Source organism: Pseudomonas sp. DL, from assembly GCF_047199225.1.
Lineage (GTDB): Bacteria > Pseudomonadota > Gammaproteobacteria > Pseudomonadales > Pseudomonadaceae > Pseudomonas > Pseudomonas aeruginosa.
In genome coordinates this window covers 5,070,289-5,125,213 of record NZ_CP178323.1, presented here as the reverse complement: position 1 = coordinate 5,125,213, position 54,925 = coordinate 5,070,289, and the positions used below count along the sequence as shown (strand labels likewise).

Genomic DNA, 54,925 nt, shown 5'->3' with positions numbered 1-54,925 from the left:
GTCCTGGCGCCCCTGCAGGGACGCCAGGTGATCGGCTGCAAGCAGGTACAGGTGGTCGAGGATGGCAAGAAGCAGTTCGATCCGTTGACCGGTACCCCGCTGACTCACGAAGCTTGTGACCAGTTGACCGTGGTGCCGAAGACCGGCGAGCTGAACGAAGCCCAGTTCGACGAGAAGGTCAAGAACCTGGTGACCTTCCTGGCCTATTCGGCCAACCCGAACAAGCTGGCCTCCGAGCGTATCGGTACCTATGTCCTGCTCTACCTGGCCTTCTTCTTCGTATTCGCCTATCTCCTCAAGCGCGAGTACTGGAAGGACGTGCACTAACCCGCACGTTGGTCTTCGAAGCGCGCGCCCTACGGGGCGCGCGCGTCTTTTCACCTCCCACAAGTCGACCTGCGAGGAGGGCTCCATGGCTTCAATCAACAAGCTGACCTGCTATTCCGACCCTGCCGATCATTACTGCCATCGCATCCGCCTGGTCCTGGCCGAGAAGAACGTGGCGGTAGAGGTGATCGATATCGAGGCGGGCCGCTGTCCGCCGATGCTGGCGGAGGTCAACCCCTACGGCAGCGTACCGACCCTGGTCGATCGCGACCTGGCGCTGTACGAGCCGACGGTGGTCATGGAATACCTCGACGAACGCTATCCGCATCCGCCGCTGCTGCCCGATTATCCGGTGAAGCGTGCCAACAGCCGCCTGTTGATCCATCGTATCCAGCGGGACTGGTGTTCCCTGGTGGACCGGATCCTGGATGCGCGCAGCAAGGAGGCCGAGCGGGTCCAGGCGCGCAAGGAGTTGCGCGAGAGCCTGACCGGGGTTTCCCCGCTGTTCGCCGACAAGGCATATTTCCTCAGCGAGGATTTCAGCCTGGTGGATTGCTGCCTGTTGCCGATCCTCTGGCGTCTGCCGTTGCTGGGCATCGAGTTGCCGCGGCAGGCCAAGCCGTTGCTCGACTACATGGAGCGCGGATTCGCCCGGGAAAGCTTCCGGGCCAGCCTGTCTTCCGTTGAACGAGATATGCGTTAAGGAACATGAAGATGAATTCCAGCCGTCCCTATCTGGTCCGCGCGCTCTATGAATGGATCGTCGACAACGATTGCACGCCACATATCCTGGTGAACGCAGAGTTCGCCGGGGTAAAGGTGCCTCCGGGTTATGCCAGCGATGGGCAGATCGTGCTCAATGTCTCGCCCTCTGCCGTGCGGCATCTGCACATGGACAACGAGGCGGTCAGCTTCGAGGGGCGTTTCGGCGGCGTGGCGCAGAGCCTGTACATTCCAGCGCTGGCGGTAATGGCCATCTACGCCCGGGAAAACGGCCAGGGCATGGTCTTCGATCTGGAGCAGCCGGGTCCGGTGGACGACGAGCCGGGCGATGACGATGGCGGACCGTCCGATGAGCCGCCGCGTCCCAGTGGCAGGCCATCCCTGAAGGTGGTCAAGTAAACGGCGAGCAATGAAAAAGGCGATCGAAGGATCGCCTTTTTTTCGTTCGCTGTTCTTCAGTTTATGTATTCGAACAGCTTGACGATCTTCTGCACCCCGTCGACGCCCTGGGCGACGCGGACAGCCTGGGCGGCTTCCTGCTGGTTGACCAGGCCCATCATGTAGACGATGCCGTTCTCGGTGACCACCTTGATCCGCGACGAGGGCACGTTGGGATCGCTGAGCATCTGGGTCTTCAGCTTGGTGGTGATCCAGGCGTCGTTGTTGCGGGCGAGCAGGGAGGAGGGCGAGGTCACCTGCAGTTCGTTATGCACGTTCTTGACCTTCTGCACCGTGCGCGCGGCCTGTTCGGCCTTGCTCTTGAGGTCGGCGCGCGGGGTCTGGCCGGCGATCAGAACGATGCCGTTGTAGCTGACCACGACGATGTGAGAGTCCTTGTCCAGGGCCGGATCGGCCTTGGCGATGTTCACCGCGGCCTTGGTCTCGATCAGCGAGTCGTCGATCTTGCTGCCGATGGTTCGGGTCCCGCGATCGTCGTCGATCGGTTTGTCCCGGGTGGCGCTGAGGAAACTGCTGCAGCCTCCCAGGGCCAGGCTCAGGGCCAGGGTGGCGGCGACGAAGGCGGTACGGCTCATTCTTCACTCCCGAACAGTTGGCGGTCGATCAGGTCGCAGAGGCAGTGGATGGCCAGCAGGTGGACTTCCTGGATGCGTGCGGTGATCTTGGAAGGAACGCGGATCTCCACGTCTTCCGGCAGCAGCAGCGAAGCCATGCCGCCACCGTCGCGGCCGGTCAGGGCGACCACCAGCATCTCGCGGTCGTGGGCCGCCTGGATGGCCTGGATCACGTTGGCCGAATTGCCGCTGGTGGAAATCGCCAGCAGGACGTCGCCCGGCTGGCCCAGGGCGCGGATCTGCTTGGAGAAGACTTCGTTGTAGCTGTAGTCGTTGGCGATCGAGGTGATGGTCGAGCTGTCGGTGGTCAGGGCCACGGCCGGCAGGCTCGGACGTTCGCGCTCGAAGCGGTTGAGCAGTTCGGAGGAGAAGTGCTGGGCATCGCCGGCCGAGCCGCCATTGCCGCAGGAGAGGATCTTGCCCTCGTTGAGCAGCGCATTGACCATCACCAGGCTGGCTTGCTCGATATAGGGAGGCAGTACTTCCAGCGCCTGCTGCTTGGTCTCGATGCTGGCCTGGAAGAGCTGGCGGATACGGTGTTGCATGTCCATCGGTAATGACCTTCGGTGGGGCGGCTGATCAGGCGTCGAATGCGTTCTGAATCCAGTCCAGTCGCGGTGGTGATTGTCCGTCGCTGGTATCGACGGTGACCACATCGAAGCGACAGGGGCGTTTGGCCCAGCGCGCCTCCTGTTGCAGAAAAAGTTCGGCGGAGAGAATCAGGCGCTGCCGCTTGCGCGCGTCGATGCTCTCCAGGGCTCCGCCCCAGGCGCGATGCCGGCGGGAGCGGACTTCGACGAATACTACTGTATCGCCGTCGAGCATGACCAGATCGAGCTCTCCGCGGCGACAGGTCCAATTCTTGCCAAGTGTGGCAAGGCCCTGTCGCCGTAGATGGGCGCAGGCCAGTTCCTCGGCCTGGCGCCCCTTGTCCCGGGAGCTTTCCCTATCGGTCAAAAGCTGCTGGTCCCCAGCGGCTGGACCTGGCCATTGCGGAACTCGGCCCATTGCAACTGGCGTTCGATACGTTGGGTCGGATTCAGGCTCAGGGTACCGGTCAGGCCGTCGATCTGCAGGCTCGGCACGGCCTTCAGTTCAGGCAGACGCGGAGCGAGGCGGTAGGCGTCGACGCCCATGGCGTAGAGGCGGCCCATGCTGCCGTTGGCCTGGGGCCATTGGGCGGCGACCTGCTGGCGGGTCGGGTCGCTGGGGTTGAGCAGCCACGGGGTCTCGCAGAAGCGGATGCCGTTGAGGTCCTGGTCCTGGGTCGGGTTGTTGGTCCCGGTGTAGAGGTGCGAAGTGGCGTAGACCGGAAGGTCGCCGGCGTACTGGAAGGCCAGGGTCGGCTTGATCTGGCGGGCCTGCTGCGGGGTGGCGGCGAGGAACACGAAGTCGATGTCCTGGCGGCGCGACGGCTGGGTGGCGATCTGGCTGCCGAGGGCGCCCTGCAGGCGCTGGGCGCGGCCTTCGCTCTGGCGCAGTTGCAGCAGGTCGGCGATCTGTTGCGCCAGTTGTACCGGCTGGTCGACATGCTCGGCGGCGATCAGGCTGCCGCCCGCGGACTGCCAGCTCTGGCTGAAGGCGGCCAACACGCGGTCGCCCCATTCGCCGCGCGGCACCAGCGCCACGGCCCGGCGCATGCCGTCGCCCCAGGCCCGGCTGGCCACCGCGCGCGCTTCGTCCTCGGCGGCGAGGCCGAACTGGAACAGCTGCGCCGGGCCTTCCTGGCTGTTGTCGCTGTAGTTGAGTGCGAGGGTGGTGATCGGCAGTTGCTCGCGGCTAGCGAGTTGCTTGACCAGCGGCTTCTCCAGTGGACCGACGACCAGTTCGACGCCATCGGCCTGGGCCTGGCGGTAGAAGTCATCTAGCGAGCGCACCTGGGTACTGTCGTAGAGCTTGATCGAAGGAGGATTCTGGCCGGCCTGCTGGGCCTGGAAGTGGGCGGCGAGGAAGCCGTCCTGCAGGGCCCGGGCGACGTTGGCCAACTGCCCCTGCTGGGGTAGCAGGAGGGCGATGCGGGTCAGCGGCTGCTGGGACAGCGTCTTGAGTTTCTCCAGCGCCGCCGGCAAGTGCTTGGCCGCCGGGTGCTCGGGGTTCTGCTGTTGCCAGCTCTCGATGCTGGCCTGCTGTTGCTGCAGGGTCGGCGAGGTCTTGGTGATGCGTGCCAGGGTCAGCCAGCCGCTGAGGTCGCCTTCGTTGGCGCTCGGTTGCAACTGGTCGACCGGCAGGCTGCTGACCAGGGTCCAGATCTTTTCCTGGTTCTCGATCACCGCCGGGCCCTCGAGCAGCGGTGCGAAGTAGATGCGCTCCTTGGCTGCGGCAAGGACCTGGCCGTCGGCGGCGAGGGCCTGGGCCTTGGCGCGCTGGGTACGAACCTGCTGGGTCACCGGCAGTTCGCTGAGATGCTGCATGCTCGGATGCTGCAATGCCTGCAGGGCGGCCTTGGGCTTGCTGCGGGCGAGGGCCAGTTCGGCGTTCAGGGTGCTGGCGAAGACCTGCTGGGCCGGCTTCAGGCTTTCCAGCGGAATCTGTCCCAGGATGGCGGTGGACCTGGCGAGGTCCTTCTGCTGGTAGGCAAGGTCCGCTGCCGAGAGGCGCAGCAGCGCCGCTTCCTCGGGCTTGCTCTGGCTGGCCTGTTGCAACAACTGCTCGATGCTGGCATTCGGCGTACGGGGAAGTTCGCCCAGTCCGGAATTGGACGAGGTCGCGCAGGCGGTCAGCAGACCGGCCAGGATCAGAGCAGAAAGCGGACGCAGGCAAGCGATCATATAGGGCTTCTCATGGCGCATTCACGAAGAGTCGCCGATTGTACCGGAGGCCCGCCTCGGGTGCGATGGCGGCACCCTGAATCGCGATACAATGCCGCCTTTTCAGATAGCTCCCGAGGTATTTTCGTGTCAGCAGGCACTCTGTTCGTAGTGGCGACCCCGATCGGCAATCTCGACGACATCAGCCCGCGCGCCCTGCGGGTGCTGCGGGAGGTGGCCCTGGTGGCTGCGGAGGATACCCGCCATTCGATCCGGCTGTTCCAGCACTTCGGCATCGAGACGCCATTGGCGGCCTGCCACGAGCACAACGAGCGCGAGGAGGGCGGGCGCTTCATCTCCCGGCTGCAGGGTGGGGAGGACGTCGCGCTGATCTCGGACGCCGGTACCCCGCTGATTTCCGATCCCGGCTTCCACCTGGTGCGCCAGGCACAGGCGCTGGGTATCCGGGTGGTCCCGGTGCCGGGCTCCTGCGCGCTGATCGCGGCGCTGTCGGCGGCGGGATTGCCGTCGGACCGGTTCATCTTCGAAGGTTTCCTGCCCGCCAAGGCTGCGGGACGACGCAGCCGCCTCCAGGCGGTACAGGAAGAGCCGCGCACGCTGATTTTCTACGAGGCGCCCCATCGTCTGCTGGAAAGCCTGGCGGACATGCGCGACGTGTTCGGCGGGGAGCGCCGTGCGGTGCTGGCGCGGGAGCTGAGCAAGACCTTCGAGACCATTCGCAGCCTGCCGTTGGCCGAACTGCACGATTGGGTCGCGTCGGACAGCAACCAGCAGCGCGGCGAGTGCGTTGTGCTGGTGGCGGGGTGGCAGGCGCCGGAAGGCGAGGAGTCGATCGGTGCGGAGGCGCTCAGGGTGCTCGACCTGCTGCTTGCCGAGCTGCCGTTGAAGAAAGCCGCGGCGCTGGCGGCGGAAATTACCGGGGTGCGAAAAAACCTTTTGTATCAACAGGCTTTGCAACGCCAAGGGAAGAGTTGAGCTTGTTCTTCGCGCCTGCTCCCGCTAACCTTGTCGGCGGAGAGTCGATTGGACAGTCGCTGTCGCGCAATAGCGCGGTGGAGGAAAGTCCGGGCTCCATAGGGCAGAGTGCCAGGTAACGCCTGGGAGGCGCGAGCCTACGGAAAGTGCCACAGAAAATAACCGCCTAAGCGCAACAGCGCCGGTAAGGGTGAAAAGGTGCGGTAAGAGCGCACCGCACGGCTGGCAACAGTGCGTGGCTAGGTAAACCCCACTCGGAGCAAGACCAAATAGGAATCCATTGGCGCGGCCCGCGTTGGATTCGGGTAGGTCGCTTGAGGCGTACAGTGATGTGCGTCCCAGAGGAATGGCTGTCCTCGACAGAACCCGGCTTATAGATCGACTCTCCCACTTCTTCCCACTCTCTTCGCTTTTTCCCGGTTTTATCCGTCCGTCGCAAAAGCGAAAAGCCGCAACTCTTGATAAATCACTTTAAGTTCGAAGGCTAAGACTTTGGACTTATTGTGTTTTGTCATCTCTTTTACTTCTAAAAGCGCTCCGCAACCTTCCAAAAGCACGCTAAATCTCCGTCCTGTAAGGATTTTTCACTTCTGACGCGCCTTGACGGTGGGGAGTGTGGATTTCTATAGTGTGCAGAAGTGGTATGAAGTGGGTAAAAGTGGGATCAATTGGCATGGAAAGCCAACCACAGGGGAAGCGCTGACGTGTTTCGCGGAGCTAATGCCATAAGTCTCGACGCCAAAGGGCGCCTCGCGATGCCGAGTCGGTATCGTGACGAGCTCGTTTCGCGTTGTGCCGGCCAGCTCATCGTCACTATCGACGCAGTCGACCCCTGCCTCACCGTTTACCCCTTGCCCGAATGGGAACTGATCGAAGCCAAGCTGCGCGAGCTGCCTTCTTTGCGAGAAGAAACGCGGCGCCTGCAGCGGCTGCTGATCGGTAATGCCGTCGATCTGGAACTGGACGGAAACGGGCGTTTCCTGATTCCGCCGCGCCTGCGCGAGTACGCCAAGCTGGACAAGCGGGCGATGCTGGTGGGGCAACTGAACAAGTTTCAGTTGTGGGATGAGGATGCCTGGAACGCCATGGCTGAAGCCGACCTGGCGGCAATCAAACAACCCGGTGGGCTGCCGGACGAACTACGCGACCTGATCCTTTGACTATGAATGCCACCTACCGCCATATCACCGTTCTGCTCGAGGAGGCCGTTTCCGCACTGGCCCCGCGGGAGGACGGCTGCTATCTGGACGGTACCTTCGGAAGAGGGGGCCATAGTCGAGCCTTGCTCGAGAAACTGGGCGCCGGGGGACGCCTGCTCGGATTCGACAAAGATCCCCAGGCCATCCAGACAGGAAAAGCATTGGCGGCCGAAGACGGCCGCTTCGTCATTGTGCAGCGCTCGTTCGCCGAACTGGGCGATGAGGTGCGCGCACGCGGTCTCGAAGGGCGGGTCGATGGCGTCCTGCTCGACCTTGGCGTGTCGTCGCCGCAACTCGACGATCCCGAGCGCGGCTTCAGCTTCCTCAACGATGGTCCGCTGGACATGCGCATGAATCCCGGCCAGGGCATCAGCGCAGCGGAGTTCATCGCCAACGCCACCGAAGAGGAAATCGCCCGGGTCTTCAAGGAATATGGCGAAGAACGCTTCGCCAAGCGGATGGCCCGCGCCATCGTGCAGCGCCGTCAGGAGCGGCCGTTCGAACGAACTGCCGATCTCGCCGAAGTGATCACGGTTGCCAACCCCGCCTGGGAGAAGGGCAAGAATCCGGCGACCCGCGCATTCCAGGGCCTGCGCATCCATGTGAACAATGAGCTGGGCGATCTCGAGCGTGGCCTTGACGCCGCGCTCGAATCGCTGGCCGTCGGCGGCCGGCTGGTGGTGATCAGTTTCCATTCCCTGGAAGACCGCATCGTCAAGCTGTTCATGCGCAAGCACGCCAAGGGCGAGGCGGACAACCTGCCGCGCGACCTGCCGATCCGTTCCAAGGTCTTCGAGCCGCGCCTGAAGCTGCTGGGCAAGCCGCAGTACGCTTCGGAAGAAGAACTCAAGGCCAACCCGCGCTCGCGCAGCGCGGTCATGCGCGTGGCGGAGAAGCTGAGATGAGCCGTCTCTTCGTCAAGCGCCTGCCTACCGGCAGCTTCCTCATGTTGCTGCTTTATATAGGTCTGCTGCTCTCGGCGATTGCCGTGGCCTACAGCACCTACTGGAACCGGCAACTGCTCAACTCGCTGTATTCCGAGCTGAGCGTGCGCGACAAGGCGCAGGCCGAGTGGGGCCGGTTGATTCTCGAGCAGAGCACCTGGACCGCCCATAGCCGCATCGAAAGCCTGGCGGTGGAACAGTTGCGCATGCGCGTTCCCGACCCGGCCGAGGTCAGGATGGTGGCGCCATGAAACTGAATTATTTCCAGGGCGCCCTCTACCCATGGCGGTTCTGCGTGATCGTCGGCCTGCTGCTGGCGATGGTCGGCGCCATCGTCTGGCGAATCGTCGACCTGCACGTGATCGACCATGACTTCCTCAAGGGCCAGGGCGACGCGCGTAGCGTGCGGCATATCGCCATCCCTGCGCACCGGGGCCTGATCACTGACCGCAACGGCGAACCGCTGGCGGTGAGCACCCCGGTCACCACCCTGTGGGCCAACCCCAAGGAGCTGATGGCCGCCAAGGAACGCTGGCCGCAACTGGCGGCGGCGCTCGGGCAGGATACCAAGCTGTTCGCCGACCGCATCGAGCAGAACGCCGAGCGCGAGTTCATCTATCTGGTCCGTGGGCTGACCCCGGAGCAGGGCGAAGGCGTGATCGCCCTGAAGGTGCCCGGCGTGTACTCCATCGAGGAGTTTCGGCGTTTCTACCCGGCTGGCGAAGTGGTGGCCCATGCGGTCGGCTTTACCGATGTCGACGACCGCGGTCGCGAAGGTATCGAGCTGGCTTTCGACGAATGGCTGGCCGGCGTGCCGGGCAAGCGCCAGGTGCTCAAGGATCGCCGTGGCCGCGTGATCAAGGACGTGCAGGTCACCAAGAATGCCAAACCGGGCAAGACCCTTGCGCTGTCCATCGACCTGCGCCTGCAGTACCTGGCTCATCGCGAACTGCGCAACGCTCTGCTGGAGAACAGCGCCAAGGCCGGCAGCTTGGTGATCATGGACGTGAAGACCGGGGAGATCCTGGCCATGACCAACCAGCCCACCTACAACCCGAACAATCGTCGTAACCTGCAGCCGGCGGCCATGCGCAACCGGGCGATGATCGACGTGTTCGAGCCGGGCTCGACGGTCAAGCCGTTCTCGATGAGCGCGGCGCTGGCCAGCGGGCGCTGGAAACCCAGCGATATCGTCGACGTCTACCCGGGCACCCTGCAGATCGGCCGCTACACCATTCGCGACGTATCGCGCAATTCGCGGCAACTCGATCTCACCGGCATCCTGATCAAGTCGAGCAACGTCGGCATCAGCAAGATCGCCTTCGACATCGGCGCCGAATCCATCTACTCGGTCATGCAACAGGTCGGTCTCGGGCAGGACACGGGGTTGGGCTTCCCCGGCGAGCGCGTCGGCAACCTGCCCAACCACCGCAAGTGGCCGAAGGCGGAAACCGCGACCCTGGCCTACGGCTACGGTCTCTCGGTAACCGCGATCCAGTTGGCGCATGCCTATGCGGCCCTGGCCAATGACGGCAAGAGCGTGCCGCTGAGCATGACCCGAGTCGACCGCGTGCCGGATGGCGTGCAGGTGATCTCGCCTGAAGTGGCTTCCACCGTGCAGGGCATGCTGCAACAAGTGGTCGAGGCCCAGGGCGGGGTGTTCCGCGCCCAGGTGCCGGGTTACCACGCCGCCGGCAAGAGCGGGACCGCGCGCAAGGTCTCGGTCGGCACCAAGGGCTACCGGGAAAACGCCTATCGCTCGCTGTTCGCCGGTTTCGCCCCGGCCACCGATCCGCGCATCGCGATGGTCGTGGTGATCGACGAGCCGAGCAAGGCGGGCTACTTCGGCGGCCTGGTGTCGGCGCCGGTGTTCAGCAAGGTCATGGCTGGCGCGCTGCGCCTGATGAACGTGCCGCCGGATAACCTGCCGACGGCCACCGAACAGCAGCAGGTCAATGCTGCGCCCGCAAAAGGAGGGCGTGGCTGATGCCTATGAGCCTGAACCAACTGTTTCCCCAGGCCGAGCGCGATCTGCTGATCCGCGAGCTGACCCTGGATAGCCGCGGCGTTCGTCCGGGCGACCTGTTCCTGGCGGTGCCGGGCGGGCGCCAGGATGGTCGTGCGCACATCGCCGATGCCCTGGCCAAGGGCGCGGCTGCCGTGGCTTACGAGGCGGAAGGCGCCGGAGAGCTGCCGCCCAGCGATGCGCCGCTGATCGCGGTGAAGGGGCTGGTCGCGCAACTGTCGGCGGTCGCCGGGCGTTTCTACGGCGAGCCGAGCCGCGGGCTGGACCTGATCGGCGTCACCGGCACCAACGGCAAGACCAGCGTCAGCCAACTGGTGGCCCAGGCCCTGGATCTGCTCGGCGAGCGCTGCGGCATCGTCGGCACCCTCGGCACCGGTTTCTACGGCGCCCTGGAGAGCGGCCGGCACACCACGCCGGACCCGCTCGCGGTGCAGGCCACGCTGGCCACGCTGAAGCAGGCCGGCGCCCGCGCGGTAGCGATGGAAGTGTCTTCCCACGGCCTCGACCAGGGCCGCGTGGCGGCGCTCGGTTTCGATATCGCGGTGTTCACCAATCTGTCCCGCGACCACCTCGACTATCACGGTTCGATGGAAGCCTATGCCGCCGCCAAGGCCAAGCTGTTCGCCTGGCCGGGCCTGCGCTGCCGGGTGATCAACCTGGACGACGATTTCGGCCGTCGACTGGCCGGCGAGGAGCAGGACTCGGAGCTGATCACCTACAGCCTCACCGACAGCTCGGCGTTCCTCTATTGCCGCGAAGCGCGCTTCGGCGACGCCGGCATCGAGGCGGCGCTGGTCACTCCGCACGGCGAGGGCCTGCTGCGCAGCCCGTTGCTCGGCCGCTTCAACCTGAGCAACCTGCTGGCGGCGGTCGGTGCGTTGCTTGGCCTGGGTTATCCCCTGGGCGATATCCTCCGCACCTTGCCGCAACTGCAGGGGCCGGTCGGCCGCATGCAGCGCCTGGGAGGCGGCGACAAGCCGCTGGTGGTGGTGGACTACGCGCATACTCCCGACGCCCTGGAAAAAGTCCTGGAGGCCCTGCGTCCGCACGCGGCCGCGCGCCTGCTGTGCCTGTTCGGCTGCGGTGGCGATCGCGATGCCGGCAAGCGTCCGCTGATGGCTGCGATTGCCGAACGCCTGGCGGATGGGGTGCTGGTCACCGACGACAACCCGCGCACCGAGGCCAGTGCGGCGATCATCGCCGATATCCGCAAAGGCTTCGCTGCCGCTGACAAGGTTACCTTCCTGCCGTCGCGCGGTGAGGCGATCGCCCATCTGATCGCTTCCGCTGCGGTGGATGACGTGGTGCTCCTGGCTGGCAAGGGTCACGAGGATTATCAGGAGATCGACGGCGTACGCCATCCGTTCTCCGACATCGAGCAGGCCGAGCGCGCCCTGGCCGCCTGGGAGGTGCCGCATGCTTGAGCCTCTTCGCCTCAGCCAGTTGACGGTCGCGCTGGACGCCCGCCTGATCGGCGAGGACGCCGTCTTTTCGGCGGTTTCCACCGACAGTCGCGCCATCGGGCCCGGCCAACTGTTCATTGCCCTGAGTGGGCCGCGTTTCGACGGCCACGACTATCTCGCCGAGGTTGCCGCCAAGGGCGCGGTGGCTGCGCTGGTGGAGCGCGAAGTCGCCGACGCGCCCCTGCCGCAATTGCTGGTGCGCGATACCCGTGCGGCCCTGGGGCGACTGGGCGCGCTGAACCGGCGCAAGTTCACCGGCCCGCTGGCGGCCATGACGGGCTCCAGCGGCAAGACCACGGTCAAGGAGATGCTCGCCAGCATCCTGCGTACCCAGGCCGGCGATGCCGAGTCGGTGCTGGCTACCCGTGGCAATCTGAACAACGACCTCGGCGTACCGCTGACCCTGCTGCAACTGGCGCCGCAGCACCGTAGCGCAGTGATCGAACTGGGCGCCTCGCGCATCGGCGAGATCGCCTACACGGTTGAGCTGACCCGCCCGCACGTGGCGATCATCACCAATGCCGGAACCGCCCATGTCGGCGAGTTCGGCGGACCGGAGAAGATCGTCGAGGCGAAGGGCGAGATACTCGAAGGGCTGGCCGCCGACGGCACCGCCGTGCTGAACCTGGACGACAAGGCCTTCGACACCTGGAAGGCCCGTGCCAGCGGCCGTCCGTTGCTGACTTTCTCCCTCGACCGGCCCCAGGCCGATTTCCGCGCCGCCGATCTGCAGCGCGATGCGCGTGGCTGCATGGGCTTCAGGCTGCAGGGCGTAGCGGGTGAAGCGCAGGTCCAGCTCAACCTGCTGGGGCGGCACAATGTCGCCAATGCCCTGGCTGCCGCCGCTGCCGCCCATGCACTGGGCGTGCCGCTGGATGGGATCGTCGCCGGGCTGCAGGCGCTGCAGCCGGTCAAGGGCCGCGCGGTAGCGCAACTGACCGCCAGCGGGCTGCGTGTGATAGACGACAGCTACAACGCCAACCCCGCGTCAATGCTGGCGGCGATTGATATACTGAGCGGCTTTTCCGGGCGCACCGTCCTGGTCCTCGGAGACATGGGCGAACTCGGTTCCTGGGCCGAGCAGGCCCACCGCGAGGTGGGCGCCTACGCCGCTGGCAAGGTGTCCGCGCTCTATGCGGTCGGACCGCTGATGGCCCACGCCGTACAGGCGTTCGGCGCCACGGGCCGGCACTTCGCCGACCAGGCCAGCCTGATCGGGGCGCTGGCCACCGAACAACCGACAACCACCATTTTGATCAAGGGTTCCCGCAGTGCGGCGATGGACAAAGTCGTCGCGGCGCTGTGCGGTTCCTCCGAGGAGAGTCACTAATGCTCCTGCTGCTGGCCGAATACCTGCAACAGTTCTACAAGGGCTTCGGCGTCTTCCAGTACCTGACCCTGCGCGGCATTCTCAGCGTGCTCACCGCGCTGTCGCTGTCGCTGTGGCTGGGGCCCTGGATGATCCGTACCTTGCAGATCCGCCAGATCGGCCAGGCCGTGCGCAACGACGGTCCGCAGTCGCACCTGTCGAAGAAGGGCACCCCGACCATGGGCGGCGCCCTGATCCTTACCGCCATAGCCATCAGCACGCTGCTGTGGGCGGATCTTTCCAACCGCTACGTGTGGGTAGTGCTGGTCGTTACCCTGCTGTTCGGTGCCATCGGCTGGGTGGACGACTACCGCAAGGTGATCGAGAAGAACTCCCGTGGCCTGCCGAGCCGCTGGAAGTACTTCTGGCAGTCGGTGTTCGGCATCGGCGCCGCCGTGTTCCTCTACATGACTGCCGAAACCCCGATCGAGACCACCCTGATCGTGCCGATGCTGAAGAGCGTCGAGATCCAGTTGGGCATCTTCTTCGTGGTCCTGACCTACTTCGTCATCGTCGGTTCGAGCAATGCAGTGAACCTCACCGACGGTCTCGACGGCCTGGCGATCATGCCGACGGTAATGGTTGCCGGCGCGCTGGGCATCTTCTGCTACCTGTCGGGCAACGTGAAGTTCGCCGAGTACCTGTTGATTCCCAACGTACCGGGCGCCGGCGAGCTGATCGTGTTCTGCGCCGCGCTGGTCGGCGCCGGCCTCGGCTTCCTCTGGTTCAACACCTATCCGGCGCAGGTCTTCATGGGCGACGTCGGCGCGTTGGCGCTGGGCGCCGCGCTGGGCACCATCGCGGTGATCGTGCGCCAGGAAATTGTGCTGTTCATCATGGGTGGGGTGTTCGTCATGGAAACCCTCTCGGTGATGATCCAGGTCGCTTCCTTCAAGCTGACCGGACGCCGCGTCTTCCGCATGGCGCCGATCCATCACCATTTCGAACTGAAAGGCTGGCCGGAGCCGCGCGTGATCGTGCGCTTCTGGATCATCACCGTGATCCTGGTGCTGATCGGCCTCGCCACCTTGAAGCTGCGTTGAGGACGAAGAGAGCATGAGCCTGATCGCCTCCGACCACTTCCGCATCGTTGTCGGCCTCGGCAAGAGCGGCATGTCCCTGGTGCGCTACCTGGCGCGCCGCGGCTTGCCTTTCGCCGTGGTCGATACCCGAGAGAACCCGCCGGAGCTGGCCACCCTGCGTGCCCAGTATCCGCAGGTGGAAGTGCGTTGCGGCGAACTCGACGCCGAGTTCCTCTGCTCCGCCCGCGAACTCTACGTCAGCCCCGGCTTGTCGCTGCGCACCCCCGCGCTGGTACAGGCCGCCGCGAAAGGCGTGCGCATCTCCGGTGACATCGATCTCTTCGCCCGCGAGGCGAAGGCCCCGATCGTCGCCATCACCGGTTCCAACGCGAAGAGCACCGTGACCACCCTGGTGGGCGAAATGGCGGTGGCCGCGGACAAGCGTGTCGCCGTCGGCGGCAACCTCGGCACCCCGGCGCTCGACCTGCTGGCCGACGACATCGAGCTGTACGTGTTGGAGCTGTCGAGCTTCCAGCTGGAAACCTGCGATCGCCTCAACGCCGAGGTGGCGACCGTGCTGAACGTCAGCGAAGACCATATGGATCGCTACGACGGCATGGCTGACTACCACCTGGCCAAGCACCGGATCTTCCGCGGTGCCCGCCAGGTCGTGGTGAATCGCGCCGATGCCCTGACCCGACCGCTGATCGCCGATACCGTGCCGTGCTGGTCGTTCGGCCTGAACAAGCCGGACTTCAAGGCTTTCGGCCTGATCGAGGAAGACGGCCAGAAGTGGCTGGCGTTCCAGTTCGACAAGCTGCTGCCGGTTGGCGAACTGAAGATCCGTGGCGCCCACAACTATTCCAACGCGCTCGCCGCGCTGGCGCTGGGCCATGCGGTCGGCCTGCCGTTCGACGCCATGCTCGGCGCGCTGAAGGCGTTTTCCGGCCTGGCTCATCGCTGCCAGTGGGTACGCGAGCGGCAGGGCGTGAGCTACTACGACGATTCCAAGGCCACCAACGTCGGCGCCGCCCTGGCGGCGATTGAGGGGCTGGGTGCCGACATCGACGGCAAGCTGGTGCTGCTCGCCGGCGGAGACGGCAAGGGCGCCGATTTCCATGACCTGCGCGAGCCGGTCGCGCGCTTCTGCCGGGCGGTGGTACTGCTTGGCCGTGACGCCGAGCTGATTGCCCAGGCACTGGGCAACGCGGTACCGCTGGTGCGCGTCGCAACGCTGGACGAAGCAGTCCGGCAGGCCGCCGAGCTGGCCCGCGAAGGCGATGCGGTGCTGTTGTCGCCGGCCTGCGCGAGCCTGGACATGTTCAAGAACTTCGAAGAACGCGGACGCCTGTTCGCCAAAGCCGTAGAGGAGCTAGCGTGATGCTGTCGGTGTTGCGCCCCTTCCCGTCGCCGCTGTTGAGCCGGCACGGCATCGACCTGGACTTCCCGCTGCTGGCGGGTTGCCTGGCGCTGCTCGGCCTCGGCCTGGTGATGGTGACTTCCGCCTCTTCCGAGGTGGCGGCGGCGCAGTCGGGCAACCCGCTGTACTTCTCCGTCCGTCACCTGATCTACCTGGTGATCGGCCTGATTTCCTGCGGCCTGACCATGATGGTCCCGATGGCCACCTGGCAGCGTTGGGGCTGGAAGCTGTTGCTGGTCGCCTTCGGCCTGCTGGTGCTGGTGATCACCCCCGGTATCGGCCGCGAGGTGAACGGCTCGATGCGCTGGATCGGCTTCGGCCTGTTCAACATCCAGCCTTCGGAGATCGCCAAGGTCTGCGTGGTGATCTTCATGGCCGGCTACCTGATCCGCCGCCAGCAGGAGGTCCGGGAAAGCTGGATGGGCTTCTTCAAGCCCTTCGTGGTGTTGCTGCCGATGGCCGGCCTGCTGCTGCGCGAGCCGGACTTCGGCGCCACCGTGGTAATGATGGGCGCTGCCGCGGCCATGCTGTTCCTCGGCGGGGTGGGGCTGTTCCGCTTCGGCCTGATGGTGCTGCTGGCGGTCGGCGCGGTGGTCCTGCTGATCCAGACCCAGCCCTACCGGATGGCACGCCTGACCAACTTCACCGACCCCTGGGCCGACCAGTTCGGCGCCGGCTATCAGTTGAGCCAGGCGCTGATCGCCTTCGGCCGCGGCGGCTGGTTGGGCATGGGACTGGGCAACAGCATCCAGAAGCAGTTCTACCTGCCGGAGGCGCACACCGATTTCGTCTTCGCCGTGCTTGCAGAGGAGCTGGGCATCGTCGGCGCCCTGGCGACCGTCGCCCTGTTCGTGTTCGTCAGCCTGCGCGCGCTGTACATCGGCATCTGGGCCGAGCAGGCCAAGCAGTTCTTCTCCGCCTACGTGGCCTACGGCCTGGCCTTCCTCTGGATCGGCCAGTTCCTGATCAACATCGGGGTGAACGTCGGCCTGCTGCCGACCAAGGGCCTGACCCTGCCGTTCCTCAGCTACGGCGGCAGTTCGCTGGTGATCTGCTGTGCCTGTCTGGGGATGTTGCTGCGCATCGAATGGGAACGGCGAACCCACCTGGGTAGCGAGGAATATGAGTTCAACGAAGAGGACTTTGCCGATGAAAGGTAATGTCCTGATCATGGCGGGTGGCACCGGCGGACACGTGTTCCCGGCGCTCGCCTGTGCGCGGGAGTTCCAGGCGCGCGGCTATGCCGTGCACTGGCTGGGGACGCCGCGCGGCATCGAGAATGACCTGGTACCCAAGGCCGGCCTGCCGTTGCACCTGATCCAGGTCAGCGGGCTGCGCGGCAAGGGCCTGAAGTCGCTGGTCAAGGCGCCGCTGGAACTGCTCAAGTCGCTGTTCCAGGCGCTGCGGCTGATCCGCCAGCTGAGGCCGGTCTGCGTGCTCGGCCTGGGTGGCTATGTCACCGGCCCGGGCGGCCTGGCTGCGCGCCTCAACGGCGTGCCGCTGGTGATCCACGAGCAGAACGCCGTGGCCGGCACCGCCAACCGCAGCCTGGCGCCGATCGCCAGGCGCGTCTGCGAGGCATTCCCGGATACCTTCCCGGCCAGTGGCAAGCGTCTGACCACCGGCAATCCGGTGCGCGGCGAGCTGTTCCTCGACGCGCACGCCCGCGCGCCGCTGACCGGCCGTCGGGTCAATCTGCTGGTGCTCGGCGGCAGCCTTGGCGCGGAACCGCTGAACAAGCTGTTGCCAGAGGCCCTGGCGCAGGTGCCGCTGGAAATCCGTCCGGCAATCCGCCATCAGGCCGGTCGTCAGCATGCCGAGATTACCGCCGAGCGTTATCGCACAGTGGCGGTCGAAGCGGACGTCGCGCCCTTCATCAGCGACATGGCCGCGGCCTATGCCTGGGCCGACCTGGTGATCTGTCGCGCCGGCGCGCTGACCGTCAGCGAGCTGACGGCGGCGGGATTGCCCGCCTTCCTGGTGCCGTTGCCTCACGCGATCGACGATCACCAGACCCGCAATGCCGAATTCCTGGTACGCAGCGGCGCCGGCCGCCTGCTGCCGCAAAAGTCTACCGGCGCGGCCGAACTGGCCGCGCAGCTGTCCGAGGTCCTGATGCATCCCGAAACCCTGCGCTCCATGGCAGACCAGGCACGCAGCCTGGCGAAACCCGAGGCTACCCGGACGGTGGTCGATGCCTGCCTGGAGGTGGCCCGTGGTTAAAGAACCGAATGGCGTCACCCGGACCATGCGCCGTATCCGCCGCATCCATTTCGTCGGCATCGGCGGCGCCGGTATGTGCGGGATCGCCGAAGTGCTGCTGAACCTCGGCTACGAGGTATCCGGCTCGGACCTCAAGGCCTCGGCGGTGACCGAGCGCCTGGAGAAGTTCGGCGCGCAGATCTTCATCGGCCACCAGGCGGAAAACGCCGACGGCGCCGACGTGCTGGTGGTGTCCAGTGCCATCAACCGGGCCAACCCGGAAGTGGCATCGGCCCTGGAACGGCGGATTCCGGTGGTGCCGCGTGCGGAGATGCTCGCCGAGCTGATGCGCTACCGGCACGGCATCGCGGTAGCCGGCACCCACGGCAAGACCACCACTACCAGCCTGATCGCCTCGGTGTTCGCCGCCGGCGGCCTGGACCCGACCTTCGTCATCGGCGGCCGGCTGAACGCCGCCGGGACCAACGCCCAGCTCGGCGCCAGCCGCTACCTGGTGGCCGAGGCCGACGAGAGCGACGCCAGCTTCCTGCACCTGCAACCGATGGTCGCGGTGGTCACCAATATCGACGCCGACCACATGGCGACCTACGGCGGCGACTTCAACAAGCTGAAGAAGACCTTCGTCGAGTTCCTCCACAACCTGCCGTTCTACGGACTGGCGGTGATGTGCGTGGATGATCCGGTTGTGCGTGAGATCCTCCCGCAGATCGCCCGCCCGACCGTGACCTACGGCCTCAGCGAAGACGCCGACGTGCGCGCGATCAACATCCGCCAGGAAGGCATGCGCACCTGGTTCACCGTGTTGCGCCCGGAGCGCGAGCCGCTGGACGTCTCGGTGAACATGCCCGGCCTGCACAACGTGCTGAATTCCCTGGCGACCATCGTCATCGCTACCGACGAGGGCATCTCCGACGAAGCCATCGTCCAGGGGCTGTCCGGCTTCCAGGGCGTAGGCCGGCGCTTCCAGGTCTACGGCGAGCTGCAGGTCGAGGGTGGCAGCGTGATGCTGGTGGACGATTACGGCCACCATCCGCGCGAAGTCGCCGCGGTGATCAAGGCGATCCGTGGCGGTTGGCCGGAGCGTCGCCTGGTGATGGTCTACCAGCCGCATCGCTATACCCGTACCCGCGACCTGTACGAAGACTTCGTGCAGGTGCTGGGCGAAGCCAACGTGCTGCTGTTGATGGAGGTCTATCCGGCCGGCGAAGAGCCGATCCCGGGAGCCGACAGCCGCCAGCTGTGCCACAGCATCCGCCAGCGCGGCCAGCTTGACCCGATCTACTTCGAGCGCGACGCCGACCTGGCGCCGCTGGTCAAGCCGCTGCTGCGCGCTGGCGACATCCTGCTTTGCCAGGGCGCTGGCGATGTCGGCGGCCTGGCCCCGCAACTGATCAAGAACCCGCTGTTCGCCGGCAAGGGAGGGAAGGGCGCATGAACCTTTGCCTCGATAGCCTGCTGAACGGCACCCAGGATCCCAAGGCGTTCGGCCGTGTCGCCGTGCTGTTCGGCGGCAAGAGCGCCGAGCGCGAGGTGTCGCTGAAGTCCGGCGCGATGGTCCTGCAATCCCTGCTGGCCGCCGGGGTCGATGCCTTCGGCATCGATGTCGGCGAAGACCTGCTGCAACGCCTGGTCGAGGAGAAGATCGACCGTGCCTTCATCATTCTCCACGGTCGTGGCGGCGAGGATGGCAGCATGCAGGGCCTGCTCGAGTGCGCGGGCATTCCCTACACCGGCAGCGGCGTGCTGGCCTCGGCGCTGGCGATGGACAAGCTGCGGACCAAGCGGGTCTGGCTCAGCCTCGGCCTGCCGACCCCGGACTACGCGGTGCTTGCCAGCGAGGATGACTGCCGCGAAGCGGCGCAGCGACTGGGTTTCCCGCTGATCGTCAAGCCGGCTCACGAAGGCTCGAGCATCGGCATGGCCAAGGTCGGCGGGCTCGACGAATTGATCGCGGCGTGGCGCGAAGCGGCCCGCTACGACTCGCAGGTGCTGGTCGAGCAGTGGATCAGCGGCCCGGAATTCACCGTGGCGACCTTGCGCGGGCAGGTGCTGCCGGTGATCCGCCTGGGCACGCCGCACACCTTCTACGACTACGACGCCAAGTACCTGGCCAGCGATACCCGCTACCAGGTGCCCTGCGGTCTCGACGAGGCCAAGGAACGCGAGCTGAAGGAACTTACCGCGCGCGCCTGCGACGCCCTGGGCATCCAGGGCTGGGGGCGGGCGGACGTGATGCAGGACGCCGAAGGGCGTTTCTGGCTGCTTGAAGTCAACACCGCACCGGGCATGACCGACCACAGCCTGGTGCCTATGGCCGCGCGGGCCGCCGGCCTGGATTTCCAGCAACTGGTGCTGGCGATCCTGGCCGATAGCCGCGAGGCGAGGGGATAAGCCATGAATGGCGTACTGCTCCGTCATCAGCAACCCGGTGGACTCGGCCGCGCTCCGCGCAAGCCGATGCCGCGCGGCGCCAGCCGTCTGGTGGCCAAGGAACCGCTGAGCGTGCGCCTGCCGAAAGCCGACTTCAGTTTCCTCAAGTACCTGGCCTGGCCGCTGTTGCTGGCCGTTCTCGGCTATGGCGCCTATCGCGGCGCCGAGTACATCCTGCCGTACGCCGACCGGCCGATCGCCAAGGTCAGTGTCGAGGGCGACCTCAGCTACATCAGCCAGCGCGCGGTGCAGCAGCGGATCTCCCCGTACCTGGCGGCGAGCTTCTTCACCATCGACCTGGCGGGCATGCGCGGGCAACTGGAACAGATGCCCTGGATCGCCCACGCCGAGGTGCGCCGGGTGTGGCCGGACCAGGTGGTGATCCGCCTGGACGAGCAACTGCCGATCGCCCGGTGGGGCGACGAAGCGCTGCTGAACAACCAGGGACAGGCTTTTACGCCAAAGGAACTGGCGAATTATGAACATCTGCCCCGCTTGCATGGTCCACAGCGGGCGCAACAGCAGGTGATGCAGCAATACCAGTTGCTCAGCCAGTTGCTGCGTCCCCTCGGGTTCTCCATCGCCCGCCTGGAAATGAGCGATCGCGGCGGTTGGGCGCTGACCACGGCCCAGGGCGTCGAGATCCAGATCGGGCGCGACCACGTGGTAGACAAGATTCGCCGCTTCGTAAGCATCTACGACAAGGCACTCAAAGATCAGATTTCGAACATTGCGCGGATCGACCTGCGTTACCCCAACGGCCTCGCCGTTGCGTGGCGCGAGCCGGTCACGCCCGCGACGGTGGCCACGGCCAGCGCCGTGCAGTGAGTTGAGGAGACAGTAATAACCATGGCAAGCGTGCAGAGCGGCAAGATGATCGTCGGCCTCGACATCGGTACCTCCAAGGTGGTGGCGCTGGTGGGCGAGGTGACGGCCGATGGCCAGCTGGAGGTCGTTGGCATCGGTACTCATCCGTCCCGCGGCCTGAAGAAGGGCGTGGTGGTGAACATCGAGTCCACCGTGCAGTCGATCCAGCGCGCCATCGACGAGGCCCAGCAGATGGCCGGTTGCCGTATCCACTCGGCGTTCGTCGGCATCGCCGGCAACCACATCCGCAGCCTCAATTCCCACGGCATCGTGGCGATCCGCGATCGCGAGGTGAACCCGGCGGATATCGAACGGGTACTGGATGCCGCCCAGGCGGTGGCGATCCCGGCGGACCAGCGGGTGCTGCATACCCTGGCCCAGGATTACGTGATCGATAACCAGGAAGGCGTGCGCGAGCCGCTGGGCATGTCCGGGGTGCGCCTGGAAGCCAAGGTGCACGTGGTGACCTGCGCGGTGAATGCTTCGCAGAACATCGAGAAGTGCGTGCGCCGCTGCGGCCTCGAGGTCGACGACATCATCCTCGAGCAGTTGGCCTCGGCCTATTCGGTGCTGACCGAGGACGAGAAGGAACTGGGCGTGTGCCTGGTGGATATCGGCGGCGGCACCACCGATATCGCGATCTTCACCGAAGGCGCGATCCGCCATACCGCGGTGATCCCGATCGCCGGCGACCAGGTCACCAATGACATCGCCATGGCCCTGCGTACGCCGACCCAGTACGCGGAAGAGATCAAGATCCGCTACGCCTGCGCCCTGGCCAAGCTGGCCGGTGCCGGCGAGACCATCAAGGTGCCCAGCGTCGGCGACCGGCCGCCGCGCGAACTGTCGCGCCAGGCCCTGGCCGAAGTGGTCGAGCCTCGTTACGACGAGCTGTTCACCCTGGTCCAGGCCGAGCTGCGCCGCAGCGGCTACGAGGACCTGATCCCGGCCGGGATCGTCCTCACCGGCGGCACCTCGAAGATGGAAGGCGCGGTCGAGCTGGCCGAGGAAATCTTCCACATGCCGGTACGCCTCGGCGTGCCGTATAGCGTGAAGGGCCTCACCGACGTGGTGCGCAACCCGATCTATTCGACGGGCGTCGGCCTGCTGATGTACGGACTGCAGAAGCAGTCCGATGGCATGTCGATGTCTGTGTCAGGCAGCAGCTACAGCAGCGACGAACCCAAGGCACCTGTCCTGGAGCGGCTCAAACGCTGGGTCCAGGGCAATTTCTGATTCAACGCGGTAACAGTAGGCGACAAAACTAGAAAGGAAGGAGAGGGGAAATGTTTGAACTGGTCGATAACATCGCACAAACCGCCGTCATAAAAGTGATCGGTGTAGGTGGTGGTGGCGGCAACGCCGTCAATCACATGGCCAAGAACAACGTCGAGGGCGTCGAGTTCATCTGCGCCAACACCGACGCACAAGCGCTGAAGAACATCGCGGCGCGCACCGTTCTGCAACTCGGCCCGGGCGTCACCAAGGGGCTGGGTGCCGGCGCCAATCCGGAAGTCGGTCGTCAGGCGGCTCTGGAAGATCGCGAGCGCATTTCCGAAGTGCTGGAAGGCGCCGACATGGTCTTCATCACCACCGGCATGGGTGGCGGCACCGGTACCGGCGCCGCGCCGATCATCGCCGAAGTGGCGAAGGAAATGGGCATCCTCACCGTCGCGGTGGTGACCCGCCCGTTCCCGTTCGAAGGTCGCAAGCGCATGCAGATCGCCGACGAGGGCATCCGCGCGCTGGCCGAGAGCGTCGATTCGCTGATCACCATCCCGAACGAGAAGCTGCTGACCATCCTCGGCAAGGATGCCAGCCTGCTGGCCGCCTTCGCCAAGGCCGATGACGTGCTGGCCGGTGCCGTGCGCGGTATCTCCGACATCATCAAGCGTCCGGGCATGATCAACGTCGACTTCGCCGACGTGAAGACCGTCATGAGCGAAATGGGCATGGCGATGATGGGTACCGGCTGCGCCAGCGGTCCGAACCGTGCCCGCGAGGCCACCGAGGCGGCAATCCGCAACCCGCTGCTGGAAGACGTCAACCTGCAGGGCGCGCGCGGCATCCTGGTGAACATCACCGCGGGTCCGGACCTGTCCCTGGGCGAGTACTCCGATGTCGGCAACATCATCGAACAGTTCGCTTCCGAGCACGCCACTGTGAAGGTGGGCACCGTGATCGACGCGGACATGCGCGATGAGCTGCACGTCACCGTAGTCGCCACCGGCCTGGGCGCGCGCCTGGAGAAACCGGTGAAGGTCGTCGACAACACCGTGCAGGGCAGTGCAGCCCAGGCAGCCGCTCCGGCCCAGCGCGAGCAGCAGTCGGTGAACTACCGCGACCTCGACCGTCCTACCGTGATGCGCAACCAGTCTCACGGCAGCGCGGCGACCGCGGCCAAGCTGAACCCGCAGGATGACCTGGATTACCTGGATATCCCGGCGTTCCTGCGTCGTCAGGCCGATTGAAGTAATTAATCAGGAGTAGAGATGTGATTGGTGTTCAGCAAAGGCCGGTTCTGCTATCATCGCCGGCCATTGTTGAAAACAGTTCGCAGTCAGCGCTTAAGCGGCCAAAGCCATGATCAAACAACGCACCTTGAAGAACATCATCCGGGCTACTGGCGTCGGTCTGCACTCGGGGGAAAAGGTTTACCTGACCCTGAAACCGGCGCCAGTGGACACCGGTATCGTGTTCTGCCGCACCGACCTGGATCCGGTCGTGGAAATCCCGGCCCGGGCCGAGAACGTCGGCGAAACCACCATGTCGACCACCCTGGTCAAGGGTGACGTCAAAGTGGATACGGTGGAGCACCTGCTCTCGGCCATGGCCGGCCTGGGTATCGACAACGCCTACGTCGAGCTGTCCGCTTCGGAAGTGCCGATCATGGATGGCAGCGCTGGTCCGTTCGTATTCCTGATCCAGTCCGCCGGATTGCAAGAGCAGGAAGCTGCCAAGAAGTTCATCCGCATCAAGCGCGAAGTCAGCGTGGAAGAGGGCGACAAGCGCGCCGTCTTCGTTCCGTTCGACGGCTTCAAGGTCAGCTTCGAGATCGATTTCGATCATCCGGTCTTCCGTGGTCGCACCCAGCAGGCCTCGGTCGATTTCTCCAGTACTTCCTTCGTCAAGGAGGTCAGCCGCGCCCGTACCTTCGGGTTCATGCGCGACATCGAGTACCTGCGTTCGCAGAACCTGGCACTCGGCGGTAGCGTGGAGAACGCGATCGTGGTCGACGAGAACCGCGTGCTCAACGAAGACGGCCTGCGTTACGAGGACGAGTTCGTCAAGCACAAGATCCTGGATGCCATCGGCGACCTGTATCTGCTCGGCAACAGTCTTATCGGCGAGTTCCGTGGCTTCAAGTCCGGCCATGCCCTGAACAACCAACTGCTGCGTACGTTGATCGCAGACAAGGATGCTTGGGAAGTGGTGACCTTCGAAGACGCGCGTACCGCGCCTATTTCCTATATGCGCCCGGCGGCGGCAGTGTAGGAAAACTCTCCTTTCCATATTTGGAGGCCACCTCAGGGTGGCCTCTTTTTATTTCGGGATTTATTCTTGCCGGCTTTTCTCGGCGCGGCTTGCCAACCGCTCGAGCGCTTCCCGCAGGCGTGGATTGCCGACGATCTCGGCGGATTCGCGAAGGTTTTCCGCCGCGACGGCAGACAGGGTCAAGCTGCGACGTGCCGCACGTTGTGTGGACGTGGTGGGTTGCACCTTGAAAAGGATTTTCGCTAAGTTCGCGAATTCTTCGAAAGCCTGCAGCTGCCGCTGCAGGCGCCGCTGCTGATAGCGCAGGCGTGTGGCCCAGTGGCCATCGGTGACGATCAGCAGCAGGCAACCGCCGCGCCACGAAGCCACATGGCAGTACGGGCGCGCCGCCGGTTGCAACTGGCTTTCCAGCAGTTGCTGCAGGCGGCAGATGCGCTGGGCTTCGGCGAACAGCATCTGCAGCGGCCTGGCCTGGCGCAGCAACTGGGTCGATGCCTGGGCGGGCAAGGGACGAAAAGACATGGCGGGAAGCCTGGGGGTTACTGAGTCGGAATGGTAGCAGAAAGCGTTTCGCTACTGCCGGCCCGTATGAAGGATAAGTCATGCACATCATTTTTCTGAGCCGGCACCATGGGGCCGCTCGCTCCGTCCATCTGCAGCCGCGGTTGCTGATGCTGGCCGGGGCCTGCGTGGTCGGTGCCAGCCTGTTGGCCGGGGGCTTCATGGGCGCCTGGCTGTTCCGCGCGCCGGCTCCGGTGGCCGGCATCGAAGTCGATGCCGCGCTGCAGGCGCAGAGCGCCGAGATCAGCAGCGCCCGCGAGGACGCGCAGCGGCAGATGGACGCACTGAGCGTGCATCTCGGCGAACTGCAGGCGCGCCTGGTTCGGCTGGATGCCCTCGGCGAACGTCTCACCGAGCTGGCCGACGTCGACCCCGACGAGTTCGACTTCTCCCTGAGCGTCGGCCAGGGTGGCGTCGACGAACCGCTGGAGGGCAGCGCCTATGCCCCGCCGTCGTTCATGGCGACGCTAGACGAACTGGCGGCACGCCTGGATACCCGCGAGCAGCAGCTCGAGGTGCTGGAGCAACTGCTCGCCGACAAGCACATCAGCCAGTCGACCTACCTGGCCGGCCAGCCGGTGCGCCAGGGCTACATCTCCTCGCCGTTCGGGCGCCGGGTCAATCCGGTGAGCGGCCGCCTGAGCATGCACAAGGGCATCGACTTCGCCGCGCCGGCCGGCAGCGACGTGGTGGCCGTGGCGGCGGGGGTGGTGACCTGGTCCGGGCGCAAGAACGGCTATGGCAACGTGGTCGAGGTCGGGCACGCCGATGGCTACACCACGTTGTATGCCCATAACCAGAAGAACCTGGTCGAGGTCGGTGACCTGGTCAAGCGCGGCCAGGTGCTGGCCAAGGTCGGCAGCACCGGACGCTCCACCGGCTACCACGTACATTTCGAAGTGATGAAGGATGGCCGGGTAATGAATCCGCAAAGCTTCATCGCACGCGCGTCTGTTTCCGAGTGAGCGACGCGCATTGATCTGCTGTACTTTTCTCATACCCGTTTCCGGGTAGAATGTTCCCTTTCATGCCGTTGATCGGCACGGGCCGCCGGATGGGTGAGCCTTCCATTCCCCACGTGTGGATGACCAAGTCGATATGTTTGCGCCTTTGTTGAAGAAACTCTTTGGAAGCAAGAACGAGCGTGATGTAAAGCGCATGGCCAAGGCTGTACAGGCCATCAATGCGCTCGAGCCCCAGATGGTGGCGCTCTCCGACGAGCAGTTGAAGGCGAAAACGGCTGAATTCCAGCAGCGCTACGCCAAGGGCGAAACGCTCGACCAATTGCTGCCCGAAGCCTTCGCCGTGGTTCGCGAGGCTGGCAAGCGGGTGATGGGCATGCGCCACTTCGACGTCCAGCTGATCGGTGGCATGACCCTGCACGACGGCAAGATCGCCGAAATGCGTACCGGCGAGGGCAAGACCCTGGTGGGCACCCTGCCGGTCTACCTCAACGCGCTGTCCGGCAAGGGCGTGCACGTGGTCACGGTGAACGACTACCTGGCGCGCCGCGACGCCAACTGGATGCGCCCGCTGTACGAGTTCCTCGGCCTCAGCGTCGGCGTGGTCACTCCCTTCCAGCCGCCGGAAGACAAGCGCGCCGCCTACGCCGCCGACATCACCTACGGCACCAACAACGAATTCGGCTTCGATTACCTGCGCGACAACATGGCCTTCAGCCTGGACGACAAGTTCCAGCGCGAGCTGAACTTCGCCGTGGTCGACGAAGTGGACTCGATCCTCATCGACGAGGCGCGTACCCCGCTGATCATCTCCGGCCAGGCCGAAGACAGCTCCGAGCTGTACATCAAGATCAACAAGCTGATCCCGCGTCTCAAGCGCCAGGTCGAAGAGGTCGAGGGCAAGCCGACCGAGGAAGGCCACTACAGCATCGACGAGAAGACCCGCCAGGTCGAACTCAACGAGCAGGGCCACCAGTTCATCGAGGACCTGCTGAGCCAGAACGGCCTGCTCGGCGAAGGCGAGAGCCTCTACTCGGCGCACAACCTGAGCCTGCTGACCCACGTTTACGCAGCGCTGCGCGCGCACACCCTGTTCCACCGCAACGTCGAGTACATCGTCCAGGGCGACCAGATCCTCCTGATCGACGAGCACACCGGCCGCACCATGCCTGGCCGTCGCCTGTCCGAGGGCTTGCACCAGGCCATCGAGGCGAAGGAAGGCCTGCCGATCCAGGCCGAGAGCCAGACCCTGGCCTCCACCACCTTCCAGAACTATTTCCGCCTGTACAACAAGCTGGCCGGCATGACCGGCACCGCCGATACCGAGGCCTTCGAGTTCCGCCAGATCTACGGTCTCGACGTGGTGGTGATCCCGACCCACCGGCCGATCGCGCGCAAGGACTTCAACGACCTGGTCTACCTGACCCAGGAAGAGAAGTACGCGGCGATCATCACCGACATCAAGCAGTGCCAGGCCCTCGGCCGGCCGATCCTGGTCGGCACCGCGTCGATCGAGAGTTCCGAGTACGTTTCCAAGCTGTTGCAAGAGGCAGGCATCGAGCACAAGGTGCTCAACGCCAAGTACCACGAGAAGGAAGCCGAGATCATCGCCCAGGCTGGCGCGCCCGGTTCGGTGACCATCGCCACCAACATGGCCGGCCGCGGTACCGACATCCTCCTCGGCGGCAACTGGGAAGTCGAAGTCGCGGCCCTGGAGAACCCCACCGAGGAGCAGATCGCCCAGATCAAGGCCGAATGGCAGAAGCGCCACCAGCAGGTGATCGAGGCGGGCGGCCTGCACGTGATCGCCTCCGAGCGCCACGAATCCCGCCGGATCGACAACCAGTTGCGCGGCCGTGCCGGTCGTCAGGGCGACCCGGGTTCCAGCCGCTTCTACCTGTCGCTGGAAGACAACCTGATGCGGATCTTCGCCTCCGACCGGGTGAAGAACTTCATGAAGGCGCTGGGCATGCAGTCCGGCGAGGCGATCGAGCACCGCATGGTGACCAACGCCATCGAGAAGGCCCAGCGCAAGGTCGAAGGGCGCAACTTCGACATCCGCAAGCAACTGCTGGAATTCGATGACGTAGCCAACGAGCAGCGCAAGGTGATCTACCACATGCGCAATACCCTGCTGTCGGCAGAGGACGTGGGCGAGACCATCAAGGAATTCCGCGAGGAAACCCTCAGCGCCACCATCAACCAGCACATTCCGCCGCAGTCGCTGCCCGAGCAGTGGGACATCGAAGGCCTGGAGGCTGCGCTGTACAGCGACTTCGCCGTGCGCCTGCCGATCCAGCAGTGGCTGGACGAAGACGACAAGCTGTACGAGGAAACCCTGCGTAGCAAGATCCTCGAGCAGATCGTCGCCGCCTACTACGAGAAGGAAGAGCTGGCCGGCGCCGAAGCCCTGCGCGCCTTCGAGAAGCAGATGCTGCTGCGGGTACTGGACGACCTGTGGAAGGACCACCTGTCGACCATGGACCACCTGCGGCACGGCATCCACCTGCGTGGCTACGCGCAGAAGAATCCGAAGCAGGAATACAAGCGCGAGTCCTTCACCCTGTTCCAGGAGCTGCTGGACTCGATCAAGCGCGACACCATCCGCGTGCTGTCCCACGTCCAGGTCCGTCGCGAAGACCCGGCCGAAGAGGAGGCCCGCCTGCGTCGCGAGGCGGAGGAACTGGCCAAGCGCATGCAGTTCCAGCACGCCGAGGCTCCCTCGATGGAGCAGGCCGTGGCCGGCGAGGAAGAAGAGCTTCCCGAGGGCCCGGCTCCGGTCGTGCCGCTCGAGCCTGTGCGCAACGAGCAGAAGATCGGCCGCAACGAGCCTTGCCCGTGCGGTTCCGGCAAGAAATACAAGCACTGCCACGGGCAGCTGGACTAAGCTTCCCGCCTGGTTCACCAACGCCGCGACCGGTCCTGCCGCTCGCGGCGTTTGTTCGAATTGGCGCCAGCCCGGCGCCGATGCGTTTTCCGTCACGCCGTCGCGGACGGCATCGAGTCCACTGTTTGGTAAAGGAGCGCGTTCCCATGGCTGTCGGTCTTGGCCCCCTGTCCACCCTGCACCCGGTCCCCGGTTTCGAACTCGGCATCGCTTCCGCCGGCATCAAGCGACCGGGGCGCAAAGACGTGGTGGTCATGCGCTGCGCCGAAGGCTCCAGCGTGGCCGGGGTGTTCACCCTGAACGCGTTCTGTGCCGCGCCGGTGACCCTGGCCAAACAGCGTTTCCTCGGTGAGGTGCGCTACCTGCTGACCAATACCGGCAACGCCAACGCCGGTACCGGCGAGGCCGGCCTCGCCGCCGCTGCGCAAACCTGCGCCAAGCTCGCCGAACTGGCCGGGGTCGCCGAGACTTCGGTGCTGCCATATTCCACCGGGGTGATCGGCGAGCCCCTGCCGGTGGCCAAGATCGAGGCGGCGTTGCCTGCGGCCCTGGCCGACCTGGCCGAGGACCGCTGGGCCGAAGCTGCCGCGGGGATCATGACCACCGATACCCTGCCCAAGGGCGCCAGCCGCCAGTTCGTGCACGATGGCGTGACCGTGACCGTCACCGGGATCAGCAAGGGCGCCGGGATGATCAAGCCGAACATGGCGACCATGCTCGGTTATATCGCCACCGACGCCAAGGTCGCCCAGGGCGTGCTGCAGGATCTGTTGCGCGACGCCGCCAACAAGTCCTTCAACCGCATCACCATCGACGGCGATACCTCCACCAACGACTGCTGCATGCTGATCGCCACCGGTCGCGCGGCGCTGCCGGAAGTCACCCAGGCCAGCGGCGCGCTGTTCGCCGCGTTGAAGCAAGCGGTACTGGAGGTTTCCATGGAGCTGGCCCAGGCCATCGTTCGCGACGGCGAGGGCGCGACCAAGTTCGTCACTGTTCAGGTCAACGGCGGCGCCACCCACCAGGAGTGCCTGGATGTCGGCTATGCCGTGGCCCACTCGCCGCTGATCAAGACCGCGCTGTTCGCCTCCGACCCGAACTGGGGACGCATTCTCGCCGCGGTCGGACGTGCCGGCGTGGCCAATCTGGACGTGAGCAAGATCGACGTGTTCCTTGGCGACGTCTGTATCGCCAGCCGTGGCGGCCGGGCGGCCAGTTACACCGAGGAACAGGGCGCGGCGGTGATGGCCCAGGCCGAGATCGGCATCCGCATCGAACTGGGACGCGGCACCTGCAGCGAGACCATCTGGACCACCGACCTGTCCCACGAATACGTGAAGATCAACGCAGAGTACCGCACCTGAAGCCAGGCATTCCGATCCTTCATTGATGGATGAAAATCGGGAATTTGCCATCGGTCCGTGCGCCTCTTAAGTTCTCTGGTGCATGGCCGTCCGCGTCGGGCGGCCGAAGAGGAGAGGCGCATGGCCCTGACCATCGTGATTGGCAATCGCAATGACTCGTCCTGGTCGCTGCGGGGCTGGCTGGCCCTGCGCATGAGCGGGGCGGCGTTCGACGAGATCCTCGTCCCGCTGGGGCGGCCCGATACCCGGGAGCGGATCCTGCAATATTCGCCGACCGGCAAGGTGCCCTTGCTGAAAAGCGAGGATGGCGACATCTGGGATTCCCTGGCCATCGCCGAGTACCTCGCCGAGCGCTTCCCCGAGGCCCACCTGTGGCCGCGCGGCGAGGCGGCGCGGGCGCTGGCCCGTTCGGTTTGCGCGGAAATGCACAGCGGTTTCGCCGCGTTGCGCGGCGAGCTGCCGATGGACCTGCGGCGCCAGCAGCCATTGGTGGAATTGTCCGAGGCGACACGACAGGATATTCAACGTATCTGCGAAGCCTGGGCGGATTGCCGGCGGCGCTTCGGCCAGGACGGTCCGTTCCTGTTCGGCCACGCCAGCCTGGCGGATGCGTTCTACGCACCGGTGGCGGCGCGTTTCCGCAGTTATGCGGTGGAGTTGCCGGATATCGCCCGGACCTATGTCGAGACGATTTATCAGTGGCCTGCGTTCCGCGCCTGGTACGACGCGGCATTGCGCGAGCAGGCCGGTAGTTGATGGCCGTCCGCCGCTTGCGGTGCGTGACGGCAGTAGTGAGGAGATGATCCGTGAAACGAGTACATGTCGCCGCGGCCGTGATTCGTGGCTCCGATGGCCGGGTGCTGATCGCCCGGCGGCCGGAAGACAAGCACCAGGGCGGCCTGTGGGAGTTTCCCGGGGGCAAGGTGGAGGACGGCGAGCCGGTGCGCGCGGCGTTGGCCCGTGAGCTGGAAGAGGAACTGGGCATCCGTGTCGAGCGGGCCCGGCCGCTGATCCAGGTCCGGCACGACTATGCCGACAAGCACGTCTTGCTCGATGTCTGGGAGGTCGACGGGTTTTCCGGCGAAGCCCACGGCGCCGAGGGCCAACCGCTGGCCTGGGTGGAGCCGCGCGAGCTGGCCGACTACGAGTTCCCCGCCGCCAACGCGCCGATCGTCCAGGCCGCGCGCCTGCCGGCGCACTACCTGATCACCCCGGACGGATTGGAGCCGGGCGAGCTGATCAGCGGCGTACGCAAGGCGGTGGAGGCGGGCATCCGCCTGATCCAGTTGCGCGCGCCGAACATGTTCAGTCCCGAATACCGCGATCTCGCCATCGATATCCAGGGACTCTGCGCCGGCAAGGCGCAACTGATGCTGAAAGGCCCGCTGGAGTGGCTGGGCGACTTCCCGGCTGCCGGTTGGCACCTGACCTCCGCTCAACTGCGCAAATACGCCAGCGCCGGTCGGCCGTTCCCCGAAGGGCGCCTGCTGGCCGCCTCCTGCCACGACGCGGAGGAACTGGCCCTGGCTGCCTCGATGGGAGTGGAGTTCGTCACCCTTTCGCCGGTACAGCCGACCGAGAGCCATCCCGGCGAGCCGGCGCTGGGTTGGGACAAGGCCGCCGAACTGATCGCCGGCTTCAACCAGCCGGTCTACCTGCTGGGTGGCCTCGGTCCGCAGCAAGCCGAGCAGGCTTGGGAGCATGGAGCCCAGGGCGTGGCGGGTATCCGTGCGTTCTGGCCGGGCGGCCTTTGACGGTGGAATGAAGAAAAAAGGAGGCTTCGGCCTCCTTTTTTTCGTCTCGATGCCGAGCCCTCGCTCGCCGTCAGTCCGGTTTTGCCGCCGCCTCCCAGAGAATCTCCGCCACGCCCTGGCGCCGGGCGATGGCGCGGGCGGCGACGAACAGCAGGTCGGAGAGCCGGTTCAGGTAGCACAGGCCGACGCCCTCCAGCGTTTCCTCCTGGTCCAGCGCCTGGCAGCGCCGTTCGGCACTGCGCGCCAGGCTGCGGCAGACATGGGCCTGGGCGACCAGGCGGGAACCGCCGGGGAGGATGAAATTCTTCAGCGGGCCCAGCTCGTCGTTCCAGCGGTCGATGCAGCTTTCCAGGCGTGCCACTTCCGTCTCGTCCAGGGCCCGATACTCCGGCATCGCCAGCTCCCCGCCGAGGTCGAACAGGCGGTGTTGCACCGGCGCCAGCGCCTGGACGATCTCCTCCAGGCCGGGATGTGCGCCACGCGCTTCCAGCAACTCGGCAAGGAGCAGGCCCAACTGGCTGTTCAATTCGTCCACCGCGCCGATCGCCTTGATGCGTGGATGGCTCTTGGGCACCCGGCGTCCGCCGGCCAGGCCGGTCTCGCCGCGGTCGCCGGTACGGGTGTAGATCTTCGACAATCGATTGCCCATGGATTCAACCTTCCTCTTCGTCGCCCCGCCGCAGGCTGCTACCGGGTTGCGGCAGAGCGGGCGGCAGGGCCTTGGCTTGTGCCGGGGCGACCGCTTCGGAGCTTTCCAGCGGCAGGCGGATGCTGAAGCAGGTGCCGCGGCCCAGTTCCGAGCGTACTTCCATCTGGCCCTTGTGATTGTTGGTGATGATGAAATACGAGACGGACAGGCCGAGACCGGTGCCCTGGCCGACTTCCTTGGTGGTGAAGAACGGCTCGAAGATACGCTTGCGCACCAGTTCGGGCATGCCGCTGCCGTTGTCTTCCACCTGGACTTCCGCCCAGGGCGGCGTCAGGCGCGTGCGCAGGACGATCCGGCCCTGTTCGCCTTCCTCTTCGTCGTCGCGCTGGTGGATGGCCTGGGCGGCGTTCTTCAGCAGGTTGAGCAGGACCTGCTCGACCTCGTTGGCGATCACCGGCACCGGGCCGAGGTTGGGGTCGAACTCGTGGACGATCTGCAACGACTTGAAGTCGAAGCCTTCGGCCAGGTCGAAGTCGTTACCGGCGATTTCCACCGCCTGTTCGAGCAGTGCGGGCAGTTCGCAAGCGGTCATCTGCCGGTGGCTGCGGCGGCTGAAGGCGAGCATGTGGGTGACGATCTTCGCTGCCCGCGAGCCGGCGTGCTGGATGCCTTCCAGCAGGCGCGGGATGTCGCGGCCGTCGAGGTAGTGATTGATGTCTTCCAGCGGCACTCCGACCTCGGCCGCCAGCTCGACGTTCTTCGCCAGCTCCGGGGACAGGCGCCGCTTGATGTTCTGCACGTTGTGCAGGATCGCGCCGAGCGGGTTGTTGATCTCGTGGGCCATGCCGGCGGCGAGGCTGCCGACCGAGAGCATCTTCTCCGATTGCACCATCACTTCTTCCAGGCTCAGCCGCTGGGTGATGTCGTCGATGCGGATCACCGCGCCGCGGCCGGTGCCGCCCATCAGCGGGTAGAAGGTCAGGGCGTAGTGGCGTGGCGTGTCGATCAGCGCCCAGGTGACCCGTTCGACACGCTCCACGCTGTGCTTCTCGGCAGCCCGGGTGAGCTGCGGAAGGAACGGCTTGAGCGAGGGAAAGGCGAGGAACACCGGCTGGTTGACCGCATCGTCCAGGCTGGTGCCGGAAAGCTGGCTGGCCTCCTGGTTCCACTGCGTGACGTAGAGTTGCTCGTCCACCGCGATCAGCGCCGAAGGCATGGAGTCGATGATGCTGTTGAGGTAGTGCTGGAAACCGGTGAGCTTCTTCTCGATCTTGCTGCGCACCTGCACTTCCAGTTCCAGCTTGCGGTTCGAGCGGCGGGTTTCCTCGGCCAGGCTCTGGGCCTGCTCGACCGCTTCCTGGGCATCGTCGCGGGCGCGCTTGAGCTGCTGCTCGCGGGCCTCGATGCGGGTCAGCATGGTGTTGAACGCGTCGGCCAGGCGGCCGATCTCGTCGCCGTTGCCGCGCTGGGCGCGGAGGGCGTAGTTCTCCTCGCGGGTGACCTGCCGCGACAGTTCCTCGAGATCGCGGATCGGCCGGGTGATCAGGCGGCGTATCTGCTGCGCCACCAGCAGCCAGAGCAGCACGCTGACGCCGAGGATCGCCAGGCTGGCGGTGAGGGTTCCGGTGTAGAACGCGCTCGGCAGTTCACCGCTGGCCACCAGCAGCAGGTAGCCGGGGCGGGCGTTTTCCTGGGGCAGTTCGATCAGCGCGTTGAGGCGGTACTCGCCGCGCCTCCAGTGCTCCAGGCGGTCCAGGCGGGCCGGCAGCTTGAGGGTGTCGCCGCGTTGCAGGTCGGCCAGCATCAGCCCATTGCTGTCGTACAGGGCCGCGGCGCGCAACGGCTGGTAATCGTTGAGCTGGCGCAGCAGGACCTCGGCGGTCTGCGGCGAACTGAGTGCCGGCTGGCTGAGCGCCGGGTTGGCGATCAGCCGGCCGATGGTCTGCATCGCCTGGGGGGCGACGCTCTCCTGGGAAATCCAGTAGGCGGCGCTGATGAACGCCAGGTTGGCCACCAGCAGCACGGTAGCCAGCAGGATCAGCAGGGCGGCGAGCAGTTTCTGCCCTACGGGCAGGTTGTCGAGGCGCTGGCGCAGGTTCATGGGCTCTGGCGGTCCGCGGCGAAAAGGAATGGCGGGCAGGGTAACGCGCTTTAGCGGTCGGGCAAACCGCGCTGGCGCAGATGGGCCTGGAGGCGGGCGAGCAAGGTTCCCAGGCGCGGCAGCGGTAGTCCCAGGCGCTGCCCGTGCTGGCAGGCGTAGCCGAGCAGGTAGCCGATTTCCGTGCGCCGGCCGCGGGTGACGTCCTGATGCATCGAGGAATAGTTGGCCGCGGTGGCGTCGATCACCGCCCGGACATCCTCCAGCAGGCTCCTGGCGGCGGCGTCGTAGCCGCTGGCGTGGAGCAACTGGCCGAGTTCGTCGCAAAGCGCGGCGATCTCTTCCGGGTGCTGCCGCAGGCCGCCGTTGCGGCAATCGTGGAGGACGGTCAGCGGGTTGATCGCGCAGTTCAGGGCCAGCTTGCGCCACAGCCGTTCGAGGATGTCGTCGCTCCAGCTGTGCGGGATCCCGGCCTGGGACAGCTGCGCCAGCCAGGCGGGGGCGCTTGTGTCGCGCGGATCGCCGAGCCAGGTGTGCCCGCGGCCGGCGAAGACCACGCGGAAATCGCCATCGCGGAACGCGCCTTCGGTGCTGGAGGCGAACAGGCAGCGGCTGCGCGGCAGGCGGGCGGCGACCGCCTGCTGGCTGCCCAGGCCGTTCTGCAGCAACAGCAGTTCGGCGTTGCCGGCCAGGCGATGGGCCACGCTGGAGGCGGCTTCCTCCGCGTCGTAGGCCTTGCAGGCCAGCAGCAGGCGCTGGATGGGTTGCCCGCCGTCCGGGGTTTCCGCGGCGATCGGGTAGAGGCTGGCCTGGCCGTCTTCCACCAGGCTCAGTCCGCCGGCCTGTTGGTAGCGGCGCAGGCGCTGGCGGTCGCGCAGGATCAGGCGGACGGGCAGGCCGGCGCGCCCGAGGCGCGCGGCCCATAGGCTGCCGAGGCTACCGGCGCCGAGGATATGCCAGGTCATGGTGGCTACTGCGAATGGCTGACGATAGAGCGAAGTCTAGCGCAGTGCCGGTAGCCGGCAGGTTGCGATCCTGCCGCTGGCATAGGCATCGGGCAACAGGGCCTCGGTGCGCTGCAGCAGTTCGTCGATGCCCAGCGGCAATGCCCCGCTGTCGAGGCCGAGCATGGCGATGCCGGCTTTCAGGCTGATGAAGCCTTCGCTGGTCTTGAAGGCCTTCAGGTTGAGCCCGTCGTGCAGCCGCTTGAAGCTGCTCGACGAGCATTCGTGCAGGTCCTCCACCAGGGTGATCAGGGCGAAATGCTGCTCGTCCAGGCGCACCAGCACGTCCAGCGGCCGGACCAGCTGTTGCAGGCGCCTGGCCACGCCGAGCAGCAGCTCGCGATGGAAGGCCTCGCCGTGCCGCTGGCGCAGGACCGGTGCCTCGGGCATGCCGACCAGCAGGTAGCACAGCGCTCCACCGCGGGTTTCCACCTGGCGCAGGCTGTCGGCCAGCTTCTGTCGCAGGTAGCGGGGATTGCCGAGGCCGGTGAGGGTATCCACCAGGTTGCGTTCTTCCATCCGCGCGATGTTTTCGGTGAGCAGGCGGTTTTCCACCAGCAACCGTTGCAGGGTGTTGCACAGGCGGTCGGCTGCGTAGATGCGCGGCACCAGTTGCTCGTTCATCGCGGCCTTGCTGACGAAGTCGTCGACGCCGCGGTCGAAGGCCTCGCCGAGGACGTTCTCGCCTTCCTTGCCGGTGAGCAGGACGATGTAGGTGTAGTGGTTGATGCTTTCGTCCAGTTGGCGGACCCGGGCGGTCAGTTCCAGGCCGTCCATCTCCGGCATCAGCCAGTCGGCCAGGAGCACGCTGACCGGGCGTTGTTCGAGCTGCTGCAGGGCCTCGCTGGCGCTGCTGGCGAAGCGGATGTCCTGGTAGCCGGCCTGGCTGAGGGCGCGGCCGATCATGGCGCTGGAAAACTTGGCGTCGTCGACGACCAGGATGCTGAGATCGGGGTTGGGCATGAACGGACTCGAGAAGAGGATGGGCGCCGGTACGCTGCCGGCAAGGGCCCGGTTCGTCGCGGGAGGCCGGGTCCCGGCCGCGGTCGCGCGCGCCATCGGGAAGAAATCGTCGGTCTCCGCCACACCGGCGGGCATTCGCTCGCTAGGGCTCGGTTATAATGGGCGGGCATTTTTTACCGTCAAGCCAGGCGCGGTTCCGTCTGTGAACCCTGTCGCGCCGTCCATCTGGAGAGATGACATGCCTTCGTTCGACGTGGTGTCCGAACTGGACAAACACGAGTTGACCAACGCCGTGGACAACGCCATCAAGGAACTGGATCGCCGTTTCGACCTGAAAGGCAAATGCAGTTTCGAAGCCAAGGACAAGTCGGTGACCCTCACCGCCGAAGCCGATTTCATGCTCGAGCAGATGCTCGACATCCTGCGTTCCAACCTGGTCAAGCGCAAGGTCGACAGCCAGTGCATGGAGATCAAGGATGCCTACCCGTCGGGCAAGGTGGTCAAGCAGGACGTCAACTTCCGCGAGGGCATCGACAAGGACCTGGCGAAGAAGATCGTTGGTCTGATCAAGGAGCGCAAGCTCAAGGTCCAGGCCGCCATCCAGGGCGAGCAGGTGCGCGTCACCGGCAAGAAGCGTGACGATCTGCAGGAGGCCATCGCCCTGCTGCGCGGCGAATCCCTCGGCATGCCGTTGCAGTTCACCAACTTCCGCGATTGACGAGGTTTTTCGGAACCTCTCGCCATCCCGGGCATCGCAATAGGGAGTAGCGCCGCCGCGACCTCTCCCGCGTTGTCCGCCCCTGTCGGCGCAGCGTCGGTTCGTCCGCGCTGCGCCGATTCGTATCCAGGCCCGGAAACGTCGCCCCACGGCGTCCGGGCAGGAATCTGCAAGCCCGTCCCGTTTCCGTTGCGGAAGGGAGGGGTGTTTTTTCGAGAAATGGAGGTAATGCATGGAATTGAACTACGACCGACTGGTGCAGCAGACCGAGTCCTGGCTGCCGATCGTGCTGGAGTACAGCGGCAAGGTCGCCCTGGCGCTGCTGACCCTGGCGATCGGCTGGTGGCTGATCAACACCCTGACCGGCCGGGTCGGCGGCCTGCTCGCCAGGCGCAGCGTCGACCGCACCCTGCAAGGCTTCGTCGGCAGCCTGGTGAGCATCGTCCTGAAGATCCTGCTGGTGGTCAGCGTGGCTTCCATGATCGGCATCCAGACCACCAGCTTCGTCGCCGCCATCGGCGCCGCCGGCCTGGCCATCGGCCTGGCCCTGCAGGGCAGCCTGGCTAACTTCGCCGGCGGCGTGCTGATCCTGCTGTTCCGCCCGTTCAAGGTCGGCGACTGGATCGAGGCACAGGGCGTGGCCGGCACCGTGGATTCGATCCTGATCTTCCACACCGTGCTGCGTAGCGGCGACAACAAGCGGATCATCGTGCCCAACGGGGCGCTGTCCAACGGAACGGTGACCAACTACTCCGCCGAGCCGCTGCGCAAGGTGATCTTCGACGTCGGCATCGACTACGACGCCGATCTGAAGAATGCGCAGAACATTCTCCTGGCCATGGCCGACGATCCGCGGGTTCTGAAGGACCCGGCACCGGTGGCGGTGGTTTCCAATCTCGGCGAAAGCGCGATTACCCTGTCCCTGCGGGTCTGGGTGAAGAACGCCGACTACTGGGACGTGATGTTCATGTTCAACGAAAAGGCCCGCGACGCGCTGGGCAAGGAAGGTATCGGCATTCCCTTCCCGCAGCGGGTGGTCAAGGTTGTGCAGGGCGCGATGGCCGACTGAAGTCCGTGCGATCCACGAAAAAGGCCGGCGAATGCCGGCCTTTTTCATTCTCGCCTCAGTGCTGCTCGGCGTTCTGGTGTCCCGGCGCCGGCGTCTCGCTGGACGGCGCGCGGCGCAGCCACAACCAGCCGATCAGCAGCAGGGTGGGAATGCCCATCACCGCGGTGACGTAGAAGAAGTGCTCGTAGCCGAGGCTCTCGACCATGGTTCCGGAGTAGCCGCCGATGAAGCGCGGCAGCAGGAGCATGGTCGAGCTGAGCATGGCGTACTGGGTGGCGGAGAACTTCAGGTTGGTCAGGCTCGACAGGTAGGCGACGAAGGCCGAGGCGGCGAGGCCGCCGCTGAAGTTGTCGAGGGTGATGGTCATCACCAGCATCAGCACGTGCGGCTCGAGCGCCATCACCAGGCTGATCACGTCATGGCTGGGCAGGGCCTCGGCGTGCAGCGGGCCGAGCTGGGCGAGCATGGCGAACAGCAGGTTGGTGGCAGCCGAAGCGGCACCGCCGATGAACAGGATGGAGAGAATGCTGAAGCGGGCGATCAGCACCCCGCCGGCGGCGGCGCCGATCAGGGTCATGAGTACGCCGAAGACCTTGCTGACACTGGCGATGACTTCCTTGGAGAAGCCCATGTCGATGTAGAAGACCCCGGCCATCACCCCCATCACCGTGTCCGACAGGCGATAGGTGGAGATCAGGCCGAGCAGCAGCAGGGCCTGCCAGCGATAGCGCTGGACGAACTCGGTGATCGGCGTCAGCACGGGGGCCATCAGCAGGCGTCCGGGTGCCGACAGGCAGGACGCGGCGATCAGCAGGAACAGCGTGCCGCGCGGCCAGGCGCCGGAGTAGTAGGCGCGGCACATGGCGGTGACGGTGACGAGGAGGATGATCAGCACCATCACCGAGACCGCCTGGTGGACGAAATCGAACAGCGGCACTTCCTTGCCGCGCGCCGCCACCAGCAGCGGCCTGCGCACGGTGGCGAGCAGTTCGCGGACCGGGCGGATCTGCTGGCGTCCCCACGGCGACAGGCAGATCCCCATGAGCAGCGCGTAGAGGCCGGCGCGCGGCCAGGCGCGGTCGAGGAGGGCGGTGATCATCGCCGGCAGCGAGATCAGCAGGATCAACAGCAGGAGCACCGAGAGCAGTTGGTGGTTGAAGTCGAAACGCGACGGGTTGACGTGGATCGGCACGTCCACCGCCGGCTCGCGGATCAGCAGGCTGGTGACCAGCCCAGGCAGGATCAGCAGGGCGAACAACGCATAGGTCAGGCCCCAGGCCGACTGGCTGTAGTTGAGGCTGGTGGAGCCGAACCATTCGGCGAGAATCAGCGCGCCGGCGCTGGCCAGCAGGATCGCCGCGCGGTAGCCGGTCATGTAGCAGGCAGCGAGGGCGGCCTGGCGGCTATCCTCGGCGATTTCCAGGCGGTAGGCGTCGATCGCGATGTCCTGGGTGGCGGAGGCGAACGCCACCAGCAGGGCCAGGCCGATCAGCCAGGGCAGGTGGCTCTGCGGATTGCACAGGGCCATGCCGAGCAGTCCCAGGGCGATCAGCACCTGCGAGAACACCAGCCAGGAACGGCGCCGGCCGAGACGGCCGACGAAGGGCAGGCGCCACTGGTCGAGCATCGGCGACCAGACCCACTTGAAGGCGTACACCAGCCCCAGCCAACTGGCGAAACCGATGGTATCCCGCGCCACGCCGGCTTCGCGCAGCCACACCGACAGGGTGTTGAACACCAGCATGGTCGGCAGGCCGGCGGCGAAGCCGAGCAGCAGGAGGGCCAGGCTGGCGGGAGACTTGTAGGCGACCAGGGCCTCTCGCCAGGATTGCTGAGTCATGGGGTAACCGTTCCGCAAAAAATAACGCGCACTCTAACCGCTCTACTTCGCTGTAAGCCAGCCATGCCGACGTATGTCCACCCTGTCGTTGTGCAGGAGAACGCCTTCCTCGCGCAAGCGTGCGCGTTGTTCGCGACCGCCGGGACTGTCCGCCGGCAGGCTGATGCGACCGCCGGCGCCGAGAACCCGATGCCAGGGCAGGCGGGTATCCACCGGCAACTGGCTGAGCGTCCTGCCGACCCAGCGGGCGGCGCGGCCTAGGCCGGCCAGTTCGGCCAGTTGCCCGTAGCTGACCACCTGCCCCGGCGGCACCTGCGCCAGCACCAGGTACAGGGCCTCGCGGCGCGCCTGGGCACTTGCCGGGTCGCTGCCGGCCCATGCATGCTCATCGGTTTTCCCTTTCCTGTCCGCCTTGTGAACGCCCATGTCGCTCAGAGCCCTCTGTTCAATCGTCGTGATGCTCCTGGCCGGCCCCGCGCTGGCCGACACCGTATGGCTGGACAACGGCGACCGCCTGTCCGGCGAGATCGTGCTGATGGACGGCGGCAAGCTGGCGCTGAAGACCCGTTATGCCGGCCAGGTGCTGATCGATTGGAAGGATATCGACACCATCAGTTCCGACAAACCCCTGCTGATCAAGCAGCAGGGCGTATCCGGGCAGCGTAGCCGAACCCTGGAGGCGGCGGGCAAGGGCATGGTGCGGATCGTCGATGGCGGCAGCCATACCGTCCCGCTGGCCAGTATTCGCCAGATGGTGCCGCCGCGACCGCTGGTGGAGGACCTGGTCTGGGAGGGCAATCTCGACGTCAAGCTGGATAGCAAGCGCAACGACAGCGACAAGGACGAATGGAAGCTCAAGGGCGATACCCGGCTTCGCCACGGTGCCTGGCGCCACGTGCTGGCGGGGGAAGTGGAGCGGGAAAAGAAGGACGGGCGCAAGGTCGAGGACAACTGGGAGCTGGACTACGACCTCGATCGCTTCTTCGACGAACACTGGTTCTGGCGCGGCAGCTATTCGCAGAAGCACGATGCGATCGACAACCTGGAGCGCCAGAGCGCGCTGGGAACCGGCCCCGGCTACCAGTTCTGGGACGACGAACTCGGGCGTTTCGACCTGGTCGCCGAGATCAGTCGCTGGCAACTGGAGTGGCGCGATCAGCCGCGCGAGGATTTCACCTCCTATTCGCTGGAGTGGGACTACAAGCGGCTGCTCGCCGGCACCCGGCTGGAGCTGTACAGCAAGGGGACCGTGCTGGTTCCCGGCATCGAGCGGATCGACTACCTGCTCGACAGCGAATACGGCCTGCGCTATCGCCTGAACAGTTGGGCGCGTCTTTCGTTCCTCTATGAACTGGACCAGTTGCGCACCGAGGGGGGCACCCAGTCCGACCGGCATTACCTGATCGGGGTCGGCGTCGGCTGGTGACGCGGCTCACCTTTCGGTCGATCCGGCTGAACTTTACCGCCCGTGCCCCGGTCCTTGCTCTGCCGCCCGGCATTTGGATAATGCCGGCCTCTTCGAACCCAACTCAGTTGATTTGTGCTCATGTTGTCGAGAATCCTGCTGTGCCTCGCTGCCCTTGCAAGTTCCACCTCTGCCCTTGCCGATACGGTCTGGATGAAGAACGGTGACCGCCTTACCGGCAAGATCACCCTGTTCGACGGCGGCAAGCTGCTGCTGAAGACCGACTATGGCGGCGACATCACGCTCAAGTGGGACAAGATCTCCACCTTCGAGAGCGAGCAGAACCTGCTGGTCAAGCAGGATGCCGAGACTGGCGAGCACTCCAAGGGCATCAAGGCCGCCGGGCCGGGCCAGGTGACCCTGGTCAACGGCGAGCCGAAGACCGTGGAGCTGGCCAGCATCCAGCAGATGATGCCGCCCAAGCCGATCCTCCAGGACTGGGTATGGAACGGCAACGTCGATTTCTCGCTGGACCGCAAGCAGGCCGAGAACGATGTGTCCGACTACGACATCGATTTCAAGACCAACGCCCGCCACGGACTCTGGCGCCACAACGTGCAGGGCGAGTACAACCGCGAGAAGAAGAACGGCCAGGTCAGCACCGACAATTATTCCGGCCAGTACGCGCTGGACCGCTTCATCGACGACCACTGGTTCTGGCAGGGCCAGGTCGCCTACAAGCGCGACATGATCGAGGACCTGGCGAAGAAGCGTACCGTCGGTACCGGCCCCGGCTACCAGTTCTGGGACAACGAGCTGGGCGCGTTCTCCATCGCCACCCTGGTCAACCGCAACGACTACGAGTTCGCCGATGGCGAGAAGGAGCACTTCTATTCGTCGAGCTTCAAGTGGGACTACAACCGCTACCTGCTGGCCAAGCAGTTCGAGCTGTTCACCAACGGCGAGGTCAGCAAGCCGCTGCAATCCGGCCTGGACTACGAGCTGCAGACCGAGGCGGGGATCCGCTACAAGCTGACCAGCTGGGCTTCGCTGAGCATGAAGGCGGAATGGGACAAGTTCAGCGGCAACGACGGCAACGTCAACCAGCGCCGCTATACCTTCGGCCTCGGGGTCGGCTGGTAAGCCGGCCTGCACGAAAAAGCCCCGCGATAGCGGGGCTTTTTCCTTGCGGGGCCGGGGCCTACAGGCGCAGGCCGCCGTCCAGTTCGAGAACGCGGCCGGTGTAGTAGTCGTTCTCGAAGATGTAGGCCACCGAGTGGGCGATCTCCACCGGCTTGCCCATACGCTTGAGGGGGATGCCGGCGGTCATCTTCTCCAGCGCCTCGGGTTTCATCCCGGCGGTCATCTCGGTCTCGATGAAGCCCGGCGCTACGCCGGCCACGCGGATGCCGTAGCGCGCCAGTTCCTTCGCCCAGACCACGGTATCCGCGGCCACCCCGGCCTTGGCTGCCGAGTAGTTGGCCTGGCCCATGTTGCCGGCGCGGGAGATCGAGGAAATGTTGACGATCGCGCCTTCGTTCTTCAGCTCGATCATCTTCGCCGCCACTTCGCGGGTGCAGAGGAACACACCGGTGAGGTTGACGTCGATCACCGATTGCCATTGGGCCAGGCTCATCTTGCTCAACTGGCCGTCCTTGACCTTGATGGTCAGGCCGTCGCGGAGGATGCCGGCGTTGTTGACCAGGCCGTTGATCGCGCCGAAGTCGCTGGCGACCTGGGCCACCATGTGGGTAACCTGTTCCTCGTCCGCCACGTTGCACACGTAGGCGCGAGCGTCGCCGCCGGCGGCCTTGCAGGCAGCGACGGCTTCGTCGAGACGTTCGCGGTTGAGATCGACCAGGGCCAGCCTGGCGCCCTTGCCGGCGAGATATTCGCCCATTGCCCGACCGAGCCCCTGGCAGCCGCCGGTGATGATGATGACCTTGTCTTTCAATTGCATTGCTTGGAACCCCACGAGCAGTTTCTGGAAGCGGACCTTGCCGGCACCTGCGAACGTACTTTGATATGCCCGTCCGTTTACGACGGATTCTATGCAAGGAGTCATAAATTGAGCGTTGAAGCTGCAAAGAATGCCCGAGAATTGCTGCTCAAGGAATACCGTGCGGTCCTTTCCACCCACTCGAAGAAATGGCCGGGCTTTCCTTTCGGCTCGGTGGTTCCCTATTGCCTGGATGCCGAAGGCCGGCCGCTGATCCTGATCAGCCGGATCGCCCAGCACACCCACAACCTGCAGGCGGACCCGCGCTGCTCGATGCTGGTAGGCGAGCGCGGCGCCGAGGATATCCAGGCTGTCGGCCGCCTCACCCTGCTGGCCGAGGCGCGGCAATTGGCGGAGGAGGAGGTCGCCGCGGCGGCCGAGCGTTACTACCGCTATTTCCCCGAGTCCGCCGACTACCATCGGGTCCACGATTTCGACTTCTGGGTGCTGCAGCCGGTCCAGTGGCGTTTCATCGGCGGTTTCGGCGCGATCCACTGGCTGGCCGCCGAGCGCGTGCCGCTGGCCAATCCGTTCGCCGGAGAAGCCGAGCGCGGCATGGTCGAGCACATGAACAGCGACCACGCCGCCGCCATCGCCCACTATGTGGAACTGGCCGGACTGCCGGCGCATGCCGCGGCGCAGCTGGCGGGAATTGATACAGAAGGTTTCCACCTGCGCATCGGCCAGGGCCTGCACTGGCTGCCGTTCCCCGCCGCCTGCGGCAACCCCGGGGCCGTGCGCCAGGCGCTGGTGCAATTGGCCAGGGCCGAGCGCTGGCCTACCGTCGAGCCGGAGCAGGGTTGAATTCTTCCCCGGCTGGCGCCAACTACTGGTGGTACCGGGGGCAAACGGGCCCCGCCAAGGACTCTGAAATGCGCGCTTTCCTCTTTCTGCTGTTGCTCTTCCCGCTGGTCGAGCTGGCCGTCCTGATCAAGGTCGGCAGTGTCATCGGGGTCGGCTGGACCCTGTTCCTGATCGTCGCCAGCGCCTTCATCGGTGCCGCATTGTTGCGCGTGGCCGGCGTGGCCACCGCCTGGCGCGCCCGCGAACGACTGGCCCGTGGCGAACTGCCGGAGCAGGAAATGCTCGAAGGCCTGTTGATCGCCGTCGGCGGCGGCCTGCTGATGCTGCCGGGTTTCATCAGCGACATCTTCGGCATCCTCTGCCTGATTCCTTTCACCCGTCGCCTGATGCTCGGCGGCCTGCGCCGCCGCGTCGAACAGCAGGCGCTGCGCCGGCGCGCCTTCGCCGACGACCTGAACGCCCGCTACGGACAGGGTCCGTCGCGGCCGAACGTCATCGAGGGCGAGTACGAGCGCCGCGACGATTCGCGCAACTGAAAAAAAATTTCACTGCATGCCCTTGAAATGGCTTGTGGCGACCTTATGTAACGGTCACCGCAAGGTCCCTGCCACAAGGGCAGGCTGTCTTACGCGGCTCGCGCGTCGAGTCGCAACCCGGCAACGCCGGCTTCAACAAAACCCGCCGGACTTCGATCCGGCCGTTGGAAACCACTGTTTGGGAGAGTTACGACTATGAAGCTTCGTCCTCTGCATGATCGCGTCGTTATCCGTCGCAGCGAGGAAGAGACCAAGACCGCAGGCGGCATCGTGCTGCCGGGTTCCGCCGCCGAGAAGCCGAACCGCGGTGAAGTGGTAGCCGTAGGTACCGGTCGTGTACTGGACAACGGCGAAGTGCGCGCTCTGGCAGTGAAGGTGGGCGACAAGGTGGTCTTCGGGCCTTACTCCGGCAGCAACGCCATCAAGGTCGATGGCGAGGAACTGCTGGTGATGGGCGAGTCCGAAATCCTCGCCGTCCTGGAAGACTGATCGGTCTCACCACTCCGTTTTCACCGAATTCGATTTAGAGGAAAGAGAACATGGCTGCCAAAGAAGTTAAGTTCGGCGATTCCGCTCGCAAGAAAATGCTGGTCGGCGTGAACGTGCTGGCCGATGCCGTCAAGGCCACCCTCGGCCCGAAAGGCCGCAACGTGGTTCTGGACAAGTCCTTCGGCGCTCCGACCATCACCAAGGACGGCGTTTCCGTCGCCAAGGAAATCGAGCTGAAAGACAAGTTCGAGAACATGGGCGCGCAACTGGTGAAAGACGTTGCCTCCAAGGCCAACGACGCTGCCGGTGACGGCACCACCACCGCGACCGTCCTGGCCCAGGCCATCGTCAACGAAGGCCTGAAGGCCGTTGCCGCCGGCATGAACCCGATGGACCTGAAGCGTGGCATCGACAAGGCCACCGTGGCCATCGTCGCCCAGCTGAAAGAGCTGGCCAAGCCCTGCGCCGACACCAAGGCCATCGCCCAGGTAGGCACCATCTCCGCCAACTCCGACGAGTCCATCGGCCAGATCATTGCCGAAGCCATGGAAAAAGTCGGTAAAGAAGGCGTGATCACCGTCGAGGAAGGCTCGGGCCTGGAAAACGAACTGTCCGTCGTCGAAGGCATGCAGTTCGATCGCGGCTACCTGTCCCCCTACTTCGTGAACAAGCCGGACACCATGGCCGCCGAGCTGGATAGCCCGCTGCTGCTGCTGGTCGACAAGAAGATCTCCAACATCCGCGAAATGCTGCCGGTGCTGGAAGCCGTCGCCAAGGCCGGCCGTCCGCTGCTGATCGTCGCCGAGGACGTCGAGGGCGAAGCCCTGGCCACCCTGGTGGTGAACAACATGCGTGGCATCGTCAAGGTCGCGGCTGTCAAGGCTCCGGGCTTCGGCGACCGCCGCAAGGCCATGCTGCAGGACATCGCCATCCTCACCGGCGGTACCGTGATCAGCGAAGAAGTCGGCCTGAGCCTGGAAGGCGCTACCCTGGAGCACCTGGGCAACGCCAAGCGCGTCGTGATCAACAAGGAAAACACCACCATCATCGATGGCGCCGGTGTGCAGGCTGATATCGAAGCCCGCGTCCTGCAGATCCGCAAGCAGATCGAGGAAACCACTTCCGACTACGACCGCGAGAAGCTGCAAGAGCGCCTGGCCAAGCTGGCCGGCGGTGTTGCCGTGATCAAGGTAGGCGCTGCCACCGAAGTCGAGATGAAAGAGAAGAAAGCCCGCGTCGAAGACGCCCTGCACGCTACCCGTGCAGCGGTGGAAGAGGGCGTGGTTCCCGGCGGCGGCGTAGCCCTGGTTCGTGCCCTGCAAGCCATCGAAGGCCTGAAGGGTGACAACGAGGAGCAGAACGTCGGTATCGCCCTGCTGCGTCGCGCCGTCGAATCGCCGCTGCGCCAGATCGTGGCCAACGCCGGCGACGAGCCGAGCGTAGTGGTCGACAAGGTCAAGCAGGGTTCCGGCAACTACGGCTTCAACGCTGCTACCGGCGTGTACGGCGACATGATCGAGATGGGCATCCTGGACCCGGCCAAGGTCACTCGTTCCGCTCTGCAGGCTGCGGCCTCCATCGGCGGTCTGATGATCACCACCGAAGCCATGGTTGCCGAGATCGTGGAAGACAAGCCGGCCATGGGCGGCATGCCTGACATGGGCGGCATGGGCGGCATGGGCGGCATGATGTAAGCCGACCGGCCCCTGTGGTTGGAAAAGCCCCGCTTCGGCGGGGCTTTTTTATTCCTCAGTGCGGGCAGTCCTGGCGGTAGCCCGGCAGCTCCCTTGCCGCCGGTTCGCAGGCCAGGCGCAGTGCCTGCTTCAGGTCGTCGGGCAGAGTGGCGCGGCTGATCGGCCGCCAGTGCATGCGTTCGCCGAAATAGCGCGCCCAGTGGAATTCGATGAAATAGCTCTGCCGATCCTTGTCGAAGGCGTTCTCGTCCTCGGCGTAGCCGGCCAGGGCGCGGTAGGGATCGTCGCCAAGCCCGGCGAGAGCGTCCGGCAGGGCCTCGGGCGGGATCTCCGCGCCACGCGCATCGTGCAGCCAGACCCAGTGGTTTTCCTGCATCTTCTCCCAGAAGTCGCTGGCCTGGGGTAGCCGGCCGATCACCTTCACCGGCACGCCCTGTTTCGGGTCCAGGCGCCAGAGCGCGCTACTCAGGTGATGGCGATCGGTGAGGTAGAAGCGGCCGCCGGGGCCGATCACCACCGGAATCTCCTTCTTGCGCAAGTAGCGCTCGAGAGCCTTGGGCTTCTTCCCGGCGAGCTTGGCCTGGTCATCCTCGACCTGCAGCAGGCCGACATTCTGCTGGGTCGGGTGGAGGGCCGCGAGCGGCAGCTCGCACCAGCTACCGACAGAGGTTTGCGGCGAGCAATCCTCGGCCTGGGCGGTGGCGGACAGGAACAGGCAACAAAGCAGCAGGACTGGGCGCATGGGGGCTCCGGCGAAGGAAGGGGAAAGGTTCCCTAGACTGGCACGCTTCGGGCGATCCGGCGTACTCCGGCCTTTGATAGGTGCCTCGCTTTGTGCCAATCTTGCCGACAGGAGATGGCATTCCTCCTTCAACCGCCCCTGGGGCTGATGATGCCTACGCATGAACCTGGAAAGGCGCGTAGGCGCTCGCCTGCCGCCTGTCCGAATCGCTCCTACAAGGACAGGACTATGTGGAAATCCATTCTCGCTATCGCCCTCGGCGCCGCCCTGGGGGCGTTGCTGCGCTGGTTCCTCGGGCTCAAGCTGAACAGCCTGCTGCCCAGCATTCCCCCCGGCACGCTGCTGGCCAACCTGGTCGGCGGCTATGTCATCGGCGCGGCGATTGCCTATTTCGCCCAGGCGCCGGGCATCGCTCCGGAATGGCGGCTACTGATCATCACCGGGTTCTGCGGCGGCCTGACCACTTTCTCCACCTTTTCCGCCGAGGTCGTCAGCCTGCTTCAGGAGGGCCGCCTGGGCTGGGCCGCCGGGGCCATCGCGACGCACGTCAGCGGCTCGTTGCTGATGACCCTGCTGGGGTTGTTCTCGATGAACTGGATGCTGGGCAAATAGCGCAGCGGGAGGACCGACCATGCAAGGCTATCAACTGACCTTCATCACCCAGCAGGGGCGCCGCCACCAGGGCCAGCCGATCTGCGACTGGCTGCTGGAAGAGGCGCGCCGCCTGGGCGTGCGCGGTGCCACCGCGCTGGCTGCCAGCGAAGGCTTCGGCCAGAGCGGCCGGCTGCATTCGATGCACTTCTTCGAGCTGGCCGACCAGCCGCAGGAAATCCTCATGGCGGTCGATCCCGAGCAGTCAGAACGGCTGTTCGAGTCGATCCGCCAGGCCGGCGTGCGGCTGTTCTACATGAAGGTGCCCATCGAGTTCGGCGTGCTGGGAGCGGACGAATCGTCTTCCTGAACGCGGTTTTCGTCGGCGCCGCCGTTGCGCTGTCCCCGCGTCTCCGGTCGGTAGAGCATCAGGCGGTACAGGCCGAGGCAGATCAGCCAGTCGAACAGCATCGTCCACAGGTTGTGCGAGAGGAAGTGCGCACCTTGCAGCATGCGCGACAGCGATAGCAGACAGCCCATGGCGAAGGCGAAGGCCAGGGCGTAGCGCGCCAGCCTGGGCTTGCGGTCGCGCAGGGCGAAGAACAGCGCGAACAGGACGAATCCGGACGATGCGTGCCCGCCCGGCCAGCAGCGTCCGGGGTGCTCGGTCGGCGGCCGTGGGCTGAGCAGCGAACTATAGGTTTCCTCGCCGCCGAACTGCGCCAGGCTCCAGGGGCACTGCACGGCGGTGAGCGCCTTGAGCGGAGTGACTATGCTGGCTGCAAGGCTCATGGCGAGGAACACATAGGCCAGCGGCCTGCTCAGTGCGCGCCATGGCCGGTGGAACAGTCCGGCGATGGAGACCAGCAGGCCGAGGACGCTGATGGCGATCACCAGTTGCTTGACCCGGTCGTGCAGGATGTTCTCCAGGAACCAACTGTGCCGGCCGATGAAGCCGGCGCCCGGGTCGTACATCAGGTTGGCCAGGGCGAGGTCGAGGGTCACCGGCTCGAAGGCCAGCAGCAGTGCCGCCAGGCCCAGCGGCAGGGCGAGGAACAGCCAGGGGTTGAATGGACGGGAAGGGGAATGGACGGCGGCCTGGGTCATGCGATCTCCAACGCTGGCGTTGACGTTCTCTTGACTTCGACGCTGGTTAAATCCACCGCCGGGGTTCGTGCGCATCCGCAAAGCCGCTATGATCGGCGGCCATGGAAGACGCCATGCAGTCTCTGGTGGCGAGCGTAGAGCCGGTGTGAATCGCCGGTGAAGAATCCGTAAATGCGCGAGAGGCGCTCAATCGGTCTTCCTGCGAAGGAGTGGGACATGCGAATACTGGTGGTCGAAGACAACCGCGACATCCTGGCCAACCTGGCCGATTACCTGTCGCTCAAGGGCTATACCGTGGATTGCGCGCAGGACGGGCTGTCCGGCCTGCACCTGGCGGCCACCGAGCACTACGACCTGATCGTGCTCGACGTGATGCTGCCGGGAATCGACGGCTATGCCCTGTGCCGGCGCCTGCGCGAAGACGCACGGCGCGACACCCCGGTGATCATGCTCACCGCCCGCGACCAGTTGGACGATCGCCTGCAGGGGTTTCGTTCCGGAGCCGACGATTACCTGGTCAAGCCCTTCGCCCTTTCCGAACTTTCCGCACGCATCGAGGCGGTGCTGCGTCGCGCCCAGGGTGGCGGCCGCCGCGAGCTGAGCGTGGCCGATCTCAGCTATGACCTGGACACCCTGGAGGTCAAGCGCGCGGGCAAGTCGCTCAAGCTCAATCCGATCGGCCTAAAGCTGCTCGCAGTGCTGATGCAGAAGAGCCCCCATGTGGTGCGCCGGGATGCCCTGGAAGAAGCGGTCTGGGGCGACGACTGCCCGGACAGTGACAGCCTGCGCAGCCACGTCCATCAACTCCGTCAGGTGATCGACAAGCCATTCTCCGTGGCCTTGCTGCATACGGTGCATGGCGTCGGCTACCGCCTGGCGGAGGAGCCGAATGGAGTATAAGCAGAGCCTCGCCCGCCGGATCGTCATCGCCTTCATGCTGATGACGGTCGCCGTGGGGGGACTGTTCTCCGCCGGCATCGTCGGCGTGGTCCACATCATCGAGGAGCGCCTGATTTCCCGCGACCTGGGCGGCGAGCTGGAGCGCATCCTGCGCGACGACCTGGCCCAGGGACGCAACCCGGTGCTCGATCCCGGCATGCGCTTCTTCATCAGCGACGGCCAGGGCTCCTACGCCATGCCGCCGGCGCTGGACCAACTGGATGTCGGTTTCCACGAAGTGTTCGAGGGCGACTTGTCGTTCCATGCGCTGGTGCGCGACATCGATGGTCGCCGCTTCGTCCTGCTGCAGGACCAGAGCGATTTCGAAGCGCGCGAGCAGGTGCTCTACGCCTCGGTGCTGACCGGCTACGTGCTGAGCATCGCCCTGGCCGGCCTGCTTGGCTGGATGCTCGCGCGCAAGGTGATGGAGCCGGTGGTGCGCCTGGCGCGCCAGGTGCGGCATCGCGAACAGTTGCTCGGTCTGGCGCCGCCGTTGGCGCCGGACTACGCCAACGACGAGGTCGGCGAGCTGGCCGCTTCCTTCGACGAGACCCTTGGCCGCCTGCGCGACGCGCTCAAGCGCGAGCAATTGTTCACCAGCGACGTCAGTCATGAGTTGCGTACGCCGTTGATGGTCATCGCCACCTCATGCGAACTGCTGGCCGAAGAACCCAGCCTCGGCCCGCGCGCCCGTGGCCAACTGGAGCGGATGACCAAGGCCACCGAGGAGATGCGCGACCTGGTGCAAACCTTCCTGTTGCTGGCGCGTGCGCAGAAGGGCGAGGAAAGCCTGGCGCCCCACGGTAGCCTGGAGAGCATCGCCGACGACCTGGTCCAGGTCTGGCGCGAACAGGTCGAAGCGCGAGGACTGACCCTGCACTACCGCAACGAAGGCGCCTGCGCCGGCCAGTTCAACGCGCCACTGCTGCGCGCGGTGATGGGCAACCTGTTGCGCAACGCGACCCACTACACCGATGCCGGGAGCATCACGCTGACCCTCGACGAGCATGGTTTCAGCGTCGAGGACACCGGGGCGGGCGTCCCGGAAGAACAACGCGAACGCATTTTCATGCCCTTCGTTCGCGGCAGTTCCAGCTCCGGGCGCGGCGAAGGCCTTGGCCTCGGGCTCTCGCTGGTGAAGCGGATCTGCGCGGCCGAGGGCTGGAGCGTAACCCTCAGCGCGGTGGAGCCGCACGGCTGCCGGTTCGAAGTTTTACTCGATGTTGCTTGACGAAAAATTCACCACCCCTTGACCCGAGCTTGACGGCTGGATTCATACCGTTCGTCTCATGAATCCTGGAGTTCCCGTCATGAACAATCCGCCTGTCGACCTCGACTTTTCTCACAAGTATGATCGCGAGCATGCTGAGGCCTACCTGAAGAAGCATCAGGACGGCCTCGCCCGGAAACTTTCCCACCGGCGCGACGTCCAACTCGCCCGGCACGCGCTGAAGCTCGCGGGGCAGCCCAACCTGGTGCTCGACCTGCCCTGCGGCGCCGGACGCTTCTGGCCGCTGCTGGCGGAAAAGGACAACCGGGTGATCATCGGCGCCGACAATTCCGCGGACATGCTGGCGGTCGCCTGCGCCGGCCAGCCGGACGGTGTGGTGAAACGGGTACGGCCCTTGCAGACTTCCGCTTTCGCCATCGACCTGCCGGACAGCTCGGTGGACAATATCTTCTGCATGCGGCTGCTCCACCACATCGGCGAGGCGGACGATCGACGCGTCCTGCTCCGCGAGTTTCACCGGGTCACGCGGGACAGCGTGATCCTTTCCCTCTGGGTCGATGGCAATTTCAAGGCCTGGAAGCGTAGGCGCATGGAGGCACGGCGGGTAGCGAACGGGGAACAGACCGGCTACCAGAACCGCTTCGTATTACCAGCCGAAACGGTCGAGCGCGAGTTCCGCGACGCCGGCTTCGTCGTCCAGAAGCATCTCGATTTCATCCCGCTGTATCACATGTGGCGGGTCTATATCTTGCGAAAGGAATAACGATGGCTCCCGATCTGGCATCCCTGCAACGTATCTCCGGCGACTCCGCCATCGACCAGTGGTTGCAGGTACCCGGCAGCTGGGTCGAGGAGCCCAACGAGCGCCGCGGCGGGGCGAGCGGCGTGCAGCGGGTGTACACCGGCGATGGACGGCTGCTCTATCGCAAGCAGCAGACCGGCCACGTCTACCGCGACTGGCAGCGCCCTTTCGGCTATCCCACCGCCATGCGCGAGCGCGATGCGCTACGGGCCTTCGAGTCGCTCGGTATACGCGTGCCGCGCCTGATCTATTCCGGCTGCCGCAAGGTCGACGGGCAATGGCAGGCGCTGCTGGTGACCGAAGCCCTGGAGGGTTTCTCCAGCCTCGACGAGTGCTATGCGCGCGGTGACCAGGACCGCTGGGGCGAAGCGAAGCACCAAAGAATTCTGCAACAAATCGGCGCTACCATTGCCCGGATGAATCTCGCCCACTGGCAGCACGGTTGTCTCTATCCGAAGCACATCTTCGTCCGCGTCGAGGGTGAGGCCATCGAAGTAGCGCTGATCGACCTGGAGAAGAGCCGCCGCCGCCTTACGGTGAACAAGGCGTCCCAGCACGACCTGAAGCAGTTGAAGCGCCGTTCGTCGTGGACTGGCGCGCAGTGGCAAGCCTTCATCTATGGTTACCAGACGGCGTTTGGCAGCGCCATCAAAGGGTTGCAGACATGAAATTAGAAATCACTCGAGGTTTGTTGCTGGTCGGCGCTCTCGCCGTGGCTACAGCCGCGGCTGCCGCCTGGCACGAACCCGCGCCGAACGTGGTGCAGATGAGCGGCGGTCATGAGTACTGCCCGACGCCTTCGGCGCTCAAGGCCGAGCGGCCGACGCGCCAGGAGGTCCAGCCGAACAAGGACATCCTGCTGCTGATGTTCGGTCTTTCCCAGGGGGGAGCCAGCCTGTCGCGCTGAGTCTCCTTGTCGAAAAAGCCCCGCCTTGGCGGGGCTTTTTCATGGGCGATGAGATCGTCGGAGGCATGGGCCGAATAAGGACCAGGCCTCATGCGCCACCTTGCCGCGGCGCGCCAGGCTTGCCCTAGGCGACCTGGAACACGTGCTTGAGGTAGTGGATGAAGTCAGGGTCCCGGCATTGCGCCTTGCCGGGCGTATCGGAGATCTTCGCCACCGGATGGCCGTTGCAGGCGCTCATCTTCACCACGATGTTCATCGGCTCGACGCCCGGCAGGTCGCAGGTGAAATGCGTGCCTATGCCGAAGCTGACGTTGATCCGGCCCTGCAGCGCGCGATAGATCTTCAGGGCCCGTGGCAGGTCGAGGCCGTCGGAGAACACCAGGGTCTTGGTCAGCGGGTCGATGCCCAGCTTGAGGTAGTGGGCGATGGTCTTTTCCGCCCACAGCAATGGGTCGCCCGAGTCGTGGCGGAGGCCGTCGAAGAGCTTGGCGAAATAGAGGTCGAAGTCGCGCAGGAAGGCATCGGTGGTGATGCAGTCGGTCAGCGCGATGCCGAGCAGCCCACGGTATTCGCGGACCCAGCAGTCCAACGCGGCACTCTGGCTGTCGATCAGGCGCGGACCGAGCTGCTGGTGGGCCATCAGCCATTCGTGGGCCATGGTGCCGAGGGGCTTGAGGTCGAGCTTGCGTGCCAGGTGGACGTTGCTGGTGCCGACGAAGCAGCCCGGAAAGTCCTCCTTCAGACCGCTCACCACCGCCTCGTGGACCCGATAGGAGAAGCGGCGGCGGGTACCGAAGTCGGCCATCTTGAAGCCGGCCAGTTCCTCGGCGCTGGCCTCCCGGCGCAGCCAATCGAACTTTTCCTGCAGGCGTTCGCGCGCCTGCTCGACGGTGGCGGCCGGGTAGCGGGCGCGGTTGCGCACCTCGCTGATCATCGCCAGCAGCGGCACTTCGAAGAGGATCACGTGCAGCCAGGGACCTTTCAGGCGCAGGAAGAATTCGTCGTTCTCGATGCCGGTCTGCACGTAGCGCGGGTTGAAGCGGAACAACCCGAGGAAGCGGATGAAGTCCGGCGCGAGGAAGGGAATCCGTTCGAGGAAGGCCAGTTGCTCGTCGCTGATCGCCAGGCCCGCCAGGTATTCCAGTTGTTCGCGGATGGCCGGCAGGTACAGGCGCAGGTCTTCCTGGTTGCGGCAGCGGAACTCCCACTCCACCTCGGCGTTGGGATAGTTGTGCAGCACCGCCTGCATCATGGTCAGCTTGTAGAAGTCGGTATCCAGCAGGTTCTGCACGATACGTTCGGAAAAAGCGCTCTCGGCCATGCTCGTCTCACCACTGCGTTTCAGCGGGCAGTCTACTGGAGGCGGCTGCCGGCGGACATAGGATCGCGCCCGGAGGGCTGTGGGATGGGGCGACAGCGCCGGCGGACAGCGCTGTTGTCGCTGTCCGCCGTTTCCGATCAGTGTGCGTTTGCCGCTTGCGTCACG

Annotated in this window: 56 protein-coding genes, 1 other RNA gene and 1 riboswitch (2 of these 58 running past the window's edge); of the genes, 41 read left to right on the top strand and 16 right to left on the bottom strand. The window is 65.3% G+C overall.

Annotated features, from left to right (window positions below; translation table 11 throughout):
• The 3 genes from ACI766_RS23955 to ACI766_RS23945 all read left to right on the top strand — a co-directional run.
• Positions 1-327: the final stretch of a cytochrome c1 gene (locus ACI766_RS23955; RefSeq protein WP_003094157.1), read on the top strand. The gene continues 456 nt to the left of window position 1, outside the view; the window shows 327 of its 783 coding nt (coding positions 457-783); the start codon falls outside the window, past its left edge; its stop codon occupies positions 325-327.
• A gap of 85 nt (positions 328-412) precedes the next feature.
• On the top strand, positions 413-1,030 hold the full coding sequence (locus ACI766_RS23950; protein WP_003094155.1) for a glutathione S-transferase N-terminal domain-containing protein: 618 nt from the start codon (positions 413-415) through the stop codon (positions 1,028-1,030).
• 11 nt (positions 1,031-1,041) lie between these two features.
• Positions 1,042-1,449, top strand: coding sequence for a ClpXP protease specificity-enhancing factor (locus tag ACI766_RS23945; RefSeq protein WP_003094153.1), 408 nt, complete (start codon positions 1,042-1,044; stop codon positions 1,447-1,449).
• 56 nt (positions 1,450-1,505) lie between these two features.
• On the opposite strand, the gene ACI766_RS23940 is transcribed toward ACI766_RS23945, so the two are convergent.
• Genes ACI766_RS23940 through ACI766_RS23925 form a run of 4 tightly spaced genes read right to left on the bottom strand, consistent with a single transcriptional unit; the run spans position 1,506 to position 4,891 of the window.
• Complete coding sequence (locus tag ACI766_RS23940) at positions 1,506-2,084, bottom strand: BON domain-containing protein (protein WP_003094151.1); 579 nt, start codon at positions 2,082-2,084, stop codon at positions 1,506-1,508.
• Positions 2,081-2,674: a phosphoheptose isomerase gene (locus ACI766_RS23935; RefSeq protein ID WP_003094149.1), complete on the bottom strand. Its 594-nt coding sequence runs from the start codon at positions 2,672-2,674 to the stop codon at positions 2,081-2,083. The genes ACI766_RS23940 and ACI766_RS23935 overlap by 4 nt, the downstream gene beginning before the upstream one ends.
• Positions 2,675-2,702: 28 nt before the next feature.
• Positions 2,703-3,080 (bottom strand): YraN family protein, encoded by a 378-nt coding sequence (locus ACI766_RS23930; RefSeq protein WP_003110149.1) that lies wholly within the window; start codon positions 3,078-3,080, stop codon positions 2,703-2,705.
• A complete protein-coding gene (locus tag ACI766_RS23925; protein WP_003103096.1) occupies positions 3,077-4,891 on the bottom strand; it encodes a penicillin-binding protein activator in 1,815 nt (604 codons plus the stop codon). The genes ACI766_RS23930 and ACI766_RS23925 overlap by 4 nt, the downstream gene beginning before the upstream one ends.
• 126 nt (positions 4,892-5,017) lie before the next feature.
• Between ACI766_RS23925 and rsmI the strand changes: the two genes are divergently transcribed.
• From rsmI to lpxC, 18 genes are all read left to right on the top strand, one after another.
• A complete protein-coding gene (gene rsmI, locus ACI766_RS23920) occupies positions 5,018-5,866 on the top strand; it encodes a 16S rRNA (cytidine(1402)-2'-O)-methyltransferase (RefSeq protein ID WP_003120901.1) in 849 nt (282 codons plus the stop codon).
• A gap of 40 nt (positions 5,867-5,906) precedes the next feature.
• Positions 5,907-6,256, top strand: an RNA gene (rnpB, locus tag ACI766_RS23915) — RNase P RNA component class A.
• Positions 6,257-6,570: 314 nt separating this feature from the next.
• On the top strand, positions 6,571-7,026 hold the full coding sequence (mraZ, locus tag ACI766_RS23910; RefSeq protein WP_003103101.1) for a division/cell wall cluster transcriptional repressor MraZ: 456 nt from the start codon (positions 6,571-6,573) through the stop codon (positions 7,024-7,026).
• A 2-nt stretch (positions 7,027-7,028) separates the two neighbouring features.
• Positions 7,029-7,970 carry a 16S rRNA (cytosine(1402)-N(4))-methyltransferase RsmH gene (gene rsmH, locus ACI766_RS23905; RefSeq protein WP_003110151.1) on the top strand — a complete coding sequence of 314 codons (942 nt, stop codon included), beginning with the start codon at positions 7,029-7,031 and terminating at the stop codon, positions 7,968-7,970.
• A complete protein-coding gene (gene ftsL / locus ACI766_RS23900) occupies positions 7,967-8,260 on the top strand; it encodes a cell division protein FtsL (RefSeq protein WP_003094142.1) in 294 nt (97 codons plus the stop codon). The genes rsmH and ftsL overlap by 4 nt, the downstream gene beginning before the upstream one ends.
• A complete protein-coding gene (ftsI, locus tag ACI766_RS23895) occupies positions 8,257-9,996 on the top strand; it encodes a peptidoglycan D,D-transpeptidase FtsI (RefSeq protein ID WP_087823834.1) in 1,740 nt (579 codons plus the stop codon). Before ftsL ends, ftsI begins: the two co-directional genes overlap by 4 nt.
• Complete coding sequence (locus tag ACI766_RS23890; RefSeq protein WP_017002535.1) at positions 9,996-11,459, top strand: UDP-N-acetylmuramoyl-L-alanyl-D-glutamate--2,6-diaminopimelate ligase; 1,464 nt, start codon at positions 9,996-9,998, stop codon at positions 11,457-11,459. Before ftsI ends, ACI766_RS23890 begins: the two co-directional genes overlap by 1 nt.
• Complete coding sequence (locus ACI766_RS23885; protein ID WP_003103103.1) at positions 11,452-12,828, top strand: UDP-N-acetylmuramoyl-tripeptide--D-alanyl-D-alanine ligase; 1,377 nt, start codon at positions 11,452-11,454, stop codon at positions 12,826-12,828. The genes ACI766_RS23890 and ACI766_RS23885 overlap by 8 nt, the downstream gene beginning before the upstream one ends.
• Complete coding sequence (gene mraY, locus ACI766_RS23880) at positions 12,828-13,910, top strand: phospho-N-acetylmuramoyl-pentapeptide-transferase (protein WP_003094129.1); 1,083 nt, start codon at positions 12,828-12,830, stop codon at positions 13,908-13,910. The genes ACI766_RS23885 and mraY overlap by 1 nt, the downstream gene beginning before the upstream one ends.
• A gap of 13 nt (positions 13,911-13,923) precedes the next feature.
• Complete coding sequence (gene murD, locus ACI766_RS23875; RefSeq protein WP_003161468.1) at positions 13,924-15,270, top strand: UDP-N-acetylmuramoyl-L-alanine--D-glutamate ligase; 1,347 nt, start codon at positions 13,924-13,926, stop codon at positions 15,268-15,270.
• On the top strand, positions 15,270-16,469 hold the full coding sequence (gene ftsW, locus ACI766_RS23870) for a putative lipid II flippase FtsW (RefSeq protein ID WP_003094125.1): 1,200 nt from the start codon (positions 15,270-15,272) through the stop codon (positions 16,467-16,469). Before murD ends, ftsW begins: the two co-directional genes overlap by 1 nt.
• Positions 16,459-17,532, top strand: coding sequence for an undecaprenyldiphospho-muramoylpentapeptide beta-N-acetylglucosaminyltransferase (gene murG, locus ACI766_RS23865; RefSeq protein WP_023089616.1), 1,074 nt, complete (start codon positions 16,459-16,461; stop codon positions 17,530-17,532). Before ftsW ends, murG begins: the two co-directional genes overlap by 11 nt.
• Positions 17,525-18,967 carry a UDP-N-acetylmuramate--L-alanine ligase gene (murC, locus tag ACI766_RS23860; protein ID WP_003094121.1) on the top strand — a complete coding sequence of 481 codons (1,443 nt, stop codon included), beginning with the start codon at positions 17,525-17,527 and terminating at the stop codon, positions 18,965-18,967. The genes murG and murC overlap by 8 nt, the downstream gene beginning before the upstream one ends.
• A complete protein-coding gene (locus ACI766_RS23855; protein ID WP_023128434.1) occupies positions 18,964-19,923 on the top strand; it encodes a D-alanine--D-alanine ligase in 960 nt (319 codons plus the stop codon). The genes murC and ACI766_RS23855 overlap by 4 nt, the downstream gene beginning before the upstream one ends.
• Before the next feature lie 3 nt (positions 19,924-19,926).
• On the top strand, positions 19,927-20,790 hold the full coding sequence (locus ACI766_RS23850) for a cell division protein FtsQ/DivIB (RefSeq protein WP_003094118.1): 864 nt from the start codon (positions 19,927-19,929) through the stop codon (positions 20,788-20,790).
• A 21-nt stretch (positions 20,791-20,811) separates the two neighbouring features.
• Positions 20,812-22,065: a cell division protein FtsA gene (gene ftsA, locus ACI766_RS23845; protein WP_003094115.1), complete on the top strand. Its 1,254-nt coding sequence runs from the start codon at positions 20,812-20,814 to the stop codon at positions 22,063-22,065.
• A gap of 50 nt (positions 22,066-22,115) precedes the next feature.
• A complete protein-coding gene (ftsZ, locus tag ACI766_RS23840; protein ID WP_003094113.1) occupies positions 22,116-23,300 on the top strand; it encodes a cell division protein FtsZ in 1,185 nt (394 codons plus the stop codon).
• Positions 23,301-23,412: 112 nt separating this feature from the next.
• Complete coding sequence (gene lpxC / locus ACI766_RS23835; RefSeq protein ID WP_003094111.1) at positions 23,413-24,324, top strand: UDP-3-O-acyl-N-acetylglucosamine deacetylase; 912 nt, start codon at positions 23,413-23,415, stop codon at positions 24,322-24,324.
• 60 nt (positions 24,325-24,384) lie between these two features.
• On the opposite strand, the gene ACI766_RS23830 is transcribed toward lpxC, so the two are convergent.
• Positions 24,385-24,780, bottom strand: a complete 396-nt coding sequence (locus tag ACI766_RS23830) for a DciA family protein (protein WP_003120896.1) — start codon at positions 24,778-24,780, stop codon at positions 24,385-24,387.
• A 146-nt stretch (positions 24,781-24,926) separates the two neighbouring features.
• Here ACI766_RS23830 and ACI766_RS23825 point away from each other — a divergent pair, with 146 nt between their 5' ends.
• From ACI766_RS23825 to ACI766_RS23805, 5 genes are all read left to right on the top strand, one after another.
• Positions 24,927-25,850 (top strand): M23 family metallopeptidase, encoded by a 924-nt coding sequence (locus tag ACI766_RS23825; RefSeq protein ID WP_003094103.1) that lies wholly within the window; start codon positions 24,927-24,929, stop codon positions 25,848-25,850.
• Positions 25,851-25,983: 133 nt separating this feature from the next.
• A complete protein-coding gene (secA, locus tag ACI766_RS23820) occupies positions 25,984-28,734 on the top strand; it encodes a preprotein translocase subunit SecA (RefSeq protein ID WP_003112752.1) in 2,751 nt (916 codons plus the stop codon).
• Positions 28,735-28,880: 146 nt separating this feature from the next.
• The gene (gene argJ / locus ACI766_RS23815; protein ID WP_003110156.1) at positions 28,881-30,098 is read left to right on the top strand and encodes a bifunctional glutamate N-acetyltransferase/amino-acid acetyltransferase ArgJ; all 1,218 of its coding nucleotides are present in this window, start codon (positions 28,881-28,883) and stop codon (positions 30,096-30,098) included.
• A gap of 120 nt (positions 30,099-30,218) precedes the next feature.
• The gene (locus tag ACI766_RS23810) at positions 30,219-30,854 is read left to right on the top strand and encodes a glutathione S-transferase family protein (protein ID WP_003116203.1); all 636 of its coding nucleotides are present in this window, start codon (positions 30,219-30,221) and stop codon (positions 30,852-30,854) included.
• A gap of 50 nt (positions 30,855-30,904) precedes the next feature.
• Entirely contained in the window at positions 30,905-31,852 is a 948-nt protein-coding gene (locus tag ACI766_RS23805; protein ID WP_003112754.1) for a Nudix family hydrolase, read from the top strand.
• A 70-nt stretch (positions 31,853-31,922) separates the two neighbouring features.
• On the opposite strand, the gene ACI766_RS23800 is transcribed toward ACI766_RS23805, so the two are convergent.
• From ACI766_RS23800 to ACI766_RS23785, 4 genes are read right to left on the bottom strand one after another with little or no spacing between them, the layout of a single operon-like run.
• Complete coding sequence (locus tag ACI766_RS23800) at positions 31,923-32,501, bottom strand: cob(I)yrinic acid a,c-diamide adenosyltransferase (protein WP_015648092.1); 579 nt, start codon at positions 32,499-32,501, stop codon at positions 31,923-31,925.
• 4 nt (positions 32,502-32,505) lie between these two features.
• Positions 32,506-34,602 carry a sensor histidine kinase gene (locus tag ACI766_RS23795; protein ID WP_003106517.1) on the bottom strand — a complete coding sequence of 699 codons (2,097 nt, stop codon included), beginning with the start codon at positions 34,600-34,602 and terminating at the stop codon, positions 32,506-32,508.
• A 50-nt stretch (positions 34,603-34,652) separates the two neighbouring features.
• The gene (locus ACI766_RS23790; protein ID WP_003110160.1) at positions 34,653-35,564 is read right to left on the bottom strand and encodes a putative 2-dehydropantoate 2-reductase; all 912 of its coding nucleotides are present in this window, start codon (positions 35,562-35,564) and stop codon (positions 34,653-34,655) included.
• Positions 35,565-35,600: 36 nt separating this feature from the next.
• Positions 35,601-36,701, bottom strand: a complete 1,101-nt coding sequence (locus tag ACI766_RS23785) for a response regulator (protein WP_003106524.1) — start codon at positions 36,699-36,701, stop codon at positions 35,601-35,603.
• Positions 36,702-36,804: 103 nt separating this feature from the next.
• Here ACI766_RS23785 and ACI766_RS23780 point away from each other — a divergent pair, with 103 nt between their 5' ends.
• On the top strand, positions 36,805-37,284 hold the full coding sequence (locus tag ACI766_RS23780; protein ID WP_003106526.1) for a YajQ family cyclic di-GMP-binding protein: 480 nt from the start codon (positions 36,805-36,807) through the stop codon (positions 37,282-37,284).
• Positions 37,285-37,516: 232 nt separating this feature from the next.
• Complete coding sequence (locus ACI766_RS23775; RefSeq protein WP_003094078.1) at positions 37,517-38,353, top strand: mechanosensitive ion channel family protein; 837 nt, start codon at positions 37,517-37,519, stop codon at positions 38,351-38,353.
• A gap of 55 nt (positions 38,354-38,408) precedes the next feature.
• Here the strand turns inward: ACI766_RS23775 and ampG are convergent, their stop codons facing one another.
• Both ampG and ACI766_RS23765 read right to left on the bottom strand, forming a co-directional pair.
• Entirely contained in the window at positions 38,409-40,193 is a 1,785-nt protein-coding gene (ampG, locus tag ACI766_RS23770; protein ID WP_003094076.1) for an MFS transporter AmpG, read from the bottom strand.
• Positions 40,194-40,235: 42 nt separating this feature from the next.
• On the bottom strand, positions 40,236-40,619 hold the full coding sequence (locus ACI766_RS23765) for an MGMT family protein (RefSeq protein WP_003112757.1): 384 nt from the start codon (positions 40,617-40,619) through the stop codon (positions 40,236-40,238).
• On the opposite strand from ACI766_RS23765, the gene ACI766_RS23760 reads away from it, so the two are divergent.
• Both ACI766_RS23760 and ACI766_RS23755 read left to right on the top strand, forming a co-directional pair.
• Positions 40,618-41,619, top strand: coding sequence for a DUF481 domain-containing protein (locus ACI766_RS23760; protein ID WP_003120893.1), 1,002 nt, complete (start codon positions 40,618-40,620; stop codon positions 41,617-41,619). The genes ACI766_RS23765 and ACI766_RS23760 overlap by 2 nt on opposite strands.
• Before the next feature lie 114 nt (positions 41,620-41,733).
• The gene (locus tag ACI766_RS23755; protein ID WP_003120892.1) at positions 41,734-42,741 is read left to right on the top strand and encodes a DUF481 domain-containing protein; all 1,008 of its coding nucleotides are present in this window, start codon (positions 41,734-41,736) and stop codon (positions 42,739-42,741) included.
• A gap of 58 nt (positions 42,742-42,799) precedes the next feature.
• Here the strand turns inward: ACI766_RS23755 and ACI766_RS23750 are convergent, their stop codons facing one another.
• On the bottom strand, positions 42,800-43,558 hold the full coding sequence (locus ACI766_RS23750; protein WP_003094072.1) for an SDR family oxidoreductase: 759 nt from the start codon (positions 43,556-43,558) through the stop codon (positions 42,800-42,802).
• A gap of 108 nt (positions 43,559-43,666) precedes the next feature.
• Between ACI766_RS23750 and ACI766_RS23745 the strand changes: the two genes are divergently transcribed.
• The 4 genes from ACI766_RS23745 (at position 43,667) to groL (ending at position 47,120) form a co-directional block, all read left to right on the top strand.
• Positions 43,667-44,401 (top strand): HugZ family protein, encoded by a 735-nt coding sequence (locus ACI766_RS23745; RefSeq protein ID WP_003112758.1) that lies wholly within the window; start codon positions 43,667-43,669, stop codon positions 44,399-44,401.
• A gap of 68 nt (positions 44,402-44,469) precedes the next feature.
• The gene (locus ACI766_RS23740; protein WP_003094066.1) at positions 44,470-44,937 is read left to right on the top strand and encodes an FxsA family protein; all 468 of its coding nucleotides are present in this window, start codon (positions 44,470-44,472) and stop codon (positions 44,935-44,937) included.
• 195 nt (positions 44,938-45,132) lie between these two features.
• Positions 45,133-45,426: a co-chaperone GroES gene (locus tag ACI766_RS23735; RefSeq protein WP_003094064.1), complete on the top strand. Its 294-nt coding sequence runs from the start codon at positions 45,133-45,135 to the stop codon at positions 45,424-45,426.
• Between the two features lie 50 nt (positions 45,427-45,476).
• Complete coding sequence (gene groL / locus ACI766_RS23730; protein WP_003094059.1) at positions 45,477-47,120, top strand: chaperonin GroEL; 1,644 nt, start codon at positions 45,477-45,479, stop codon at positions 47,118-47,120.
• 55 nt (positions 47,121-47,175) lie between these two features.
• Here groL and ACI766_RS23725 read toward each other — a convergent pair whose 3' ends face one another.
• Positions 47,176-47,862 carry a ParB-like protein gene (locus tag ACI766_RS23725; RefSeq protein ID WP_003102671.1) on the bottom strand — a complete coding sequence of 229 codons (687 nt, stop codon included), beginning with the start codon at positions 47,860-47,862 and terminating at the stop codon, positions 47,176-47,178.
• Positions 47,863-47,963: 101 nt separating this feature from the next.
• Positions 47,964-48,026: riboswitch (Fluoride riboswitch) on the top strand.
• A 64-nt stretch (positions 48,027-48,090) separates the two neighbouring features.
• Between ACI766_RS23725 and crcB the strand changes: the two genes are divergently transcribed.
• Together crcB and ACI766_RS23715 are read left to right on the top strand one after the other, a co-directional pair.
• On the top strand, positions 48,091-48,474 hold the full coding sequence (gene crcB / locus ACI766_RS23720; protein WP_003094051.1) for a fluoride efflux transporter CrcB: 384 nt from the start codon (positions 48,091-48,093) through the stop codon (positions 48,472-48,474).
• 19 nt (positions 48,475-48,493) lie between these two features.
• On the top strand, positions 48,494-48,823 hold the full coding sequence (locus ACI766_RS23715) for a DUF190 domain-containing protein (RefSeq protein ID WP_003112759.1): 330 nt from the start codon (positions 48,494-48,496) through the stop codon (positions 48,821-48,823).
• On the opposite strand, the gene ACI766_RS23710 is transcribed toward ACI766_RS23715, so the two are convergent.
• On the bottom strand, positions 48,766-49,560 hold the full coding sequence (locus tag ACI766_RS23710) for a phosphatase PAP2 family protein (RefSeq protein ID WP_003112760.1): 795 nt from the start codon (positions 49,558-49,560) through the stop codon (positions 48,766-48,768). The genes ACI766_RS23715 and ACI766_RS23710 overlap by 58 nt on opposite strands.
• A gap of 216 nt (positions 49,561-49,776) precedes the next feature.
• Between ACI766_RS23710 and ACI766_RS23705 the strand changes: the two genes are divergently transcribed.
• From ACI766_RS23705 to ACI766_RS23685, 5 genes are all read left to right on the top strand, one after another.
• Positions 49,777-50,460 (top strand): response regulator transcription factor, encoded by a 684-nt coding sequence (locus ACI766_RS23705; RefSeq protein WP_003094039.1) that lies wholly within the window; start codon positions 49,777-49,779, stop codon positions 50,458-50,460.
• Positions 50,450-51,730: a sensor histidine kinase gene (locus ACI766_RS23700; protein WP_003094037.1), complete on the top strand. Its 1,281-nt coding sequence runs from the start codon at positions 50,450-50,452 to the stop codon at positions 51,728-51,730. The genes ACI766_RS23705 and ACI766_RS23700 overlap by 11 nt, the downstream gene beginning before the upstream one ends.
• A 79-nt stretch (positions 51,731-51,809) precedes the next feature.
• Positions 51,810-52,493 carry a class I SAM-dependent methyltransferase gene (locus ACI766_RS23695; RefSeq protein ID WP_003094031.1) on the top strand — a complete coding sequence of 228 codons (684 nt, stop codon included), beginning with the start codon at positions 51,810-51,812 and terminating at the stop codon, positions 52,491-52,493.
• A gap of 2 nt (positions 52,494-52,495) precedes the next feature.
• The gene (locus ACI766_RS23690) at positions 52,496-53,200 is read left to right on the top strand and encodes a lipopolysaccharide kinase InaA family protein (protein ID WP_003120889.1); all 705 of its coding nucleotides are present in this window, start codon (positions 52,496-52,498) and stop codon (positions 53,198-53,200) included.
• Complete coding sequence (locus ACI766_RS23685; protein WP_003102660.1) at positions 53,197-53,439, top strand: hypothetical protein; 243 nt, start codon at positions 53,197-53,199, stop codon at positions 53,437-53,439. Before ACI766_RS23690 ends, ACI766_RS23685 begins: the two co-directional genes overlap by 4 nt.
• A gap of 124 nt (positions 53,440-53,563) precedes the next feature.
• Here the strand turns inward: ACI766_RS23685 and pncB are convergent, their stop codons facing one another.
• Both pncB and mexW read right to left on the bottom strand, forming a co-directional pair.
• On the bottom strand, positions 53,564-54,760 hold the full coding sequence (gene pncB / locus ACI766_RS23680; protein WP_003102657.1) for a nicotinate phosphoribosyltransferase: 1,197 nt from the start codon (positions 54,758-54,760) through the stop codon (positions 53,564-53,566).
• Between the two features lie 137 nt (positions 54,761-54,897).
• Positions 54,898-54,925, bottom strand: the final stretch of a protein-coding gene (gene mexW / locus ACI766_RS23675; RefSeq protein ID WP_004348039.1) for a multidrug efflux RND transporter permease subunit MexW. 3,029 nt of this gene lie beyond the right edge of the window; 28 of the gene's 3,057 nt are visible here — the last part of the coding sequence; its start codon lies off the right edge, out of view; its stop codon occupies positions 54,898-54,900.

Coding starts and splice junctions, on each gene's coding strand:
- ACI766_RS23950 (WP_003094155.1), top strand. CDS start 413: ATGGCTTCAATCAACAAGCTGACCTGCTATTCCGACCCTGCCGATCAT.
- ACI766_RS23945 (WP_003094153.1), top strand. CDS start 1,042: ATGAATTCCAGCCGTCCCTATCTGGTCCGCGCGCTCTATGAATGGATC.
- ACI766_RS23940 (WP_003094151.1), bottom strand. CDS start 2,084: ATGAGCCGTACCGCCTTCGTCGCCGCCACCCTGGCCCTGAGCCTGGCC.
- ACI766_RS23935 (WP_003094149.1), bottom strand. CDS start 2,674: ATGGACATGCAACACCGTATCCGCCAGCTCTTCCAGGCCAGCATCGAG.
- ACI766_RS23925 (WP_003103096.1), bottom strand. CDS start 4,891: ATGATCGCTTGCCTGCGTCCGCTTTCTGCTCTGATCCTGGCCGGTCTG.
- rsmH (WP_003110151.1), top strand. CDS start 7,029: ATGAATGCCACCTACCGCCATATCACCGTTCTGCTCGAGGAGGCCGTT.
- ftsL (WP_003094142.1), top strand. CDS start 7,967: ATGAGCCGTCTCTTCGTCAAGCGCCTGCCTACCGGCAGCTTCCTCATG.
- ftsI (WP_087823834.1), top strand. CDS start 8,257: ATGAAACTGAATTATTTCCAGGGCGCCCTCTACCCATGGCGGTTCTGC.
- ACI766_RS23890 (WP_017002535.1), top strand. CDS start 9,996: ATGCCTATGAGCCTGAACCAACTGTTTCCCCAGGCCGAGCGCGATCTG.
- ACI766_RS23885 (WP_003103103.1), top strand. CDS start 11,452: ATGCTTGAGCCTCTTCGCCTCAGCCAGTTGACGGTCGCGCTGGACGCC.
- mraY (WP_003094129.1), top strand. CDS start 12,828: ATGCTCCTGCTGCTGGCCGAATACCTGCAACAGTTCTACAAGGGCTTC.
- murD (WP_003161468.1), top strand. CDS start 13,924: ATGAGCCTGATCGCCTCCGACCACTTCCGCATCGTTGTCGGCCTCGGC.
- ftsW (WP_003094125.1), top strand. CDS start 15,270: ATGCTGTCGGTGTTGCGCCCCTTCCCGTCGCCGCTGTTGAGCCGGCAC.
- murG (WP_023089616.1), top strand. CDS start 16,459: ATGAAAGGTAATGTCCTGATCATGGCGGGTGGCACCGGCGGACACGTG.
- ACI766_RS23855 (WP_023128434.1), top strand. CDS start 18,964: ATGAACCTTTGCCTCGATAGCCTGCTGAACGGCACCCAGGATCCCAAG.
- ACI766_RS23850 (WP_003094118.1), top strand. CDS start 19,927: ATGAATGGCGTACTGCTCCGTCATCAGCAACCCGGTGGACTCGGCCGC.
- ftsA (WP_003094115.1), top strand. CDS start 20,812: ATGGCAAGCGTGCAGAGCGGCAAGATGATCGTCGGCCTCGACATCGGT.
- ftsZ (WP_003094113.1), top strand. CDS start 22,116: ATGTTTGAACTGGTCGATAACATCGCACAAACCGCCGTCATAAAAGTG.
- lpxC (WP_003094111.1), top strand. CDS start 23,413: ATGATCAAACAACGCACCTTGAAGAACATCATCCGGGCTACTGGCGTC.
- ACI766_RS23830 (WP_003120896.1), bottom strand. CDS start 24,780: ATGCTGTTCGCCGAAGCCCAGCGCATCTGCCGCCTGCAGCAACTGCTG.
- ACI766_RS23825 (WP_003094103.1), top strand. CDS start 24,927: ATGCACATCATTTTTCTGAGCCGGCACCATGGGGCCGCTCGCTCCGTC.
- secA (WP_003112752.1), top strand. CDS start 25,984: ATGTTTGCGCCTTTGTTGAAGAAACTCTTTGGAAGCAAGAACGAGCGT.
- argJ (WP_003110156.1), top strand. CDS start 28,881: ATGGCTGTCGGTCTTGGCCCCCTGTCCACCCTGCACCCGGTCCCCGGT.
- ACI766_RS23810 (WP_003116203.1), top strand. CDS start 30,219: ATGGCCCTGACCATCGTGATTGGCAATCGCAATGACTCGTCCTGGTCG.
- ACI766_RS23800 (WP_015648092.1), bottom strand. CDS start 32,501: ATGGGCAATCGATTGTCGAAGATCTACACCCGTACCGGCGACCGCGGC.
- ACI766_RS23795 (WP_003106517.1), bottom strand. CDS start 34,602: ATGAACCTGCGCCAGCGCCTCGACAACCTGCCCGTAGGGCAGAAACTG.
- ACI766_RS23790 (WP_003110160.1), bottom strand. CDS start 35,564: ATGACCTGGCATATCCTCGGCGCCGGTAGCCTCGGCAGCCTATGGGCC.
- ACI766_RS23785 (WP_003106524.1), bottom strand. CDS start 36,701: ATGCCCGCCGGTGTGGCGGAGACCGACGATTTCTTCCCGATGGCGCGC.
- ACI766_RS23780 (WP_003106526.1), top strand. CDS start 36,805: ATGCCTTCGTTCGACGTGGTGTCCGAACTGGACAAACACGAGTTGACC.
- ACI766_RS23775 (WP_003094078.1), top strand. CDS start 37,517: ATGGAATTGAACTACGACCGACTGGTGCAGCAGACCGAGTCCTGGCTG.
- ampG (WP_003094076.1), bottom strand. CDS start 40,193: ATGACTCAGCAATCCTGGCGAGAGGCCCTGGTCGCCTACAAGTCTCCC.
- ACI766_RS23760 (WP_003120893.1), top strand. CDS start 40,618: ATGTCGCTCAGAGCCCTCTGTTCAATCGTCGTGATGCTCCTGGCCGGC.
- ACI766_RS23765 (WP_003112757.1), bottom strand. CDS start 40,619: ATGGGCGTTCACAAGGCGGACAGGAAAGGGAAAACCGATGAGCATGCA.
- ACI766_RS23750 (WP_003094072.1), bottom strand. CDS start 43,558: ATGCAATTGAAAGACAAGGTCATCATCATCACCGGCGGCTGCCAGGGG.
- ACI766_RS23740 (WP_003094066.1), top strand. CDS start 44,470: ATGCGCGCTTTCCTCTTTCTGCTGTTGCTCTTCCCGCTGGTCGAGCTG.
- ACI766_RS23735 (WP_003094064.1), top strand. CDS start 45,133: ATGAAGCTTCGTCCTCTGCATGATCGCGTCGTTATCCGTCGCAGCGAG.
- groL (WP_003094059.1), top strand. CDS start 45,477: ATGGCTGCCAAAGAAGTTAAGTTCGGCGATTCCGCTCGCAAGAAAATG.
- ACI766_RS23725 (WP_003102671.1), bottom strand. CDS start 47,862: ATGCGCCCAGTCCTGCTGCTTTGTTGCCTGTTCCTGTCCGCCACCGCC.
- crcB (WP_003094051.1), top strand. CDS start 48,091: ATGTGGAAATCCATTCTCGCTATCGCCCTCGGCGCCGCCCTGGGGGCG.
- ACI766_RS23715 (WP_003112759.1), top strand. CDS start 48,494: ATGCAAGGCTATCAACTGACCTTCATCACCCAGCAGGGGCGCCGCCAC.
- ACI766_RS23710 (WP_003112760.1), bottom strand. CDS start 49,560: ATGACCCAGGCCGCCGTCCATTCCCCTTCCCGTCCATTCAACCCCTGG.
- ACI766_RS23705 (WP_003094039.1), top strand. CDS start 49,777: ATGCGAATACTGGTGGTCGAAGACAACCGCGACATCCTGGCCAACCTG.
- ACI766_RS23700 (WP_003094037.1), top strand. CDS start 50,450: ATGGAGTATAAGCAGAGCCTCGCCCGCCGGATCGTCATCGCCTTCATG.
- ACI766_RS23695 (WP_003094031.1), top strand. CDS start 51,810: ATGAACAATCCGCCTGTCGACCTCGACTTTTCTCACAAGTATGATCGC.
- ACI766_RS23690 (WP_003120889.1), top strand. CDS start 52,496: ATGGCTCCCGATCTGGCATCCCTGCAACGTATCTCCGGCGACTCCGCC.
- ACI766_RS23685 (WP_003102660.1), top strand. CDS start 53,197: ATGAAATTAGAAATCACTCGAGGTTTGTTGCTGGTCGGCGCTCTCGCC.
- pncB (WP_003102657.1), bottom strand. CDS start 54,760: ATGGCCGAGAGCGCTTTTTCCGAACGTATCGTGCAGAACCTGCTGGAT.